The following is a 54686-nucleotide window of genomic DNA, read 5'->3' as shown; positions in this document are numbered from 1 at the left end:
CTTTGACGACGGGTCGACCGACTTTGAGTCCGGCGAGCAGAAGATTCGCAACTTCAACATCAACTTCGGCCCGCAACACCCTGCCGCACACGGGGTTTTGCGCTTGGTGCTTGAGCTTGACGGTGAGGTGGTAGAGCGTTGCGACCCCCATATCGGCCTGCTGCACCGTGGCACCGAAAAGCTGATGGAAAGCCGCACCTATCTGCAAAACCTGCCGTATTTCGACCGGCTGGATTACGTGGCCCCGATGAACCAAGAACACGCTTGGTGTCTGGCCATCGAAAAGCTGACCGACACGGTGGTGCCGCGCCGTGCTTCGCTGATCCGGGTGCTGTTCTCGGAAATCGGGCGCATTCTGAACCACCTTCTCAACATCACCACGCAGGCGCTGGATGTGGGCGCGCTGACGCCGCCGCTCTGGGGCTTTGAAGAGCGTGAGAGCCTGATGATCTTTTACGAGCGGGCCTGCGGCGCGCGTCTGCACGCGGCGTACTTCCGCCCCGGCGGCGTCCACCAAGACCTGCCGCCGGCGCTGCTGGACGATATCGAAGCTTGGTGCGAACAGTTCCTCAAGAAGTTCATGGTCGACATCGACGAGCTGCTGACCGAGAACCGCATCTTCAAGCAGCGCAACGTCGACATCGGCATCGTGACCGAGGAGGACATCCTCAACTACGGCTTCAGCGGTGTGATGGTGCGCGGGTCGGGCTTTGCTTGGGACCTGCGTCGCGCGCAGCCCTATGAATGCTACGACGAATTCGACTTCCAGATCCCCGTGGGCAAGAACGGCGACTGCTTTGACCGCTACCTCTGCCGGATGGAAGAGATGCGCCAGTCGACCTACATCATCCAGCAAGCGATCGAGAAGCTGCGCGCCCCCGAAGGGCAGGGCGATGTGCTGGCCCGGGGTAAGATCACCCCGCCGTCGCGCACCGCGATGAAGACCGACATGGAAAGCCTGATCCACCACTTCAAGCTCTATACCGAAGGGTTCCACGTTCCCAAGGGCGAGGTTTACTGCGCCGTCGAAGCGCCCAAGGGCGAGTTTGGCGTCTACCTTGTGGCCGATGGCTCCAACAAACCCTATCGCTCCAAAATCCGCGCGCCGGGCTTCTTGCACTTGCAGGCGATGGACCATGTGGCCAGCGGCCACCAGCTTGCCGATGTGGCCGCGATCATCGGCACCATGGACGTCGTCTTTGGAGAGATCGACCGGTGATGCCGCTGGCGTCACCTCGTTTTGAAGAAATTTACGCCGGGGGCATCATTGGCCTCCGCCTGACCATAGGTTCGAACTAATGCTCCGCCGTCTACACCCTGACCAGCCCGACAGTTTTGCCTTCACGCCCGCCAACCAAGAATGGGCCGAAGCGCAGATCACCAAATACCCCGAAGGCCGTCAGGCCAGCGCGATCATCCCACTGTTGTGGCGCGCGCAGGAGCAAGAGGGCTGGTTGACCCGCCCGGCGATCGAACATGTCTCGGAGATGCTGGGCATGGCCTATATCCGGGGCCTAGAAGTGGCGACATTCTACTTCATGTTCCAGCTGCAACCCGTTGGTTCCGTGGCACATATCCAAGTTTGCGGCACCACCTCCTGCATGATCTGCGGGGCCGAGGATCTGGTCGCCGTCTGCAAAGAGCGTATCGCCGCCAAGCCGCATGAGTTGTCGGCGGATGGGCGTTTTTCCTGGGAAGAGGTCGAATGCCTCGGCGCCTGTTCCAACGCCCCCATGGCGCAGATCGGCAAGGACTATTACGAAGACCTGACCACCGCGCGGCTGAACGAAATTCTTGATGAGTTGAGCGAGGGGCGCGTGCCCGTGCCTGGGCCTCAGAACGGGCGCTATGCCTCTGAGCCTCTGGGCGGGTTGACCAGCCTCACGGATCACGAAAGCGGGCGCACGCAGTATAACGCCAGCGCGCAAGCGGCGGTCGATATCGGCGATACGGTCAAGCGCATCGACGGCACCGAGGTGCCGCTGCTGACCCCATGGCAGCGCAAGCCCGACGCGCCGCAGCCTGAAACCGTGGAAGAGGTCGAAGCCGAAGAGCCGCGTCCCGCCGAGGGCGAAAGCGCCGACAAGACCGGCATCACGGAGCAGGAGGCCGAGGCCGCCTCGAAAAGCAAGCCGCGTTCCAAGCGCGACCCCGCGGGTGAAACCGTCGATGCCGCCGAGGCCGAGACCGACACCCCCGCGACGCCCGGCCAAAAGCCCGCGCAGTTGGACGGCCCGCGTGAGGGCGAGGCGGATGATCTGAAAAAGATCAAAGGCGTCGGTCCGAAGCTGGAGCAGATGCTTAACGGCATGGGCTTTTACCACTTTGATCAGATCGCCCAATGGGGCCCTGAGGAGGTCGCTTGGGTCGACCAGAACCTCGAAGGGTTCAAAGGCCGCGTCAGCCGCGACAATTGGGTAGAGCAGGCCGCGCGCCTCGCAGAAGAATAAGACGGAGATTAACAACGGGCCAAGGACGGCACCCACACCACCCCGCAGAGCCATAAGCCGCATCGCCCGCATCAAGGGAGAGAAGGACAGTCATGACGGATATTTCGGAACGAGAAGCCTGCACCAAGCGCTGCTGGTGGCTGGGTGCCGGTGTCGGTTTGCTGGTGGCATTCCTGTTGCTCGCTTTCGGCATCTGGGGTCTGTTGATGTCCATTATGGCCGGTGTGCTGGTGGCGGTGATTGTGGGCTATCTGGCGATGACCCTGCTGTGCAAAGACGCGCCAGCCGCCGCACCGCAAGACAACACCCGCAGCGCGGCAGCAGCATCGGTTGCAGCGGCACCGACAGCATCGGACAGCGTCTCGCCAGCGGTGGACACGGTCCCTGCCGGTGACGCAGGCATCGGGGCTGCGCGAAAGGCCAGCGCGCCGGTTGAGCCTGTGGCAGAGACACCGCCGAATGCGCCCGTGGCCGATACGGCTGCCGTTGAGGCCGCGCCGGATGATGTTGCCGTGGCCGAAGTGGCGGGCGAGGAAGAGCCCGTCGGAACCTCCGAGGAAACAACGCCGACGCCGCCCTTGGCTGACACAGCCGCCGTCGAAGCCACCCCGGAACAGGTTGTCGAAGCCGAAGAAGCGCCCGCGGTGGTGACCACCCCGGAAGAGACCGTCGAAACCACGCCCAAAGGGGCGACAGGCGGCGCATCGACCGATGGCAAACCCGCGCTGCTGGACGCACCGCGTGCGGGCGGGGCGGATGACCTCAAGCGGATCGGCGGCATCGGGCCGAAGCTGGAACAGACGCTGAATGAATTGGGCATCTTCCATTTCGACCAGATTGCGGCACTTGAGGGAGAAGAGATCGACTGGGTCGATTCCCGTCTGCGTTTCAAGGGCCGTATCCGGCGCGACGATTGGATCGGTCAGGCCAAGGCACTTGCCAGTGGCGGCAAGGCCGAGGGCTGATCGGGGTAAGAGAGAGACATGAGCGAAGCCGAAGACAGAGCGCTTGCCCGCAAGGGCCGCACCGCAGGGCTGGTCATTGCCGTGACCATGTGCTTGTGGCTGGCCATGCAATGGGCCGGCCCGGCGCTTGGCCTGCCGGGGCGTTATGCGCTGCTCTTCGACTTTGCTGCACTGGCCGCGCTTTTCTGGGCGATGGTCGTGATATATCAAATGTGGCAGGCCCGCCGGGCCAGCCGTGAGAACCAAAGGTAGGCATCATGCTTCAGGACAAAGACCGCATTTTTACCAACATCTACGGCATGCATGACCGCACCCTGAAAGGCGCGCAGGCGCGCGGCCATTGGGATGGCACCGCCGGGATCATTCAAAAGGGCCGCGACTGGATCGTCGACCAGATGAAAGCTTCTGGCCTGCGGGGCCGGGGCGGGGCGGGCTTCCCCACGGGGCTCAAGTGGTCCTTCATGCCGAAGGAAAGCGATGGCCGCCCGGCATACCTTGTGGTCAACGCCGACGAATCCGAGCCGGGCACCTGCAAGGACCGCGAGATCATGCGCCACGATCCGCATACGCTGATCGAAGGTTGCCTGATCGCCTCTTTCGCGATGAACGCACATACTTGCTACATCTACCTGCGCGGCGAGTATATCCGCGAGCGCGAAGCCCTGCAGGCCGCGATTGATGAAGCCTATGAGGCTGGTCTGGTGGGCAAGAACGCCTCTGGCTCGGGCTGGGACTTCGACATCTACCTGCACCACGGTGCCGGCGCCTATATCTGCGGCGAGGAAACCGCGCTGCTGGAAAGCCTCGAAGGCAAGAAGGGCATGCCACGGATGAAGCCGCCGTTCCCGGCGGGCGCGGGCCTTTACGGTTGCCCGACCACGGTGAATAACGTCGAATCCATCGCCGTGGTGCCGACGATTCTGCGCCGTGGCCCTGAGTGGTTCGCGGGCTTTGGCCGCGCCAATAACGCGGGCACCAAGCTCTTTGCGATCTCGGGTCACGTCAACAACCCCTGCGTCGTCGAAGAGGCGATGTCGATCTCCTTTGAAGAGCTGATCGAGACCCATTGCGGCGGCATTCGCGGCGGCTGGGACAACCTCAAGGCGGTGATCCCCGGCGGGTCGTCGGTGCCGCTGATCCCCGGCAAGGACATGCGCGACGCGATCATGGATTTCGATTACCTGCGCGAGCAGCGTTCGGGCCTCGGCACCGCGGCGGTGATCGTGATGGACAACTCCACCGACGTGATCAAGGCGATCTGGCGGCTGTCGAAGTTCTACAAACACGAAAGCTGCGGCCAGTGCACGCCCTGCCGCGAAGGCACCGGTTGGATGATGCGGGTGATGGACCGTCTGGTCTCGGGCGATGCCGAGCCGGAAGAGATCGACATGCTGCTCGACGTGACCAAACAGGTCGAAGGCCACACGATCTGCGCGCTCGGCGATGCGGCGGCTTGGCCGATCCAAGGTCTGATCCGCCACTTCCGTGATGAGATCGAAGATCGGATCAAACACAAGCGCACGGGCCGCGTCAGCGCGGTCGCGGCAGAGTGAAACCCTGCGCGGCGGCGGGCCTCACCGGCTTGACGCGTGACGCAGGAGCGGCGATAGCGGGCGCGCGTCAGGCGCGTCTGTCCACAACAGGCGCGGGGCGATCGGCAAGGCCGGGCCATGGCGCAGCGGAGTAGGTCTATGAAATATGCTTTGACGGTTCTGACGCTCAGCGCCCTGCTGGCGGGCTGCGCCAACGATGGCGAGCGGATTGCCTTTGACGGGCAGTATTTCAACACCAAACTGCGCAAGGTCGACGGCCAGCGGGATGTCTTTCAGGTAACGGTCAAGGACGCCGGCAAATCCATCGACGGCGCCCGCGCGGCGGCGCGCTATGAAGCGGTGAAATACTGTGTCGGCCACTACGGCAACTCGAAGATCGACTGGACCTTTGGCCCCGATGCCCCGGCGAGCGCGCTGCGGTTCGATGGCGGGGCGCTGACCTTTCAGGGGCGCTGCCCCCAGTGATCGCATCGGCGACATATCGCGGGCCTGCGGACCTTGGGGGCGGTGATATTGAATATCACGGCCTGCAATCTCCATCTGTCAGACGGGCCCTTCCGGCCCGCTGCATGAAGGAGAATTGATATGCGCACCCTGATGATCGCCGTGATGGGCCTGAGCCTGACCGCCGCCACCGTGACACCGGTCGCCGCAAAACCGCCGCTGCGCGAGGTGGCCGCCATCGACGATGCGCTCTTGGACATGGGCGTCGCCGACATCATCCGCAAAAACTGCCCCGACATCAGCGCGCGGATGCTGCGCGCGGTCAAGATGGCTTGGGACTTGAAAGGCAAGGCGACCGATTTGGGCTACTCCGACGCCGAGATCGACGCCTATATTGATAGTGACGCTGAAAAAGCGCGCATGAGAGCGCGGGGCGCCGCGTTTTTCAAGGCGAAGGGGGTCGATACTTCGGACCCGCAAAGCTATTGTGCGCTCGGACGCGAAGAGATTCAAAAATCGAGCCGGATCGGTTCGTTACTGAAGGCAAAGTGAGCTTATGAGCGATATCCGCAAGATCATCATCGACGGTAAGGAAGTCGAAGTCGAAGGGGCGATGACGCTCATACAGGCCTGCGAGCAGGTCGGCATCGAAGTGCCGCGCTTCTGTTATCACGAGCGTCTGTCGATCGCGGGCAACTGCCGCATGTGTCTTGTGGAAGTCGTCGGCGGGCCGCCCAAGCCCGCCGCCTCCTGCGCCATGCAGGTGCGCGACCTGCGCCCCGGTCCCGAGGGCCAGCCGCCGGTCGTGAAAACCAACTCGCCCATGGTCAAGAAGGCCCGCGAAGGCGTGATGGAATTCCTGCTCATCAACCACCCGCTGGATTGCCCGATCTGCGACCAGGGCGGTGAGTGCGACTTGCAAGATCAGGCGATGGCCTACGGCGTCGACTTCTCGCGCTACCGCGAGCCCAAGCGCGCGACCGAGGATCTCGATCTCGGCCCGCTGGTCGAGACGCATATGACCCGCTGCATTTCCTGCACCCGCTGCGTGCGCTTCACCACCGAAGTCGCGGGCCAGCACGTCATGGGCCAGACCGGCCGCGGCGAGGATGCCGAGATCACGACCTATCTCGGCGCGCTGATCGACAGCAACCTGTCGGGCAATATCATCGACCTTTGCCCGGTGGGCGCGCTGGTCTCCAAGCCTTACGCCTTCACCGCGCGTCCGTGGGAGCTCAGCAAGACTGAGAGCATCGACGTGATGGATGCGCTCGGCTCCAACATCCGCGTCGACACCAAGGGCCGCGAAGTCATGCGCTTCCTGCCGCGCAACCATGACGGCGTGAACGAGGAATGGATTTCCGACAAGACCCGTTTCGTCTGGGACGGTCTGCGCCGCCAGCGTCTCGACACACCTTACATCCGCGAGAACGGCAAGCTGCGCAAAGCCAGCTGGCCCGAGGCGCTGAATGCCGCCGCCGCCGCGATGAAGGGCAAGAAGCTTGCCGGTCTCATTGGCGATCTGGCGTCCGTCGAGGCCGCCTTTGCCCTGAAACAGCTGATCGAAGGGCAGGGCGGTGTCGTCGAATGCCGCACCGATGGCGCGAAACTGCCCGCGGGCAACCGTTTCGGCTATGTCGGCAACGCCCGGATCGAGGATCTGGATGATGCCAAGATGATCCAGCTCATCGGCACCAACCCCGCCGTCGAGGCGCCGGTGCTGAATGCGCGTATTCGCAAGGCATGGAGCAATGGCGCCGAGATCGGCCTGATCGGCGAAGCGGCTGATCTGACCTATCCGCATCACCATCTGGGCAACGACCGCGCCACGCTCGACAAGCTGATGGGCAGCGACTTCGACGAAGTGCTGGAGCAACCTTCGGTGATTGTCGTCGGCCAAGGCGCCCTGCGCGAAGCCGATGGCTCGGCGGTTCTGGCGAAAGCGATGGAACTGGCCGAGAAGACCAAGAGCAAGCTGATGGTTTTGCACGCCGCCGCATCGCGCGTCGGCGCGATGGACATCGGTGCCGTGGCCGAAAACGGTATGGACGACGTGAACGCGGCGGAGGTGATCTACAACCTCGGCGCCGATGAGATCGAGATCGGCGAAGGCCCCTTCGTGATCTACCAAGGCAGCCACGGCGACCGCGGCGCGCACCGTGCCGACATCATCCTGCCGGGTGCTGCCTATACCGAGGAGCCGGGGCTTTTCGTCAACACCGAAGGCCGTCCGCAGCTGGCGCTGCGCGCAGGCTTTGCCCCGGGGCAGGCGAAAGAGAACTGGGCGATTCTCCGGGCGCTTTCGGCTGAGATGGGCGCGCAACTGGGCTATGATTCCATCGTCGAGCTGCGCCGCAAGCTGACCGAGGCCGTGCCGCATATGGCGAATGTCGATGAGGTGCCGGAAAACGAATGGAACGCGCTGCCGGCGGGCAAGCTGGGCAATGCGTCTTTCGCGCCTGCGGTGCGTGACTTCTATCTCTCCAACCCGATCGCGCGGGCCAGCCAGTTGATGGCGGAACTGTCGGCACTGGCCGCCGCGCGCCGGGCCGAACCGATGGCGGCGGAGTGAGAACAATGGCGCTGGCCCCCTTGATGCTACTGGCCGCCTGCGAACCGCAGGTGCCGGTGGCCGAGGATTTTATCCCCGATTACAAGGGGGTCGAAACCCAGCTTTTGGACGGTGATTTGGTGCAATTCAACGTGGCGATGACCAAGGCGCTTTCGGCGCAGGACGTGTCGGACTACGCCGAATGCGCCGCCGCGCAATACACGCTGATCCGGGGCTACGGATTTGCGCGTCATGTGCGGACAAATGTGAGCGAAGAGGGTGGCATATGGCGGGCAGATGCTGTTTACACAATCTCGCCGAGCCTGCCCAAAGGCTTGAAGACAATTGATGCCGAAGTGACCGCGTTTCAATGCGCGGAACGCGGCATTCCGACGGTGTGAGGACTTATGGCTGATTTCTTTTACACGACCGGGCTTGGCATTGCCCTGCTGACGGTTGGGCAGGTGTTGCTGCTGGTGGTGCCGTTGCTGCTGGCGCTGGCCTTCCTCATGTATGCCGACCGCAAGATCTGGGCCGCCGTGATGATGCGCCGCGGCCCCAATGTCGTGGGCGTCTTCGGCCTGCTGCAAAGTTTTGCCGACTTCCTCAAATATATTGTTAAGGAAGTGGTGGTTCCGGCGGGCGCAGACAAGGGGGTTTTCTTCCTCGCGCCGATGATTTCCTTTGTCATGGCAATGATCGCTTGGGCGGTGATCCCGTTTAACGACGGTTGGATCCTGTCGGACATCAACGTGGCGATCCTCTATGTCTTCGCCGTCTCCTCGCTCGAGGTTTACGGCGTGATCATGGGCGGTTGGGCGTCGAACTCGAAATACCCGTTCCTGGGCTCCCTGCGCTCCGCCGCGCAGATGATCTCTTATGAAGTGTCGATCGGTCTGATCATCATCGGCGTGATCCTCTCGACCGGTTCGATGAACTTTTCCTCCATCGTGGCGGCGCAGGATGGCGACTGGGGTCTGCTGAACTGGTACTTCCTGCCGCATTTCCCGATGTTGATCCTGTTCTTCATCTCGGCGCTGGCGGAGACCAACCGCCCGCCCTTCGACCTGCCGGAAGCGGAATCGGAACTCGTCGCGGGGTATCAGGTGGAATATTCCTCGACACCCTTCCTGCTCTTCATGATTGGCGAGCTGGTGGCCGTGGTGCTGATGTGCGCGCTGGTGTCGCTGATGTTCTTCGGTGGCTGGCTGTCGCCGGTGCCCTTCCTGCCCGATGGCTTCTTCTGGATGTTCATCAAGATGCTGATGGTCTTCTTCATGTTCGCCATGGTGAAGGCTATCACGCCGCGCTACCGCTATGACCAGCTGATGCGGCTGGGGTGGAAAGTCTTCCTTCCCTTCTCGCTCTTCTGGGTGGTCTTCGTGGCATTCGCTGCAAAATTCGATTGGTTCTGGGGCATCTACGCCCGCTGGACCGTAGGGGGCTGATATGGCTGCGACTGATTACACCCGCGCCGCGAAATATTTCCTGCTGGCAGATTACGCCAAGGCGTTCATGCTGGGGATGCGCTATTTCTTTGCGCCAAAAACCACGCTGAACTACCCGCATGAGAAGGGGCCGCTGTCGCCCCGCTTCCGTGGGGAGCATGCGCTGCGCCGTTATCCCAACGGGGAGGAACGCTGCATTGCCTGCAAGCTGTGCGAAGCGATCTGCCCCGCGCAGGCGATCACCATCGACGACGCCGAAGCCCGCGAAGACGGCAGCCGCCGCACCACGCGCTATGACATCGACATGACCAAATGCATCTACTGTGGTTTCTGCCAAGAAGCCTGCCCGGTGGATGCCATTGTCGAAGGCCCGAACTTCGAATTCTCGACCGAGACCCGCGAAGAACTTTACTACGACAAGGCCAAGCTTTTGGACAACGGCGAACGCTGGGAAGCTGAGATTGCCCGCAACCTCGAAATGGACGCGCCCTACAGATGAGCGACCCCAAGAACCCTTTTGATGCGATGATGAAGCAAGCGCAGGAGATGGCGAAAGCCTTTCCAGCGATGGATGCTTTTTCGCCTAAAGGGTTCGAGGCGATGATGGGCACCATGCCGAAGGAAATGATGGATTTCTGGTTCGGCGACACGGTCAACAAGGGCGGGCTGGACGCGCGGACGCGGCTGCTTTTGACCCTTGCTGGGCTGACCATGCAGGGCGCGCAGAATGACATGGCCCTTCGCCAAACCGTGCGCCACGCGCGCGAGGCGGGGGCCACGAAACAACATATCGTCGAGACGATCAGCCAGATGTCGGTCTTTGCCGGGCTTCCCGCGATGACCCGGGCCTTGGAACTGGCTCAATCGGTCCTCGACGAAGAAAAAGATACCAAGAAGGAAGACGGCGCATGACGGTCTTTTCATTTTACCTCTTCGCGATCAGCGTTATCACCGGCGGGCTGTTTACGGTGATCAGCCGCAACCCGGTGCATTCGGTGCTTTGGCTGATCCTGTCCTTCCTTTCGGCGGCGGGGCTCTTTGTTCTGCTCGGCGCGGAGTTCGTGGCGATGCTGCTGGTCATCGTCTATGTGGGCGCGGTGGCGGTGCTCTTCCTCTTCGTCGTCATGATGCTTGACGTGGACTTCGCCGAACTCAAGGCCGAGATGGCGCGCTACATGCCGCTGGCGCTGCTGATCGGGCTGGTGATTCTGATGCAATTCGTCATGGCCTTTGGCGCATGGGAGCAGAGCGCGGCGGCAGAGAGCCTGCGGGCCAATGCGATTGATCCCGCGCGGTTCAACACCGAAGCCCTCGGCCTGCTGCTCTATGATCGTTACTTCCTGCTGTTCCAACTGGCGGGTCTGATCCTGCTGGTGGCGATGATCGGGGCGATCGTGCTGACACTGCGTCATCGTAAGGATGTGAAGCGCCAAGATGTGGTGGCCCAGATGATGCGGGACCCGGCCAAGGCGATGGAGCTGCGCGACGTGAAGTCGGGGCAGGGCCTTTAACTAACGGAATTTTTTGAAAATTCCGGGGCCGTGCTCTTTGAAAGAGAACGGCTGAACCAAGAGAGAGAAGGGACGTCGAAATGTCGAGAACAACAATCGTGGTACTGGTCGTGGTGTTGATCGTCGTGTTTTTCGGCGGCTACAGCTTTATCGGCTAAAGCTTCGGCAATCCCGGTGGCAGCCGGGGCAAAGTGATACTAAAAGCCCCCTCAGATGGGGCGCGACCAAAGCCCATCAAGGGGCGGGAACGTAAGGGACGACATGATCGGACTTGAGCATTACCTGACAGTGGCGGCGACGCTGTTTGTCATCGGCATCTTCGGGCTATTCCTGAACCGCAAGAACGTGATCATTCTGCTGATGAGCATCGAATTGATGCTGCTCGCGGTGAACATCAACCTCGTTGCCTTTTCCAGCTTCCTTGGTGATCTGACGGGGCAGGTCTTCACGCTTTTCGTGCTTACCGTCGCTGCCGCCGAGGCCGCCATCGGCCTCGCCATTTTGGTCTGTTTCTTCCGCAACCGTGGCTCGATCGCGGTGGAAGATGTCAACGTGATGAAGGGCTGAGGCAATGGAAACCACGATCCTATTCGCCCCGCTGGTGGGTGCCATCCTCTGCGGTTTCGGCTGGAAGATCATCGGTGAGAAGGCTGCCCAGTGGATCGCCACCGGGCTGCTGTTCCTTGCCGCCTTCCTGTCTTGGGTGGTCTTCCTGACGCTGGACGGCCCAGCCGAGCAAATTCAGATCCTGCGCTTTATTGAAAGTGGCACGCTGAGCACAGATTGGGCGATCCGGCTCGACCGTCTGACCGCGATCATGCTGATCGTTATCACCACGGTGTCCAGCCTCGTACACCTCTATTCCTTCGGCTACATGGCCCATGACGAAAACTTCCGCGATAACGAAAGCTATCGCCCTCGGTTCTTCGCCTATCTGTCTTTCTTCACCTTCGCGATGTTGATGCTGGTGACCGCCGACAACCTCGTGCAGATGTTCTTTGGCTGGGAAGGCGTGGGCGTGGCCTCCTACCTGCTGATCGGCTTCTACTTCCGCAAGCCGTCGGCCAATGCCGCGGCGATGAAAGCCTTTGTGGTCAACCGGGTGGGGGACTTTGCCTTCCTGCTGGGTATCTTTGGCCTTTACATGCTGACGGACTCGATCCGCTTTGACGATATCTTTGCCGCCGCACCCGATCTGGCCGAACAGTCTGTCACCTTCCTGTGGAACGACTGGAACGCGGCGAACCTGATCGCCTTCCTGCTGTTCCTCGGCGCGATGGGTAAATCGGCGCAGCTTTTCCTGCACACATGGCTGCCTGACGCGATGGAAGGCCCGACGCCTGTGTCGGCGCTGATCCACGCCGCGACCATGGTGACAGCGGGTGTTTTCCTTGTCTGCCGCATGTCGCCTGTGATGGAATTCGCGCCCGAGGCGATGGCCTTTGTCACCGTGATCGGCGCCACTACTGCCTTTGTTGCCGCGACCATCGGCCTTGTGCAGACCGATATCAAACGCGTCATTGCTTATTCGACCATGTCGCAGCTTGGCTATATGTTCGTGGCCGCGGGCGTGGGCATGTATTCGGCGGCGATGTTCCACCTCTTCACGCACGCCTTCTTCAAGGCGATGCTCTTCTTGGGCGCGGGCTCGGTCATCCATGCGATGCACCATGAGCAGGACATGACCAACTACGGCGGTCTGCGCAAAAAGATCCCCTATACCTTCTGGGCGATGATGATCGGCACGCTGGCGATCACCGGCGTCGGCATTCCGCTCACGCATATCGGTTTCGCGGGCTTCCTGTCGAAGGACGCGATTATCGAGAGCGCTTGGGGCGGTGGGTCGATGTATGGCTTCTGGCTTCTTGTAATCGCTGCGGCGATGACGAGCTTCTACAGCTGGCGCCTGATCTTCCTGACCTTCTTTGGCAAGCCGCGCGGCAACAAGCACACGCATGAGCATGCGCATGAAAGCCCGATGGTCATGCTGATCCCGCTTGGCGTTCTGGCGCTCGGCTCGGTCTTTGCCGGGATGATCTGGTACGGCAGCTTCTTTGGTCACGCGGATCAGGTCGGCAAGTTCTACGGCATCCCGATGGCCGAGATGGCAGGGCACGGCGACGATCATGTCGAAGGGGCCGAGGATGACCACGGCGCAACTGGCCCGGTCGATGGCGACCATGGCGCCGATGCGCTGGTCGAAGGCCACCAAGACGCAGGCACCCATCACGAAGCCTTCGGCGGTGCGCCGGGCGAGGGGGCGCTTTACTTCGCACCCGACAACCATGTGCTGGAAGACGCCCACGCCGCGCCGAAATGGGTCAAGGTCTCGCCCTTCATCGCGATGCTGGCCGGTCTGGTCATGGCCCTGTGGTTCTATATCTGGAGCCCGACCGTCCCGGGACGGCTGGCGGCAAACCAACGCCCGCTTTACCTGTTCCTGAAAAACAAATGGTACTTTGATGAGGTTTACGACGTGATTTTCGTGCGTCCTGCCAAAACGATCGGCCGGTTCCTGTGGAAACGCGGCGATGGCACTGTGATCGACGGCACGCTCAATGGCGTCGCCATGGGGATCATCCCCTTCTTCACCCGCCTCGCGGGTAAGGCTCAGACGGGCTATATCTTCACCTATGCCTTCGCCATGGTGATCGGCATCGCCGTTCTGGTGACATGGATGACGATGAGCGGAGGAGCGAACTGATGGACACGCATCTGCTTTCAATCATCACATTCATTCCGGCATTCGCAGCGTTGATCCTTGCGATCTTCCTGCGGGGCGATGATGCTGCCGCCGGGCGCAATGCGAAATGGTTGGCCTTCATCACCACGACGGTCACCTTCCTGATCTCGCTTTTCGTGTTGTTCGAGTTCGACCCGTCGAACACCGATTTCCAATTCGTGGATGAGGCCGACTGGCTCTTGGGCCTGAAATACCGCCTCGGCGTCGACGGCATCTCGATCCTTTTCGTGATGCTCACGACCTTCATGATGCCGCTGGTCATCGCGGCAAGCTGGAACGTCGAGCATCGCGTCAAGGAGTATATGATCGCCTTCCTGCTTTTGGAGACCCTGATGCTGGGCGTCTTCATGGCGCTGGATCTGGTGCTCTTCTACCTCTTCTTCGAAGCGGGCCTGATCCCGATGTTCCTGATCATCGGCATCTGGGGCGGGAAAGAGCGTATCTACGCGAGCTTCAAATTTTTCCTCTATACCTTCCTCGGCTCGGTTTTGATGCTGGTCGCGATGGTGGCGATGTTCACCGAAGCGGGCACAACCTGCATCGGCGGCTGCGAGATCAGCCTGCTCACGCATAACTTCGGCTCCGAGAGCTTTGAGGTTCTGGGCATCCAGATCGTCGGCGGCATGCAGACGCTGATGTTCCTCGCCTTCTTCGCCAGCTTCGCGGTGAAAATGCCGATGTGGCCTGTGCACACTTGGCTGCCCGATGCCCACGTTCAGGCGCCGACCGCAGGCTCCGTGGTGCTGGCGGCGATCCTGCTCAAGATGGGCGGCTACGGCTTCCTGCGCTTCTCTTTGCCGATGTTCCCAGTGGGGGCCGAGGTGATGACGCCGCTGATCCTGTGGATGTCGGCCATCGCCATCGTCTACACCTCGCTGGTGGCGCTGGTGCAGCAGGACATGAAAAAGCTGATCGCCTATTCCTCGGTCGCGCATATGGGTTTTGTGACCATGGGCATCTTTGCGGCCAATCAGCAGGGTGTCGATGGGGCGATCTTCCAGATGATCAGCCACGGTTTCATCTCTGGCGCGCTCTTCCTCAGCGTTGGCGTGATCTATGACCGGATGCACACCCGTGAGATCGACGCCTATGGCGGTCTGGTGAACCGGATGCCCGCCTATGCGCTGGTCTTCATGTTCTTCACCATGGCCAATGTGGGCCTTCCGGGCACATCGGGCTTCGTGGGTGAATTCCTGACGCTGATGGCGACTTTCCAAGTGAACACTTGGGTGGCAGCTGTGGCGACGACCGGGGTGATCTTCTCCGCGGCCTACGCGCTGTGGCTCTACCGCCGCGTGGTGATGGGTGACCTGATCAAGGAAAGCCTCAAGGCGATCACTGACATGACCCCGCGTGAGAAATGGATCATTGCCCCGCTGGTGGCGATGACCCTGATCCTCGGCGTCTACCCGGCGCTGGTGCTGGACATGATCGGGCCCTCCGTGGCGGCCCTGATTGAAAATTACGACATGGCGCTGGAGGCGGCTGATACCGCCGTGCAGACCGCCGATGCCTCGCATTAAGAAGGACTTGGCGCATGATATCCGCTGATCTGAACATCATTCTGCCTGAGATCGTCCTTGCGGGCTTTGCCCTGCTCGGCCTTCTCGGCGCGGTCTATACGTCGAAAGACAAGGCCGCCGGGGTGCTCGTCTGGGTGACCGCGGTGGTGATGGTGCTGCTGGCCGGTTGGGTGGCCATGTCTGGCGACGGCACCACCAATATCGCCTTCCACGGCATGTTCATCGACGACACTTTCGCCCGTTTCGCCAAGGTGACGATCCTGCTTTCGGCCGCTGCCGTCTTGGTCATGTCGGAAAACTACATGAAACTGCGCGGCTTGCTGCGGTTCGAGTATCCGATGCTTGTGGCCTTGGCCGTCGTCGGCATGATGATGATGGTCTCCGCAGGCGACCTGATGGCGCTCTACATGGGCCTCGAGCTGCAATCGCTGGCGCTTTACGTCGTGGCCTCCCTGCGCCGCGACTCGGTTAAATCCACTGAAGCGGGTTTGAAGTATTTCGTGCTCGGCGCACTCAGCTCGGGCCTGCTGCTCTATGGTGCATCGCTGGTCTATGGCTACGCCGGGACCACGCTGTTCGCGGGCATCATCACCACGGCGCAGACGGGCGGCACATCGCTTGGCTTGCTCTTTGGTCTGGTCTTCTTGATCTCCGGTCTGGCCTTCAAAGTCTCCGCCGTGCCCTTCCACATGTGGACACCGGACGTCTATGAGGGCGCGCCCACGCCGATCGCGGCTTTCTTTGCCACGGCGCCCAAGGTTGCGGCGATGGGTCTCTTCGCCCGGGTGATGCATGACGCCTTTGGCCAGATCGTCAGTGACTGGACCCAGATCGTCGCGCTGCTGTCGGTTCTGTCGATGTTCTTTGGCTCGGTCGCCGCGATCGGTCAGACCAATATCAAACGTCTGATGGCCTTCTCCTCCATCGCGCATATTGGCTATGCGTTGATGGGTCTGGCCGCGGGCACCGCCTTTGGCGTGCAGGCGATGCTGGTCTATATGGCGATCTATGTGACCATGAACCTCGGCACCTTCGCCTTTATCCTATTGATGCAGAAAGACGGCGCGCCGGTGACCGATATTACCCTGCTCAATATGTATGCCAAGACCAACCCGGGCCGGGCGCTGGCGATGCTGGTGTTGCTGTTCAGCCTGGCGGGCGTGCCGCCGATGCTGGGCTTCTTCGGCAAGTTCTATGTGCTGCGCGCGGCCTATGACGCCAATATGACATGGCTGGCCATCGCGGGCGTGATCGCCAGTGTGATCGGTGCCTATTACTACCTGCGGATCGTCTTTTACATGTACTTCGGCGAAGAGCGTTCGGACACGCTCGACCACCAAAACGGCGGCGTGCTGACCGTGGTGCTGATGGCCTCTGCCGTCATCATGATCGTCGGTATTGCCAATATGTTCGGCGTCGAAGGCTTGGCCGCATCGGCTGCGGCATCGCTGGTGAACTGAGCGGTGCGGCACGAGATCGGCCAGAGACGCGCATGACCCCTTGGCCGGAAGGCTATGGCCGGCGCGTCTATGACACGCTCGATTCCACCCTCTCAGAGGCGGCGCGGTTACAGCAAGAGCTGACCGCGCCGACTTGGATCTTGGCACTGGAGCAGACGGCGGCGCGCGGGCGTCGGGGCCGGAGCTGGGCCACACCCCGCGGCAATTTCGCGGCCACCCTGATGATGCCGCGCAAAGAGCCGCCGGGCGTCGCCGCGCTGCGCTCTTTCGTGGCCTCGCTCGCGCTCTATCGCGCATTCGTCGCAGTGACGGGGCGGGAGGACGCTTTTGCGCTCAAGTGGCCGAATGACGTTCTGCTGCGCGGCGGCAAGGTCGCCGGCATCTTGCTGGAGAGCGTGGGTGAACATCTGGCCATCGGCATCGGCGTGAACCTTGCGCATGGACCGGCGGCGGGCAGCCTTGAGCCCCGCGCGTTGCCTGCGGTGACCCTGCGCGAGGCGGGGGGGGAACGTGCGCGCGGAAGAGTTCCTTGACGTGCTTGCGCGGGAATACGCCGGTCTGGAAGAGCAGTTCACGACCTATGGGTTCAGCACGATCCGCAGCGCATGGCTCGCCCATGCCGCGCGGCTCGGAGAGGTCATTACCGCGCGCACCATGCGCGACGAGATGACCGGCGTTTTCGAAGATGTAGACAGCGCAGGCAATCTGATCCTGCGCACCCGCGACGGCCCGGTGCCCATCACCGCGGCGGACGTGTTTTTCTAGAATCGGGGGAGGGGAGGCAGCATGCTTCTGGCAATCGACTGCGGCAATACCAACACCGTGTTCTCTATCTGGGACGGGGATGCGTTCATCGCCACATGGCGCACGTCGACCGAATGGAAACGCACTGCCGACCAGTACTACGTTTGGCTCAATACATTGATGCGGCTCCAGAATATCGACGCCGACATCACAGATATGATCATCAGCTCGACGGTGCCGCGGGTGGTGTTCAACCTGCGCGTTCTGGGGGATCGTTACTTTAACACGCGACCTTTCGTTGTTGGAAAGCCGGGCTGCGCACTGCCCATCGACGTGCGTGTGGACGAGGGGACGCAGGTCGGACCGGACCGGTTGGTGAACACCGTGGCAGGCTATGACCTCTATGGCGGCGACCTGATCGTGGTGGATTTCGGCACGGCCACGACCTTTGACGTGGTGGCCGATGACGGGGCATATATCGGGGGGGTGATCGCGCCGGGGGTGAACCTCAGCCTAGAGGCGCTGCACAACGCCGCCGCCGCTTTGCCGCATGTCGATATCTCGAAACCGCCGTCTGTGATTGGCACCAATACGGTGGCCTGCATGCAGTCCGGTGTCTTTTGGGGTTATGTCGGACTGGTTCGTGAGATATGTGAGCGGATAAGGGCGGAACGTGCAAGACCCATGCGCGTTATCGCCACGGGGGGTCTGGCACCGCTGTTTCAGCAGGCAGTCGACCTGTTCGATGATTATCAAGATGAACTCACGATGCACGGGCTGACCGTGATCCACGATTACAATAAGGACAAAGCTGAATAATATGAGCAGCGAACGATTTATCTATCTGCCCCTCGGTGGGGCGGGTGAAATTGGCATGAACGCCTATGTCTATGGCTACGGTAAGCCCGGGAAAGAGCGGCTGATCGTCGTCGACATCGGTGTCGCCTTTCCGGATATGGACAGCACGCCGGGCGTGGACCTGATCCTGCCCGACATCACTTGGCTGAAAGAACGCCGCGATCAGATCGAGGCGATCTTTATCACCCACGCCCACGAAGATCACATCGGTGCCATTGCGCATTCCTATGAGGTGCTGAAGGCGCCGATCTATGCGCGCGCCTTTACCGCCAATATCGCCCGCCGGAAGATGTCCGAACACGGCCATCCCGAGGATGCGGTCACCACCGTCAGCGCATGGCCCGAGCAGATCACCGCAGGCCCGTTCAAAGTGGGCTTCCTGCCGATCTCGCATTCGATCCCCGAATCCTCCGCCATGGTCATCGACACGCCCGAGGGGCGCACGATCCACTCCGGCGACTTCAAGATCGACCGCACGCCGGGTGTCGGCGAAGCCTTTTACGACGCGCTTTGGGCCGAGGTCTGCAAGGATGGCGTGAAGGCGTTGATCTGCGACAGCACGAATGTCTTCTCTGCCCATCCCGGTCGCTCCGAAGCCACCGTGGGCCCGGAGATCGAAAAGCTCGTGAGCAGCGCCGAGGGGATGGTCGTCGCCACCACCTTCGCCTCCAACGTGGCGCGGGTCAAAACGCTGGCCGAAGCCGGTGCGCGGGCAGGGCGGTCTATCGTGCTCTTGGGCCGGGCGATGAACCGCATGGTCGAAGCCTCGATCCAGACCGGTGTGATGAAAGACTTCCCGCCCGTCATCTCGCCCGAGAATGCCCGCGCCATCCCGCGCGAGAACCTGATGTTGCTGGTCACAGGCAGCCAAGGGGAACGCCGCGCGGCCTCGGCGCAACTGGCCCGGGGCAAGTATCAGGGGATCGAATTGAAAGAGGGCGATCTCTTCCTCTTTTCGTCGAAAACCATTCCGGGCAATGAGCGTGGCGTGATCGGCATCATCAACCAGTTCTCGGAAAAGGGCGTGGATGTCGTTGATGACTCCTCGGGCCTCTACCACGTTTCGGGCCATGCCAACCGCCCCGATCTTGAAACGCTGCATGCCATCGTGAAGCCTCAGGTCCTGATCCCCATGCATGGGGAGCATCGCCACCTGCGCGAACACGTCAAGATCGCCGATGCCAAGGGCATCACCGGCGTTCTGGCTGTGAACGGCATGATGGTGGATCTGTCGGGCAACCAGCCCAAGGTGGTCGAACATGTCGACACGGGCCGCATGTATCTAGACGGTTCGGTTCAGGTCGGCGCGCTGGATGGTGTGATCCGCGACCGTATCCGCATGGCGCTGAACGGCCATGCCACGGTGACGCTGATCCTCGATACCGATGACGAGCCTTTGGGTGAGCCTTGGGTCGATCTGATGGGCCTGCCGGAAACGGGCCGCTCCAACGCGCCGCTCGTCGATGTGCTGGAACAAGACCTCAGCCAATGGCTGAACCGTCAGAAAGCCGCAACCCTGCGGGATGACGACAAGCTGAATGACGGTTTGAAAAAGGTCGCGCGGCAGTCGTCCTATGACGAAATCGGCAAGAAGCCCGAAGTCACCGTGGTGGTCAGCCGTCTGAGCTGACCTCCGCCTCACCGCTGCACATATAGACCGCGCCGCCCACCGCGACCACGCTTACCCCCGTGGCCGCAAGGGCGGCGGGGGTCGACAGGGCAGTGGCTAGCGTGCTGCCTGTCGTCGCCAAATTGGCGCTGAGGGCAGAGGCCCCTCCCGTCAAAATGAACGCCCCCGATTTATGCGCCACGGCGCGGAGGTTGTCCGGCTGGCTGAGCCTGTCAACGGCGGAGCGCGCGATGTTCTTGCTGATCTCGACAGTCTCTTCCTTGGTGGTGTTCACCCGCTCGCAGAAAGTCTTCTTGCAATAGCCGCGATAGTTCCGCGCGCCGGGGATCAAGAAGTGCCCGTCTTCGGGCGTGGCGGTCAGGCAGTAGCCGTCGATCTGATCCAGCGGCACAGTGGTGGCGAGGTAGTCGAACAGCACCCCGCTGTCGCAGGCGGGCGGCGTGCCCCAAAGCTTGCTCCACTTCCGCGCAGGCCAATTCATCAGACGCTCGCGGGTGCCGACTTCTTCGGCGAAATTGGCGAAATTCTCGGCCTCCACCACAACTTCGGCGCCATTGACCTCGGCCCGGCAGCGTTCGGCGCTGGCGGGGGCGGCGGTAAGGGCGGTCAGGGCAAGGGCGAGGGCGAAGAGGGCGGGGCGCAGCATGATGGTCCTATCCGAGGGGTTTCCTCTCACATAGCACAGACGAAAAAGCCGCCAATCCCGGCGGGGATCGGCGGCGAATTCATGCCCGCGGTGGCGGGGTTCAGATGCGTTCGCGGAAGCTTAGACCGATGAAGTCTGGCGTGTGATCGCCCAGACCGACGACACGGTTGTCATTGCCGCCCCGTTTGTCGCCCCGGCCACGTCCGCCGCGCGACTTCTTCTCGTCCTTGTTGCCGCGGCCCGACTTGCGCTCGTCCTGCGTGGCCTCTGCCTTTTCGGGCTGCGCTTTATCGTCGGTTTTGGCGTCGACCTTGGTCTCAGCCTTCTCGGCCTGCGGTTGCTTGCCCTCGGCGGGGGCCTCGACGGGCTTGTCGGCCTTGCGGCTGCGCGAGCGGGTCCGTTTGGGCTTGTCATCGGACTTGGCCGGTGCGTCGGAGGTCTCCTCGGCGGGTTTGGCTTTGCCAAGCGGGTTTTCGATGCGCGGGATTTCCTTTTGCACCAGACGCTCGACATCCTCGAAGTTCTTCTCGTCGCGCGGCTGGCAGATCATGATCGCCTTGCCATCGCGGCCCGCGCGGCCGGTGCGGCCAATGCGGTGAACGTAGTCTTCGGCATGGCTCGGCACGTCGAAGTTGAAGACATGGCTCACGCTTGGCACATCAAGGCCACGCGCTGCAACGTCGGAAGCCACGAGGAAGCGCAACTCGCCACCCCGGAACCCTTCGAGCGTTTTGGTCCGCTGGCTCTGGTCCAGATCGCCGTGGATCGGGGCTGCGTCATAGCCGTATTTCTTTAACGACTTAGCGACGATATCCACGTCCATCTTGCGGTTGCAGAAGATGATCGCGTTGGTGCATTTCTCGCCTTCGGCGTCGATCAGCAGGCGCAGCAGCTTGCGCTTCTCGCTCGCCTCGCGGTCCTTGCGCGAGCCTTTGAACATGACGACGCCCTGTTCGATATTCTCGCTCGTGGTCGCCTGACGCGCCACTTCGATCCGCTCAGGGTTGCTGAGAAAGGTGTTGGTGATCCGCTCGATCTCGGGCGCCATGGTGGCCGAAAAGAACAGCGTTTGCCGGGTGAAGGGCGTGAGGCCGAAGATCCGCTCAATGTCCGGGATAAAGCCCATGTCGAGCATCCGGTCGGCTTCGTCCACGACCATGACCTTGACGTCCGACAGGATCAGCTTGCCGCGCTCGAAATGATCCAGAAGGCGGCCCGGTGTGGCGATCAGTACGTCGACGCCCTTGTCGATCAGCTTGTCCTGCTCTTTGAAGGAGACGCCGCCAATGAGCAGCGCTTTGGTCAGTTTCAGATGCTTGGAATAGGTGTCGAAGTTCTCGGCCACCTGTGCGGCCAACTCCCGCGTGGGGCAGAGCACGAGGCTCCGCGGCATCCGCGCGCGCGCCCGGCCACGGGCGAGAAGTGACAGCATCGGCAGCGTGAAGCTGGCTGTTTTGCCGGTGCCGGTCTGGGCGATGCCCAAGACGTCACGACCTTCAAGAGCGGGGGGAATGGCGCCCGCCTGAATAGGTGTGGGCGATTCGTAGCCAGCCTCATCAATAGCTTTGAGGACCTTGGCATTCAGGTTCAGATCGGTAAATTTTGTCATGTGCGTCCGAGTTGAGCGGACACTGACTTGGCCCGCGGCAGCAATACAAGCCGGCCCGAATGGCCCAAGGGCGGCATTTGCCGCGGCATGTTGCGAAAGCGCATAGCAAGTTGCGGCCCAGCCGTCAAACACTTGCCCTCTCAAGCGCTTAACTTGGGAAATGGCGCGACACCTTTGCATCAAGGTCGAGATCGGCGAGACGCAGCAGACCGTGGTCCTTCAACGTTTCGCGCAGCTCAGGCGTGTCGGCGCAGACCTCATCAAAAAAGGCGCGCAATCCCGGCTCACCCCCTTCGGATTCGATCATGGAGAAGAGTTCATGCATCGACAATCCGCCGCGATCGCGGGGGCGGTTCGGAGCCAGATCGGCGCGGTAGGAGCCTTTTTCCAGCCGGTAGCGATAGGCGGCGAGCCACTCCGGCCAGCTTTTCGCGTGAAGATGCGCGAGATCAATGCCGGGCTGCTGCTCTGGCCCGTCGATCATCGTATCGTTCTGAAAAGCGTTGTGGATCTGGAGCCGCACCTCCGCCATGCCGGTGCGAACGAAAACTTTCCCGGCCAAATGGCTCAGAAAACCGCCTTTGACGTAGTCACCATAGGTCGGGTAAAGCGCCGAGACGATCTGGGCGCGCTCGGGGCCGTTCGGAATGAAGGCTTTGAAGGCCGTGCCATCCCCGGCCAAAGCCTCCATCGGGCGGATGCGGGTGATTTTTTGTGCCGGGGGCAGGGTGGCAAGCACCTCGTCCACGGGCCGGTCAGAGACGAGGAACTCGTCCACATCCATATGGATCAGCCAATCCACATCATCTGCCCGGTTATAGGCGCGGGTCGCGTTCTGGCTTTGACGGACTTGATGCTTTTGCGGACGTTTGCCGCAAAGCCTTTGCCAATAGGCGTCATCGCAGGTGGTGACACGGATTTTCGGATGGGCCTTCAGGCTTTCGAAAGCCTCTGGGTTTTCGGCATCGAGGTATAAGTAGAGGCGATGCGCGCCCGCCTCCAAATGGTAGCCGGCAAAGCGTCGTATCTCCTCTGCGGGGGCCAGGATCGTGGCAACCAGCCCCCATTTCGTCGTCGTCGTCATCGCGTCTCCCCAGTTGGGGTTAGAATGCCATGATCGGCCCCGAAATCAAGGTTTTCTGCCCCCGGGGGCGGGCCGTTTTACACCATCATTTCCTTGGTCGCGGTCAGCTTCACATCCGGGTAATCGCGCTCTACGCGGTCGATGTCCCATTGCAGGCGGGTCAGGTAAACGATGTCGCCATCATGGTCATGCGCGATGTGCTGTTTGTTACTATCGATAAACTTATCAACGGCTTGCTTCGTACCGTTCACCCAACGGGCCGAGGTGAACTGAGACGGCTCAAACCGAACCGGCAGGCCATATTCCAACTCGATCCGGCTGGCGAGCACTTCGAATTGCAACTGGCCGACGACGCCCACGACAAACCCCGAACCGATCGAGGGTTTGAACACTTTTGCAGCACCTTCTTCGGCGAATTGCATCAGCGCTTTTTCAAGGTGTTTTGCCTTCAGCGGATCGCCCGCGCGGACCGATTGCAGCAATTCGGGCGCGAAGGAGGGGATGCCGCTCACGCGGAGCGCTTCGCCTTGGGTCAGCGTGTCACCGATGCGCAGCTGCCCGTGGTTGGGGATGCCGATAATGTCACCGGCCCAAGCCTCTTCGGCCAGCTCGCGGTCGGAGGCGAGGAACATGACCGGGTTGGACACCGTCATCGGCTTTTTCGTGCGCACATGGGTCATTTTCATGCCACGCTCGAAATGCCCCGAGGCGAGGCGGACAAAGGCCACACGGTCGCGGTGCTTGGGGTCCATATTGGCCTGCACCTTGAAGACAAAGCCCGCGACCTTTTTCTCTTCGGGCAGGATCTGGCGCGGGGTGGCAGCTTGGATCTGCGGCTCTGGCCCGTATTTGGCGATGCCTTCCATCAATTCACGCACCCCGAAGGAGTTGATGGCCGAGCCGAACCAGATCGGTGTCAGCGTGCCTTCGTGCATCGCCTTGAGGTCCAGCGGCGGCAGCAATTCGCGCGCCATTTCAAGGTCTTCGCGCAGTTTCTCAAGCAGGGCGGCGGGGACGTGTTCGGCCAGCTTTGGGTCGTCCAGCCCTTCGATCTTGATGCTGTCGGCGACGCGGTTCCGGTCGGCGCGGTCCATCAGTTCCAGCCGGTCGCGCAGCATGTCATAACAGCCCACGAAATCGCGGCCCACGCCGATGGGCCAGCTTGCGGGCGTCACGTCAATGGCGAGGTTTTCCTGAATCTCGTCAATGATTTCAAAGGTATCGCGGCTTTCCCGGTCCATCTTGTTACAGAAGGTGAGGATCGGCAGGTCGCGCATCCGGCAGACCTCAAAAAGCTTTTGCGTCTGGCTTTCCACGCCTTTCGCGCCGTCGATCACCATCACGGCGGCGTCCACTGCCGTCAACGTGCGGTAGGTGTCTTCGGAAAAGTCCGAGTGGCCGGGCGTGTCGACGAGGTTGAACCGGTAGTTGGTGTCACCGCTATGGAAGTCAAAGGACATGGCCGAGGCCGAGACGGAAATGCCCCGGTCCTTTTCCATCGCCATGAAGTCCGAGCGGGTGCGCCGCGCCTCGCCCTTGGCGCGTACCTGTCCGGCCATCTGAATGGCCCCGCCGAACAGCAGGAACTTTTCAGTCAGCGTGGTTTTGCCCGCGTCAGGGTGGCTGATGATCGCAAAGGTGCGACGGCGCGCGATCTCGGGCGGCAGGGCGGGGCGGTTTTGCGGCGTGTCCAACATCCGACCCATATAGGCCGCGCCGCGACCGGGCGCAATCTGGCCATTGCTGCGAATCGCTGGGTGGCGTAGGATGAGAACATAAGGGGTACATGGAGGGGATGCGATGGAACTGAAAGAGATTGCCCGCGAATTGGTCGCGGGCTGCCGCGCGGGAAATGCTGCGGTGCGTGCGAACCTTGATCGGCTCTATGCCGACAATGCCGTCTCGGTCGAGGCGGCCGATATGGGCGGACAGGGGCGAGAGACCCATGGGGTCAAGGCGATCCACGGCAAGCACGACTGGTGGGAAAACGCGATGGAGGAACATAGTACCGAAGTGATCGGCCCGTTCTACTTTGGCGACAGCCAGTTCAGCGCGATATTCAAGGTCGATGCCACCGACAAGCAAAGCGGTGAGCGGTTCCAGATGGAAGAGATCGGCGTTTACCACGTCAAAGACGGCAAGATCGTCCGGGAGGAGTTCCACTACGCCGTCGAGGCGCCTTAACGGGTTGAGGCTTTGCGCAGCAGCGCCGCCGCGTCGGGGCGGTCTAGCAAAGCCTCTGCCAGATCAAGCCCGGCATGGGGCAGATCGGAATGGCCGGGGATCACCTCGCCCAAGGCTTCGGACATTTCCGGCGGCAGGACCGATCGGGTGCGGCTGTCGACCAACATGGATTCGGCGGCGATCCCCTCGGCATAGATGATCTGATGCCCGTCAAAGAGCAGTTGGAAGTAGTCGACGAATCCGCCGTCCTGCACCGTCACACTGTGGCCATTGACCAGATGCCGCGCTTTGACCAGCAGTTCGGACCGACCCGCGCCCATCTCGTCACTGCGTTGATAGATGAAAAGCCGGTGATCGGGGCTGACGATCAGGTCGTGCTCGTTGTTGAGCGTGCCTGCGCGGATGCGGATCGGGGCAAACTCGCCCACCGCGCGCAGGGCACTTTGCCCGATCCAGCGCAGGGTTTGCACCCCGTCATCGCGGGTCAGGATACGGTCCCCCACGCGCAGGTCTTCGATGGGCCGTAGCTCTCCGGTGCTGAGCGAGATATGGGTGCCGCGCGTGAAAGAAACGCAGGCGAGCTGGCCGAACTTTTGCCGCGCGGTCTGGGTGTCGATGCCCACGATCCGGTAGCCCGTCTGCGGTGTCAGCGGGCCAAGCGGCAAAAGGTAAACCTCTGCCGCGTGACCGTGTTGATCGACCTCCACCAGCAGCAGCGCCTCTTGGGTCTGCCCGTCGGGTGACATCAGCGTCAGCAGGCTGTCGAGATGCAGATCGCCCCCGGGGCGGCCCACGCCGGTATCCTCGGCAAGGCGGAATTGATCGCCGGGCAGGGTTAACAGGGACAGGCGCTGCGGCTCTGCCGCGCGGTCCAACTCATAGACATCATCCAGCACCAATTCGGCGGCAAAGGACAGCGCATCGCCCATATTGGCCCCATCGCTCGCGCGGAATTGCCCGGCGCGGTAGACGGCGAGGTTCTGTGCGGGGGCGGTGCGGCTGCGGGACATGACGGGCCTTTGGTTCTGGGGCTTTCGCCAGTGAGATAGGCTAGAATTGTGGCCCGGATGGGTCAAGGCTCGGGTGATTTGCTGGCATTGGCGGCGCGGCGTGGTAGGCATATGCAAATGCATAGGAGGAATCAAAATGGATTTGGGAATCAAAGGGAAGAAGGCGCTGGTCTGTGCCTCGTCCAAGGGGCTCGGCCTTGGCTGCGCCGAGGCGCTGGCGGCGGCAGGGGTGAACCTTGTGATGAACGCCCGCGGCGCAGAGGCGCTTGAGGCTTCGGCCGAGCGCATCCGTCAGGAACACGGCGTCGAGGTCACCACCGTCGCGGCGGATGTGGCCACGGAAGAGGGGCAGGCGCTGGTCATCAAGGCGGCAGAGGGCTGTGACATTCTGGTCAATAACGCGGGCGGCCCCCCTCCCGGCATGTGGCAGGATTGGGACCGCGAGGATTTCATCAAGGCGCTCGACGCCAATATGCTGGCCCCCATCGCGCTGATCAAAGCGCTGGTGCCCGGAATGATGGAGCGCCGCTGGGGCCGGGTCGTCAACATCACCAGCCAGTCGGTGCGCGCGCCGATCCCCGTTTTGGGGCTGAGCAACTCCGCCCGCACCGGGCTTACCGGCTATGTCGCGGGCACCGCGCGGCAGGTGGCGGGCAAGGGGGTCACGATTAACAACCTTCTGCCGGGCATCCATGCGACCGACCGGGCAGATTCGCTCGACGCCAATGTGGTCAAGCAAAAGGGCATCACGCTGGACGAGGCCCGCGCCGAGCGGCAGGCGGGCATCCCCGCGGGGCGCTATGGCACGCGTGAGGAGTTCGGCGCGACCTGTGCCTTCCTTTGTTCGCAGCACGCGGGCTTCATCGTGGGGCAGAACCTGCTGCTGGATGGCGGCGGCACCAATCTGACCATGTAAATCCTCCATGGCCGGGGCGTGTGTCCCGGCCATGACCCGTCGCGGCGGATCACATTCCTGACAGCAGCGGTTTCAGTGCTGGCTCGGATTGCAGGCGGCGGCTAACCCTTGTGGATCAGCTTCTCGCAAAAGGTCCGCCGCCCATGCAAACCACTGTTCTTGTCCTTCTTTTCGCTGCCGTGATCCTTGCCAGCCTGTTGGTGGCACCGCGCCGCGCGACGGTCGAAGGCTTCTTTGGCGGAGCCAATGCGGCAGGCCGCGCGCCGGGGCTTTGGGTGCTGGTGCTAAGCCAAGTCACCACATGGATTTTCGCCCGCAGCCTGATGAACGCGGCGATCTTGGGCTATTTCTACGGCATCGCGGGCACGCTGGCCTATGCGGCCTATTACGGGTCTTTCCTGACGGGTGGCTTCATCGTCGGCCACCTGCGGCGCGGCGGCGCGCGGTCCGTGCAGGACTGGCTGGCGGGGCATTTCGGGAGCGCGGGGACGGCGGCCTATAACCTCGTGATCGGGCTGCGGCTGCTGTCTGAGGTTTTTGCCAATCTCTTGGTCGTCGCGCTGATTTTCGAAGCCGTCTGGCCCGGGTCGGGCACGCTTGCTGTGCTGATCGTCGCCGCCCTTGGCTTTGGCTATTCGGCGTGGGGCGGGCTGTCCGCCGCGCTGCGTACGGATGTGGTGCAGATGCTGGTCTTTCTCGTCGTCTTCGGTCTCGCGCTTGGGGCGCTGCTGCTCAGCCCGGGGTTCGAGCTTGGCGCGGTGCTGAGCGCGCGGGGAGTCTCTGGCCCCTACAACGGCTGGGTGCTCTTGGTCGTGGCGCTGTTGCAGGTCTTTTCCTACCCGGCGCATGACCCGGTGATGATGGACCGCGGCTTTCTGGCGGATGAGGCGACCACCTGGGCGTCCTTCCTCCATGCCTTCTGGATTTCGACGCTTTGTATCATCGGCTTTGGCTTTTTCGGCATCCAAGCCAGCCTGACCGGCGCGGCCTATGAGGGTGAATTGATCGGCACATGGGGGCAAATGTTCCCGGGCTGGATCTTCGTGGCACTGATGCTGTCGCTGTTGGTCTCGGCCCTCTCGACGCTCGACTCGGCGCTCGCCTCCGCCGCGCGGCTGATGGTTGAGGAATGGCGCATCGCACCGCGCAGCCTCAGGGGCGGGCGGCTGGTGATGGCGGGGTTCATGGCGCTTGGTGCGCTGCTGACGCTTTGGGGCAACGCCACGCTCTTTGATGCCGTGGCGGTGAGCGGTACCGCCTCGATGTTCCTCACCCCCGTGCTGCTGGTGGGGCTGGTGGCGGGGCGCGCGATCCCGGTCTGGAGCTACCTTGCCGCCTTTGCCGCCGCGATGCTGGGGGCTGCGGCCTATTTCGCGCGGGGTTGGGGATGGGTCGCGGCACTTCTCCCTGAGGGGCATAAATACGAGCAATTGTTGGTGATCTGCATCTTCGTGCTGCTGGCCGGGTTCGCGGCGGTGCTTGCGGGGGCGCGGCGGGGCTGATAGCTGGGTTTCCGAGCGATTTGATCGGATACCGCAGCCTCCATGAGTGACCCCACCCCCCGTCTGGAAATCCGCAACCTGCGCCGCGCCTATGGCGGGCGGCAGGTGGTCGATGATGTATCCCTGCAGATTTTGCCGGGGCAGGTGACCTGCCTGCTTGGCCCCTCGGGCTGCGGCAAATCCACCACGTTGCGCATGATCGCAGGTGTGGAGATGCAAGACAGCGGCACGATCCATGTCGACGGCAAACTGATCTGCGACACCATGTTCCGCGTCCCGCCCGAGCGGCGCGAGATCGGGCTGATGTTCCAAGATTTCGCCCTGTTCCCACATCTGAGCGTGGCCGACAACGTGGGCTTTGGCCTCAAGAAAGGCACGCGTGAGGAGAAACGCGCGCGGATCGAAGAACTGCTCGAACGGGTGGACCTGCTGCGCTATATCGACGGCTACCCGCACCAGCTTTCGGGCGGGGAGCAGCAGCGCGTGGCGCTGGCCCGCGCGCTGGCCCCGCAGCCGCGCATCATGCTGATGGATGAGCCCTTTTCCGGCCTCGACAACCGCCTGCGCGATGGCATCCGTGACGAGACGCTGAGCATCCTCAAGGAAGAGGACACCGCCGTTTTGCTGGTCACCCATGAGCCGGACGAGGCGATGCGCATGGCTGATGAGATCGCGCTGATGCGCGACGGCAAGATCGTGCAGCAAGGCGCGCCCTACAACGTCTATACGCGGCCCGTCGACCGCGCCTCCGTCGCCTTTTTCAGCGATGCCAATGTGCTTGAGGCCACGGTGACCGGGGCGCTGGCCGATACGGTCTTTGGCCAATTCCTCGCCCCCGGTGTGGCCGATGGCACGCCGGTGAATATCGTCTTTCGCCCGCAACACCTGCGCATTGACTTTGACCGGGCGGGCAAAGGCCCGCGCCCCACGGCGACCGATGGCACACCGGCCCGGGCGGTGGTGGAACGCGCGCGCTTCATGGGCAACGAAAGCCTCGTGGAATTCGTACTGGAGGAGGACGGATCGCGGCTCAAGGCCACGGTGCCCAATGTCTTTCTGCCGCAACCCGGTGCCGTCATGTGGCTGACCGTGCGCCGCGACCGTTGCTTTGTCTTTCCGGTGACCTCATGAAGCCGCTGTTGGTGGAATTCGGCATGGGCTCCTCCCTGCGCCGCGGTGACTATACGCAGGCCGCGAAACGCGCGGTGCAGGATGCGTTGTGGCACAATTCGATCAATCTGGCCGAGCTTTTCGGTTTTAATAAGTCGGCCATGCGCATCACCCTCGACGTGGGCGTGCAGCGCCCCGATCTGGTGGATGCCGAAGCGCTGCGCGCGGTCTTTCCCTATGGCGAGGTGACGGTGAAGCTGCATCACGGGGGCCTCGATGTGCCGCGTCCCGAAGGGGAAGGGAACCCAACGGTCATGGCCAATGTGGCGCTTTCCGTCGGCTTCGAGATGGAGCGTGCCAATGGCTGAGCAGCGGATCATCATCGAAATGGGCATGGGCAACGATCTGCACGGGATGGACTATACCAAAGCCGCCGCCCGCGCGATCGAGGATGCCCTGCGCCACTCCTCCCTACCGCTGTTCGGCGCGCTGGAGGTGACGCCGGATCAGATGCGCGTGCAGGTCACCGTGGCGGTGCAAGAGCCTGATAAGGTGGATGTCGACGCGCTGGTGGCCAAGCTGCCCCGCGGTCGCGCCGAGGTGCACGCGGTAAAGGGCGGGCTGAATGTAGCCACGGGACAGGATACCATCGTGATCGCGCAGGCCAGTGTCGAGGCGTTTTTGCCCCCGCAAACCGGCTGGCAATTGAAGGGCTGAGGCGGCGTTGATCTGGGGTTAGGGGCGATGATCCGCGAGCGTTCTGCCCGGCTCGTCCACGAACAACTCCGGTAGCGGCTCAGCGCTCTCGATCTGATCAAGCGGCAGGGTCACGAAATCCGCCGCCCCCTCGCTCCAGGCCGTCAGCAGCCAGAACCGGCCCCAATTACGCACCTCAAGCGGGCGCACCACCTGCGGCGCTTCGCCGATCACCGCAATCCGCAGCTTTTGACGGGCCTGCATCGCCGCGCGCAGCACCGGCAGATGGGTGAAAACCCGCGTGGCTTTGCCCTGCGACCTCAGCGCCTGCGCCCATGCGGCACCCTCGGCAATGGTCTCGGTCGGAAGCACCGCGTCGAACTTGGCGGCCAATGTTTCTGCTGCGGCTTGCAGGGCAGGGTCGCCCACCTCTGCTGCCACGGCGAGGCCGAGGTTCAGCGCCTCCAACTCCGCCGCCGTCAGGGTCAGCGGGGGCAGGGTGATCGCAGGGATGATCCGATAGCCTTCGCCCCGCGTCCCAGCGATGGACAGGCCCGCCGCGCTGAGCTTGCCCATATCGCGGTAGATCGTGCGGGGGGAAACGCCGAACTGCCGGGCCAGATCCTCGGCCCGGTGCAGCCGCCCATCCCGCAGCCTGTCAATCAGCCGGACAAGCCGATCTTCGGTTTTCGCTGATACCATCATGCCTCCTGATACTCCTGACAAAAACATGTCACAACTCGAATTGCACGCGCGAAAATCGGCAGTCCTTCGCCCGCAGCACCGCGCATCCGCCGCATTGCCCCTTCATGGTCCCGGCGCCGCCCGCTATCACGGTGCAGACTGGCGCGACGAGAATGCGCCAAACATGATGGGAGAACAGACATGTTGAACAATATCGGACTGCCGGGCCTGCTGCTGATCGCGGTTGTCGTGCTGGTGCTTTTTGGCCGTGGCAAGATTTCCTCGCTCATGGGCGAAGTCGGCAAGGGCATCACCAGCTTCAAAAAGGGCATCAGCGAAGGCGAAGAAGAGAACAAGCGCGACGAGATCAAACATGTCGAAGACGTGCACCATGCTGACCTGCCGGAACATGCCGATCAGGGCACCCATCCCAAGACCGACCTGAAGGCCGACAAGGACCGGGTGTAACCCGATGTTCGATCTGGGTTGGACGGAACTTTTAGTCATCGGCGTGGTGGCCCTGATCGTGGTCGGCCCCAAGGACTTGCCCGTGCTGTTTCGGCGCGTCGGGCAATTCGTGGGCAAGGCCAAAGGCATGGCGCGTGAATTCAGCCAAGCGATGAACGATGCCGCCGATGAAAGCGGCATGCGCGAGATGTCATCGTCGCTGAACAAATCGCTCAAAACGGCCAGCAACCCGCTGGGCAGCGCCATGGATGAGGTCAAGGACGCGACCCGGTCGCTGACCAACTTCGACCCCGAAAGCGAGACCGGCAAAATGGCGGCGCAAAAGGCCGAGGATGTGAAGAAAATCCAAGCCAGCACCGCGCGGGCCGCCGCCGAACGCAAGCAACGCGAAGCGGCGGAAGCCATGGCCGAGGCCGAAGCGGCAGAGGCGAAGCTTTCGGACGCCGCCCCGGCCAAGGACGCCCCGGCGCGGCCCGTAATCGAAAAAGACGCAGGTCAGGCCCAAGCGGCATCGGACGATGCCGCCGCCAAGACCTCAACGGCACCCAAAGCTGCCGCCAAGAAAGAGTGAGTTGAATGAGCGCCACCGACGATTATGACGAGATCGACGACAGTTCCGCCCCGTTGATCGAGCATCTGGCCGAGCTGCGCACGCGGCTCATCCATTCGGTCATCGCCTTCATCATCGGGATGGTGATCTGTTTTACCGTCTGGAACCCGATCTTCAACTTCCTGACCGAACCGCTCTGCTCGGCCATGGCGGAACGGGGGCAAGAGGATTGCGGGCTGATCCTGATCAAGCTGCAAGAGGGTTTCTTCGTCGCGATCTCGATCTCTCTCTTGGGCGGTCTGGTGCTGGGCTTCCCCTTCATCAGCTACCAGCTGTGGCGCTTTGTGGCGCCGGGGCTTTACAAGAACGAGAAGGGGGCCTTTCTGCCCTTCCTGATCTCTTCGCCAGTGATGTTCTTCCTTGGCGCGGCTTTCGCCTTCTACGTCGTCACGCCGCTGGCCTTCGACTTCTTCCTTGGCTTCCAGCAGGCCGGTACGTTGGTCGGTGGGCCGGATGGTGAGAACGGCATCGCCGCCATCGCCTTCCAAGGCTCGGCGCAGGAGTATCTGTCGCTCACGATCAAATTCATCGTGGCCTTTGGCCTGTGTTTCCAGCTCCCGGTTCTGCTGACGCTGATGGGCAAGGCGGGGCTGGTCAGTTCCGAAGGGCTGGCCAATGTGCGCAAATATGCGGTGGTGGCGATCCTCGTGCTGGCCGCGCTGGTCACGCCGCCGGATGTGATCACGCAGGTGATCCTTTTCGTGGTGGTTTACGGCCTTTACGAAATCTCGATCTTCCTCGTGCGCCGGGTCGAGACAAAGCGCAACGAAAAGCTGCGCGAAGAGGGCTACTTTGACGACGAAGACGAGGAAGACCTGCTGTGATCAATGATCCGATGGACCGTATCGCGGCGGCGCTGGAGCGTATGTCTCCCGCGCCGCTCGCCGCCCCGGACTTTGATGCGGCAACTGCCTTCGTCTGGCACACCGACCCCGACCGTCTGGTGCCGGTCCCTCAGGTCGCGCGGATCGACCTGCCGCTTCTGGTGGGCGTGGATCGGGCGCGGGATACGCTCTTGTCTAACACCCGCCAATTCGCGGCGGGGTTGCCTGCGAACAACGCGCTGCTCTGGGGTGCGCGGGGTATGGGGAAATCCAGCCTTGTCAAAGCGATACACGCGGATGTTCAAGCATCACATGAAGCATTGCGCATCGTTGAATTACAGCGCGAAGACCTGCCGTCGGTCGGGCGGCTTCTATCCCTCCTGCGCGGCGCCTCGCAGCGGTTCATCCTGTTTTGCGACGACCTCAGCTTTGGCCATGACGACGCGCATTACAAATCGCTGAAGGCCGTGTTGGATGGGGGCATCGAAGGGCGGCCCGAGAATGTCGTGCTCTATGCCACATCGAACCGCCGCCACCTGATGCCGCGCGACATGATCGAGAACGAGCGCGGCAGCGCGATCAATCCTTCCGAAGCGGTCGAGGAAAAGGTTTCTCTCTCTGACCGGTTCGGGCTCTGGCTGGGGTTCCACCCCTGCGATCAGGACCAATATCTGGCGATGATCCGCGGCTATTGCGATGCCTTCGGCGTAGAGATCGACGACGACACATTGCGCGCGGAGGCTGTCGAATGGCAGGCCACACGCGGCGCCCGCTCGGGCCGGGTGGCTTGGCAGTATTTCGTGGATTTGGCGGGCAGGAAAGGCGTTCCCGTTTCGGGCGGTTGAGTGCCGGACGGTATTGGCGAAAGGGCCCGCATATTCTGCGGGTCCTTTGTCGTTTGGTTACTGAATATAGGGCGTCGGATCGACGCTCTCAAAGCCTTTGCGCACCTCGAAATGCACATGCGATTCCGATCCGCCGCGCAGTTTGGCGATCTGCTGGCCACGGCTTACGCTATCGCCCTTGGCGACATTCACGCCGTCGACATTCGCATAGACCGTGAGCAGGTTGTTGGCATGGCGCACCACGACAATCGGGATGCCCTCAGCGCTTTTGGTGATCGCGGCGACGGTGCCCGCCTCGGCGGCTTTCACCGGCCCGCCGGGGCTGCCCTTGATGTTGATGCCCTCGTTCTTGCCCTTGGAATAGGCGCGGATGATGGAGCCTTGGACCGGCGGTGTCATCTTGGTCGCCTTTGCCGGGGCGGTGGGCTTGCCCACATCGGCCACAGGCTCTTTCGGCTCGACCCTGGGCGGCAGGGGCTGTGCGGTCTCATCCTGCGGCAGCGGTTTGGCGGCAGAGGGCGGCGTCGGTGTGGGGGTGCCTGCGCCGGGCGCGCTGGTGACCGGCTGCACGGGGCGCGAGGCGGCGGCGCTCGACGTGGTATTGGTCGCCTGACGCGGGGGCGCCTGTTTCTCAACCGGGATCAGCAGGAATTGGCCCTCGCGGATCGCGAAATCGGGGCCGAGGCCGTTCCACTCGGCCAATGCCTTGACCGGCACGTTGTAAAGGCGCGCCACGGTATAGGCGGTCTCGCCACGCTCGACCCGGTGGCGCACAGGCTCTTTCGCCTGCGGTGCCGCGGGCTGCGGCGCAGGCGTGCTGGTGGTGCCTGCGGGCGGCAGGCTTTGGGTCTGCACGCTGGGGGTCGCCGGGGCGCGGTCGATGGCGCTGCCGGCAAGGGTGGTGATGTCCACGGCGCCATTGGTGCCCGGCGCAGGCTCAGAGACGCGGCGGGGCAGGGCGATGATCTCACCCTGGCGGAGGGGGACGCCCTGATCGATCCCGTTGTAGCGGGCCAATTCGCCGCTGTCGGCGCCCACACGTGCGGCCACGTCTTTCAGCGTATCGCCCCGGCGGGCGACGACGACTTGGTAATTGGGATAAGAGATTACGCCCCGTGCGTCGGGCTTGGGCCGGTCTGCCAAAGGCCCGCGCGCGGCTTCGGCGGTGGAGAACCCATCGCCAAAGGTGCTGCGCATGTCGTAATCCAAGGGCTGATTTTCGCAACCTGCCAGCAGTATCGCACTGGTCCCGGCCATTAGGGTCAGCCGCATGGGGCGGCGCAAGCGTGTTTGGCGCATCTGCAAGTCCTCATCTTCGCCCCCAGACGGTATGGGGCGTTGTCCGTGTCTCTGTAACCTATTAGCCGTCCTTGCCCAAGCCTTCCAGCAGGGGGACAAAGCGCACGGCACGCAATTCGTCGTATTCCAGCCCATCAGCGGTCTTTCGCACGCGGATGAGGTGTTGGACCGTGTCGGATTGGCCGACGGGCAGTACCATGATGCCGCCTTCCTTTAGCTGCGCGAGCAGGGGGCCGGGCGGGTCTTCGGCGGCGGCGGTCACGATGATCCGGTCAAAGGGGGCCTGTTCGGCAAGGCCAAAGCTGCCATCGGCGGTGATCGCGGTGATATTGGTCAAATCCATCGCCTCGAAGACACCGCGCGCCTCTTGCACCAGACGGCGGTGCCGGTCGATCGTATAGACCCGCCGGGCAAGCTTGCTGAGGATCGCGGCCTGATAGCCCGAGCCGGTCCCGATTTCGAGCACCTTATCGCGCGACGACACCTGCAAGGCTTGGCTCATGAGCCCCACGACAGAGGGTTGGCTGATGGTCTGGCCGCAGGCGATGGGCAGGGGCATGTCCTCATAGGCGCGGCTGGCAAAGAGGCCGCGGATGAAGGGGCCGCGGTCGATCGCTTCCATCGCTGTCAGCACGCGCGCATCGGTCACGCCCTTGGAGCGCAGCGCGTAGAGGAACTGCATTTTGCGTTCCGCTTCAGAGATGGGGGGCTCATTCATCCGTTGATGCCCGCCAGCGTTTCGAGGGCCGCGTGATCCGTCAGGTCGCAGCGCATCGGGGTGACCGAGACATAGCCATCAAGGTTGACGCAGGCATCGCTGCCCGGTGCCGTTTGCACACGCTGATCGCCGCCCTTGATCCACAAAAAGCGGCGGCCCGAGGGCGACAGATGTGCTTCGGTCGAAAACCCGGTGCCGGGGCGGCGGCCCTGTGGGGCCAGCCGGATGCCGCGCACATCAGCGCCCGCCACTGGCGGGAAGTTCACGTTGTAGAAAAGCCCATAGGCCGCGTCTTCTTTGGGGCTGTGATCTAAAATGCGGCGGCAGGTCTCGGCGCCGTGCTGGGCGGCGGCCTCAAAAGGATCGGCCAGATCGCGGTTGGCGGGGCCGTAGTATTGCGACAGGGCGATGGCCGGAAGCCCTTGCAACGCCGCTTCGATCGCGCCGCCAAGCGTGCCGGAATAGAGCGCGTTTTCAGCCGCGTTATTGCCCCGGTTCACGCCGGAGAGCACCAGATCGGGGGGTGCGGCGGTCATCGTGTCATGGATCGCGGCAAGGACGCAATCGGCGGGGGAGCCTTCGGTGGCGAAGACGCGTTCGTCCAATTGCGTGATCATCATCGGCTTGGTGTAGCTGATGCAATGGCCGACGCCGGATTGCTCAAACGCCGGTGCCACGGTCCAGACCTCGCCCGTAGGCCCGGCCAGTTCCTCGGCAATGGCGCGCAGCACGGCCAGACCGGGCGCGTTGATGCCGTCATCGTTTGTAATCAAAATACGCATGAATGGCCCCTTTTTGCCTTGATAGGCGAGGGGCGGACCGGCGGCAAGCGCAGCGCGCCGGTGCCGCGCGGTTCAGGAGGCGGAGTTTTCCGACAGTTGCGCCAATACCGCAGCGGCCTGCGTGGCGGTGTCGCTCAGCGCCGCGCGGTCTTCGCCGGGGAAGAAGCGCGCGCGGGTGGCGGTGGGCATCGGCTCGGGCGTGAGGATATGGACCCGGGGGCCGATCTGCGCGGTCTCGACCTGCCAAGAGGTCGCCAGCGCGATCTGCGCAGCCTTGGTGGCCCCGTAGCTGCCGAAGAATTTCGTCCCCGCACGCGGATCGTCAAAGAAGACCGCTGTGCCATTCGCCCCCAAGAGCGGTGAGACGAAGGTGATCAGACGCGCGGTGGCGGTGACGTTTCCGGCGATGGATTTCTCCATATCCTTGGCGTCGATGTGATCGGTCGGCGTCAGCGGGGCCGCGTGGACGGCGCAGTGCAGCCAAAGGTCGAGCCCGCCCCAACGGTCATGGATGCCCCGGCACAGCACGGCCATGGCATCGGCGTTGGTGATGTCCATCGGCGCCAAGGTGGCGCTGCCGCCCTTGGCTTGGATACGGTCGTCCAACTCTTCGAGCGCGCCGGTCGTGCGACCGACCGCGATGATGTGATGGGTTGGGGCCAAGGCTTCTGCCAATGCGGCCCCAAGGCCGCGCGATGCGCCGGTGATCAATGCTGTCTTGCTCATGCGCGGGATGTGCACTGCCCCGCGCGGCAGGTCAAGAGGCGCGCGCGGCGCCTCCCTCAAGGTTTCAGCCCTGCGGCAGGCGCAGCACTTGATTGCCGCGGCGGCTGGAGAGCACCAACGTCCCTTGCCCGATGGCGGAGACGACGCCGCCGGCGACCTGATCGCCCACTTCGACGCGGGAGATTTTGCCGCCACCTTCGCGGATCAGCGCGCCGGGCGTGCTGTCGCTGCCGAAGATGCCGATTAGCGCCGTGCTGGACAAGTCGGCCTTCTGAGTTGCCAGATCGGAGACTTTCTTTGGGGTCGGGGTCCCATTGCTCGCCATTGATATGCCTTTCGCCTGTGGTTGCGTTTCGCGCGGCAGTCCCCCGCGCTCGCAAGGCGTCAGCTAAGCCCTGCCGCAGTGCAGCGGAAGGGGGCGTTTTCGGGATGCGCAGGGTTCTGCCAAAGCGTCGGCAAAGCTGCGCCGACACCTTGGTTGTAACGCTGCGACCTTTCGTAAGGCTTAATTCGGCTTAGCCGACGAAAGCCTTTTCGACGACGAAATGCTGAGGGTCGGAATTGGCACCCTCGGTGAGGCCAAAGCCTTCGAGAATCTCCATAATATCCTTGTTGAACCCAAGGCTGCCGCAGACCATGGCGCGGTCATGGGCGGCATTGATCTGGGGCACGCCCAGATCTTCGAACACCGTGCCATCCTGCAAAAGATTGGTGATCCGGCCCATCTTGGGGCTCTCTTCGCGGGTGGTGGTCGGGTAATAGCGAATCTTGGCAAGGTTTTCCGGGCCGATGAGTTCCTGCATCAGCTCGTCAGCCTTCAGCCCTTCGATCAACTGGCGGCCATACTCAAGCTCTGCCACGTCGCGGCAGGTGTGGGTGACGATGACCTCGTCGAATTTCTCATAGGTCTCAGGCTCGCGCAGCAGGCTTGCGAAGGGGGCAAAGCCGGTGCCGGTGGCGAACATCCACAGCCGGTCGCCGGGCAGCAGCGCGTCATGGACCAGCGTGCCCACGGGTTTGGGCCGCAGGATGATCTGATCGCCGGGCTGGATGTGCTGCAGCTTGGAGGTCAGCGGGCCGTCTTGCACTTTGATCGAGTAGAACTCCAACTCATCGTCCCAGGCGGGCGAGGCGATGGAATAGGCGCGCAAGAGCGGTTTTTGCTTGCCGGTTTCGGGATGCGGGTCGCCCATCAGGCCAATCATCACGAACTCGCCCGAGCGGAACCGCAGCGAAGCGGGCCGGGTCACCCGGAACGAGAAAAGCTGATCGGTCCAGTGCGTAACCGAGGTCACGGTCTGGGCGTCGGGCAATGTCGGGACGGGCTTGGCGGCGGTTTGGTTCACTGTGCTCTGCTCGGTCATCATGGTTTCCGCAAATCGGGTTGCGGCCTCTACTTATGGCAAGGAAGGGGGGAGGGCAATGAAGCGGCCTATTTGGCCGCGGTCGCCGGTCCGGATGCGGCACCGCGCAGGCGGGACTGATAGTCATGGGCCTGCCAATCGGCGCGGGCCAGCCATTGGTCCTCAGGCTGGCGGGCGGCCAGATCATCGTCGATCTCGACCTCATCGAAACCGGCGCGGCGGGCCATGGCATATTGATCGGCCAGCACATGCCCGTGGGCGCGCAGGCGGCCCTTGTAGCCGCGCAGGCGCAGGACGCGGGCGATGGTAAAGCCGCGCCCATCCGCGAAAGAGGGGAAATCGACACGGATCATCTCAAGCGCCGGGGTCAGCGTGAGGGCATGGGCATCGGCGTCAGAGGCCAGATCGACGGCGCGGCAATCGTTCGCGGCGCTATCCTCGCAATAGCCTTGGGTCCAGTCGTCGGCGGTGAAGCCTGTGTCGGTGACGAGTACGCTCATGATTTGTCTCCTGTTCGGACCACTTTGCCGTTCACAAAATGGATGCCGCATTCTTCTTTGTTCTGATCGCGCCAGCGCCCGGCGCGCGGGTCTTCGCCCGGGGCCACGGGCGAGGTGCAGGGCGCGCAGCCGATCGATGGGTAGCCCTTGGCCACCAGCGGATGCCGGGGCAGGCGGTTTTCGGTGATGTAGTCGGCCACATCGGAATTGGCCCAATAGGCCAGCGGGTTCACTTTGATCCGGGGTGCTGCACCGTCTTCGGGGATCTCGGTCTCGAAAAACTCCAAGGCCGCGCGGCTGCCCGATTGAAAGCGTTTGCGCCCGGTGATCCAGCCGTCATAGCCCGCAAGTGCGCTCTGGAGGGGCCGGGTCTTGCGCAGGGCGCAGCAGGCGTCGGTGTCATATTGGTGCAGCGTGCCATCGGGGTCCTGTGCTGCGATCTCTGCGCTGCGCAGGGTGGTGACATTGCGCAGGCCGAGGCGCTCGCTCAGCTCCTGCTGGTAGACGAGGGTTTCGGCAAAGAGCATCTCGGTGTCGATAAAGAGCACCGGGATGTCCCGCGAGACCATGGAGGCGAGGTGCAACAGCGCCACCGATTCCGCGCCGAAGCTGGAGACGAGGGTAAGGTTCTCAATCTCCGCATCGGCGCGGCGGATCACATCCGTCGCCCCGTGGTGGCGAACTCGGCGTTGAGCCGTGTCACCTTTTCCTCGACCGCGCGCAGCCCCTCGGGAGGCGGCGCATCGGTATTTGAGAAAGGATGAAGTTCAGGGGTGTCAAGCGGCATTGGCCCGATCCTTCTCTGCCGCGTCGGGGTAGAGCACGGCTTTGAATGGCGCGAGGCCGAGGCGGCGGTAGGCTTGCAGGAAGGTCTCGCCGGGATCGTTGCGCAGGTCGAGATAGCCCAGAACGAGGCGTTCGATGGCGGGGATGATCTCCTCGGCCGAGAAGCCGGGGCCGGTGCGGGTGCCGAGGCTTGCGTCCTCGGTGCCGTCACCGCCGAGCGTGATCTGGTAGTTCTCCACGCCTGCGCGGTCGAGGCCGAGGATGCCGATATGGCCCACGTGGTGGTGGCCGCAGGCGTTGATGCAGCCGGAGATTTTGATCTTGAGCGGGCCCACGTCATGTTCGAGCTTCAGCTCGTCGAAACGGGTGGCGATTTCCTGCGCGATGGGGATGGAACGCGCGGTGGCCAGCGCGCAGTAATCCATGCCGGGGCAGGCGATGATGTCGGAGATCAGCCCGATGTTGGCGGTGGCGAGTTTCGCCTCTTTCAGCGCGGCGTGCAGTTCGGGCAGGTCGCTGCGGTGCACATGGGGCAGGATCACGTTCTGCTCATGACTGATGCGCAGCTCGTCATGGCCGAAGCGGCGGGCGAGGTCGGCCATCACGCGCATTTGGTCTGCGGTCGCGTCGCCGGGCGTGGCGCCATGGGCCTTGAGGCTGATCGAGACGATGGCGTAGCCGGGCGCGCGGTGCGCGGCGAGGTTGGTATCGGCCCAGGCGCGGAAGACCGGATCGTTGGCATAGGCGGACTCGTAGGCCCCGAGGGAGGCTGTTTTGAACGCGGGTGCTGCGAAATCGGCTTCGATACGCGACAGCATTTGCTGGTCGATGCCGGTGAACTGGTCGCGGATCAGCGCATATTGCGCGTCGACCCGGGCGCGGATGTCTTCGATGCCGTTCTCGTGGACGGTGATCTTGATGCGCGCCTTGTACTTATTGTCGCGGCGGCCGAGCACGTTGTAGACGCTGACGATGGCTTCGAGCGTGGGCAGCAGGTCTTCATATTTCACGAAATCATAGAGCACCTTGCCGATCATCGGGGTGCGGCCAAGGCCGCCACCGACGATGACCTCGAAACCCTGCTCGCCATCGCGTTCGACGATGCGCAGGCCGATGTCATGGGCCTTGATCACCGCACGGTCGGCGGCGGCGCCGGTGACGGCGACCTTGAACTTGCGCGGCAGGAACTGGAACTCGGGGTGGTCGGTGGACCATTGGCGGATCAACTCGGCCACCGGGCGGGGGTCGGCGACCTCATCGGCGGCGGCCCCGGCGAAATGGTCCGCCGTCACGTTGCGGATGGTGTTGCCGGAGGTTTGGATCGCATGCAGCTTCACCTCGGCCAGCGCGTCGAGCATATCGGGCACATCGCGCAATTCGGGCCAGTTGTACTGAATGTTCTGGCGCGTGGTGAAATGGCCGTAGCCCTTGTCCCACCGCTCGGCGATATAGGCGAGTTGGTCCATCTGGGCGCTGTTCAGCGTGCCATAGGGGATCGCCACCCGCAGCATATAGGCGTGCAGTTGCAGGTAGAGGCCGTTCATCAGGCGCAGGGGTTTGAACTCATCCTCGGTGAGCGAGCCGTCGATGCGGCGCTCGACTTGGGCGCGGAACTGGGCGTTGCGCTCGGCGAGGAATTTGTCGTCGAATTCGGTGTAGCTGTACATCAGACGGTCTCCTGTTTGCCGTGGGCGTAGTTCGAGGGGCCGGTGGCGCGGAACTCTTCGCGGAAATGGGTGGGGCGGGGGCCGCCCGCTTCGGGGGCCACATCGGCGAGGTAGACGCCGACGACCAAATCCTGTTGGCTCAGCGCGTCGATCAGGCGCAGGTCGGCGTCGGCCTCATCGGTGAGGACTTCGGCCTCACTGAGCTTGCGGGTCCAGCCGGTGGCGGTTTGATAGACGACATCGCCTTCGAGCAGCGCATTGGCGGTGATGACCTTGGGGGTGAAGGGTTTGGGCATGTCAGGCCAGCTCCTCTAGCGGGGTTTCGGTGGCAACTTGGACGGCGGCGCGCGGGGCGAGGCCGTAGAAGGTGAGCGCGGGGCCGGTCATTTCGGCATCGGCCAGATCGCGCGGCAGATCGTTCAGCGTGGTCGACAGCACCCGCTGATCGGCGCGCGAGGCGTTTTCGATCACGGTGACGGGTGTGGCGCGGTCGGCGCCGTGCATCAGCAGGCGGCCTTGGACGAAACGGGCGGATTTCTTGCCCATATAGATCGCGGCGACTTCATTCGGGCGCGCGAGGGCGGCCCAGTCGTGATCGGCGAAACCTTTCATGTCGTGCCCGGTGAGGAAGCGGACCGAGGCATTGCGGCCCCGTTTGGTCAGGCTCTGCCCGATGCCCGCCACGGCGGCGGAGGCGGCGGTGATGCCGGGCACGATGTGCCAGCCGATGCCATGGGCGTCGACCGCGTCGATCTCTTCGTCGAGCCGGCCAAAGACCGTGGCATCGCCGGATTTCAACCGCACCACCTGTGCGCCGCTTTGCGCGTGTTCGACCAGCAGGGCGTTGATGTGCTCTTGGGCCGTGGAGGGGCCGAAACCTTCTTTGCCGACGTCGATCATCAGCGCCTCGCGGCGGGCGAGTTCGAGGATCTCGGGGCTGATCAGCCGGTCGTAGATCACCACATCGGCCTCATCCAGCGCGCGGCGGGCCTTGAGCGTCAGCAGTTCCGGGTCGCCCGGGCCACCGCCGACAAATGCCACATGGCCTGCGCGGGCTTTGCGGGTGAGGTGGGTGTGCAGCAGGGTTTTCAGCGCCGGGCGCACAGTATCCTTGCCCTCAGCCATGGCGCGGGGGCCGGTGGCGAAATAATACTCCCGCCAGAAATCACGGCGCGCGCGGCCCATGGGCAGGGCATCGGCCAGCTTGCGAAAGCCTTTGCCGATGCGCGCCAGCGGGCCGAGGGTGACGGGCAGACGCTCTTCCAGATCGGCCTTGATGGCACGGGCCAGCACCGGGGCGGCGCCTTCGGTGCCGATGGCCACGGTCACCGGATCGCGGTCGACGATGGCGGGGGTGATGAATTCGCTGTCGTGCAGGTTGTCGACGATGTTGACCAGTACGCCAGCCGCATGGGCCAGCGCGGCATTCTCGGCATCCAGCGCGTCATCCTCATCCGCTGCATAGAACAACCGCGCGCCGGGCAGATCGGTGGCGGTGAGGGGGCGGCGGTGCAGGGTGAGCTTGCCTGCCGCTTGCCAATCTACGATCTCTGCCGCCGGGTCGGGGGCGAAGACATGCAGCGCCGCTTTGGTTTTCATCAGCAGACGCAGCTTGGCCAGAGCGGCTTCGCCGCCGCCGGAGAGGAGGATCTTTTGCCCGCGGGTGGCGAGGAAGATGGGAAAGTGATCCATGATGCGCCCTGTATTCTGTTTGACGTGACCTCTTATATAGGAAATATTCCCGATAATTGGCTATATGCTGGCGCAGATAAGAACATGCGTTCGCTTTGGCCGCAGGTTGAGTATGAACGTCCTGCCGGGACGAGAGAGAAGAGAATGACTGTCCGAATTGATGAGACCGACCGGAAGATTTTGGCGCAGCTGCAACGGGATGCGAGCCAATCGCTAGACGATATTGCCCGTGAAGTAGGGTCTTCAAAGACGCCGGTGTGGAATCGGATACGCAAGCTGCGCGAAGCCGGGGTCATCGGTCAGCAGACCGTGGTGCTGGATTCCGAAGCGCTCGGGTTCGAGGCCTGTTTCTTTGTCCTGATCCGCACGTCAGAGCATGAGGCGGCCTGGCAGGCGGCGTTTTTGCAGGCGTTGAAAGACCGGCCCGAGGTGCAAGAGGCGCACCGTCTGGCGGGGGATATCGACTATATCCTGAAGGTGCGGGTCAAGAACGCGCGGGCCTATGATGTCTTTTATCAGGCGCTGATTTCAGAGGTGAAAGTGCATAACGTCACAGCGCTTTTGTCGATGGAAGAGATCAAATCGACGACGATGCTGCCGCTGTAAGAGGAGGGCGGCGGGAGCCTCCGCCGCCCCGCATTGGCTTAGGACTGGGCGAGGGCCGTCACGATAGGCGCGAAATCCTCGGCCTTGAGGCTGGCCCCGCCGACCAACGCGCCATCGACGTTTTCGACGGCGAAGATTTCGACCGCATTCGCGGCTTTTACCGAACCGCCGTAGAGCAGGGGAAGCGCATTGCCGATCTCCGCGCCGAAACGGTCGATCAGGCGGGCGCGAATGAAGTCATGCACCTCTTTGATCTGCGCAATGCTGGGGACTTTGCCGGTGCCGATGGCCCAAATCGGCTCATAAGCGATAACGGTGTTCCCGGCCTCCACAGCATTGGGGAGGGAGCCGTCGAGCTGCGCGCCGATAATGTCGAGGGTCTGGCCCGCGTCCCGCTCAGCCTCGCTTTCGCCGATGCAGATGATGGCGGTGAGACCGGCACCCCATGCGGCAACAGCCTTGGCTTGCACATCGGCATCGGTCTCGCGGTGGGCATCGCGGCGCTCGGAATGGCCGAGGATCACATGGCTCGCCCCGCTGTCGGCAACCATCGCGGCAGAGATATCGCCGGTGTAGGCGCCCGCTTCTTCGGCATGGCAATCCTGTGCACCGATCTGGATCGGGCTGCCATGGGTGGCGTCGGTGGCGCGAAAGAGGAGGGTGCTGGGCGGGCAGATCACGACCTGCGGCGGGTTTTCGGGCAGGCCGGTGGCAAGGTTGTGAAGCTCTGTCAGCGCGGCGGCGGTGCCGTTCATTTTCCAGTTGCCGGCGGCGATTTTGGGGCGCATCGGTTCCGTCCTGATCTGTTACTGTTGCCAGATCAGTTCGCAGGCCCGTGGCCTTTCGTCAAGGCCGGGGCAGATCGGCGCGCTCACTTCGCGCCGAGGCTTTCGTCGAATTTAATGGATTCGCCGCAGCCGCAGGCTTCGGTCACATTGGGATTGCGGAATTTGAAACCGGACTCGAGCAGTGTTGTTTCATAGTCGATTTCCGTGCCGAAGAGGAACATCTGCGCCATGGGCGCGATCATCACCCGCGCGCCGTCTTGTTCGACCACCTCATCATTGGGGTCGGTCGCTTCGACGTATTCCATGGTGTATTCCATCCCCGCACAGCCGCCTTTCTTGACGCCAATGCGCAGCCCGGCGTGGCCCGCCGATTGCATCAGCTTCGCAATCTGGCCAGCGGCTTTGGGGGTCATGGTAACGGCTTGCTTGCCGGGAATGCCAAACATCACAAATCTCCTATGCCGCCAAGATAGGGGTGCGGCGCGGCGATCTCAAGCCGTCAGAAGGAATTCATTGCGGCCTTGGTGGCGAAGGCGGCGATGAGCGCCCAGCCGAATGAGGCCAGCGTCCCGATAATCACGTATTCGCTTATCTTTTGGTTCTTTTTCACGGTGTCAAAGCGCAGAACCGACTTTGCCGCGATGAGAAAACCGATACCCGCAGGCTCGCCGATCATGACCATTAGAAAGATCAACGCGCGTTCCAGCAGGCCGATCATCCGGCCCGCATTCTCCAGCCCATCCGGTTGGGCTTGAGCTTTGTGTGGCAGCATCAGGCCGCCCACCGCCGGACCGCCCGCAAGGGTCGCGGTGATCAGCCCGGCAAGGAACAGCGCAGGCGGGATGAGCGTACCGCTGTGGTCGGCCCAGATGCCGCTGGCAAAGGCATCGGGCGCATAGAGGACAAGGGCCACGATGCTGATGAGGTGGGCAAGTTGATCGGTAAGGTAGGGCCAAAGCCGGTCGCGCTGGTGCTCCGGCACGGCGTAGGTCTTGAGCGCATCAATCGCGGTATGGGCAAGCGCGAGGAGGGCGGCAGGGATCAAACTGCCGCCGAGGGCCAATGCGGTCAGGGCAAAGACGATAGCGCCGTGGAGCAGCAGCACCTGCGGCTTGCGCTTGGCGGCGACCATCGCATTGGTTTGAAAAACGAAATCGGCCAGAAGGTGAGCGATTAGGCAAGCGAGAGCGGTGGCGATGGCCTGTTCGGTCATGGAAATTCCGGTAGTTGGTGATGGCGTCCATTTGAAAAGCCATGGCGAGCCGGGACAAGTGTTTTCTTACAGTGCCTAACAGTCTAATTTGGCTGTAACTCGGTAAAACAGGCTTAAAAAGCTGTTTTGCGCGCCTCGAGAACCTCGCAGACCTCCCGCAACTCATCGATCCCCGCCGCCTCCACATGGCCCTGCACGCTCTGCTGCGTCAGGTCAAACTGCCGCGCAAGCTCTGCTTGGACGGGCGGGTCGGGGGCCAGCATGTAATAGGCGACATCGGCTTGGCGCTTGGTCCAGCCGCCCGCGATCCGGTCGGCGAGGGGCAGGGCCGTGCGCAGGGCGAGGGGGGCGTCGGGCGCGTGCATGCGTCGCGCGCGGGGCATGTTGTCGAGCGCGTGGCCGGAGCTGACCAGTGCCGCTCCGTCCGCGCGGGATAGGTCGTTACCTGCGAAATGCGCGGGGCCGATACCGATGCCAAAGCGGGTGTCAGCGGTCTTGCCGCAGCGGCGCACGGTGGCGCGTAGGACGAGGGCTGCGCGGAAGGTGAAAGTGGGCGCCACGGCCATCTGCCAGCCATCTCCACGAAAACGGGTCATCCGGGCGGGCTGGCCTTGCCAAGCAGTCAGCGCCTCGGAGGCATCATCAAGGCGCGCGAAGATGGCATCCAACTCCGCCCGGCTCATCGCGGAGGATTTCACGATATCGCCGGTAAAAATTGCCCAAGTTTCCATGGCTTGCCCCTTGTTTCCCGCAATGTCGCAGGAAGGCGAAATCCATGCAAGCCCGGCCACGGGAAAGGGCCGCCCGAGAGGGGCGGCCCTACTGGCGATCTAACGGCTAGGACCGATCAGAGGCCCATGCAGTTCGCATAATAGGTTACGGTCGCAGGCCAGTCTGAGAAGACACCGGCCACGCCGACATCTTGAGCTAGCACATCCAGCGCCACCAGATAGTCGCTGTCGTCTTTCACGATGTCATTGACCGACTGGAAGTACCAACCGCCACCGGAGGCGAGCGGGCCGGAACGCTCCAGCGTCCATGCAATCAGGGTCAGCCCCGCTTCTTTCGCGGCCATGGCGTATTCGGATGCGGCAATGGCGCCGTCCTTGTTGGTCAGCATCATGTTGAGCGAGGGGGCGAGGTAGTTCACGCCCTTGGCTTTCAGATCAGCGAAATCTTCGGCCCAAGTCTCGGGTTTTTGCTCATCAAAACCGTCGGACCATTGCACCAGATAGACAGCCTGCTTGCCGAATTCGGGTGTGTTATCAACCCAGTAAAGCACGTCTTCGAGGTTGAAGGACTGCGGCCAAACGTCGGAGGCGGGGATGCCTGCGGCGACATATTCATCCACCAGCTTCTGCGCGTAGTCTTCCTGAGAAAAACCCTCATGCGGCATCTCGACGGAGGGGGATTTCAGCTCTGGCGTGAACTTGGCGCCCAGAGATTTGAACAGTTCAATCGATTCCGCATGGGTCATCAGATCGGCCTTATCGCTGTAAAGCTCGGTGCGCCAATTCGCGACGCCGCCCTGATAGTCTTCGGCGGTGGTGGCGGTCTTGTCGGCGCTGTCCATCTTGGGCGTCAGGGTGCGGAACTCGGCCAAGGTGATGTCGGAGGTGCGGCATTCGGCGCTGGCGGGCGTGTCACCTGACGCGGCGGTGAAGCCGGTGGTGCATTTCTCGGCCAGATCGGAGACGAGGATGTTCGTCGTTGTGTGCAGGTCGTTCTGCGCGTGGCGGCAGACCAGCTCATGATCGGCGGTAAAGGTCACGTCGCATTCCAAGATGCCCGCGCCCATACGCGCGGCGGCGACGTTGGATTGCACGGTATGCTCAGGAAACATCAGCGGCGCGCCACGGTGGCCGATGGAGAAATCGGTCTTGGTGGCGTCTTGCCCCATGCAGGAGGCCAGCTTGTCCTTCAATGCGCCCTCGGGCAGCTTGTCCACCAGATAGGCCGGGCGGGGGCCGTATTCGACCGGGGTCGCGGCAGCATCGGCCTGGGCCAGCGCCATGCCGGGCGCGAGGGCCAGAGCGGCGAGAGAAACAAGTGTTCGCATAATGTTATCCGTTCGTGAATGAAGTTCTGGGGCTTCTATGGGTGCCCGATGTAACGGTTTCACGACCGGATCATGTCAGTCAAATGAACAATGCTTGGCCGTCCCGCTCGGCGGGATGCGGCCAAAAGAAAACGCCGCCGATGTCCAGCATCGACGGCGTCTGTTCTTCGCTTGTAAAGCTGTCGCTTACATGAAGCCCAGTTCAAGGCGGGCTTCGTCCGACATCATATCCATGCCCCAAGGCGGCTCCCAAACCAGTGCCACATTGACTTGCTTGACCCCGGCAATCGGCTCAACCGCATCGGCAACCCAGCCGGGCATCTCACCGGCCACGGGGCAGCCGGGCGCGGTCAGCGACATCTTGATGTCGACTTCATTCTCGTCGTTGATGTCGATGGTGTAGATCAGCCCCAGTTCATAGATATTCACCGGGATCTCAGGGTCATAGACCGTGCGACAAGCCTCAACGACATGCTCGTAAAGCGGGTGATCGGTGGAGGAGGGCGCAATCAGCGGTGTCCCTTCGAGCGGTTGGGTCTGTTCGGTCATCTCTTGCCTCGCATCATTCTCGACGTTTTATATAGGGATTGCGGGCAGGGGCGTAAAGTGGCCCCGAGCCGGGCGGGGCCGCTGCCGCCCCCGTTATCCGCCTTTGCGACGCCGCGCGGGCTGTGGCTTCACCCGGGCTTCGATCTCATCATAGACCTTGCCGACGATGTCTTTCTTGGTGGCATTCTCGATCCCCTCGAACCCGGGGGAGGAGTTGACCTCAAGCACCTTTGGCCCGCTTTCAGATCGCAGCAGATCGACCCCGGCGATGCCGAGGCCAAAGGCACGGGCGGCGCGCACGGCGGTATCGCGTTCCTCTTTCGAGATGCGCACGACCTTGGCCGAGCCGCCCCGGTGCAGGTTTGAACGGAAGTCCCCCTCGGCGCCCGTGCGTTTCATGGAGGCTACGACCTTGCCCGCCACCACGAGGCAGCGGATGTCTTCACCGGCGGCCTCCTTGACGAAGTCCTGCACGAGGAAGTTGGCGCGCAGGCCACGAAAGGCGTCGATCACACTTTCGGCGGCCTTCTTAGTTTCCGCCAGCACGACACCCTTGCCTTGGGTCGACTCCAGCAGCTTCACGATCAGCGGCGCGGTGCCCACCAGCGCCATCAGGTTGGAGGTGTCTTTCGGTGATGCGGCAAAGGCCGTGGTCGGCATGCCGATCTTTTTAGCGGCCAAGACCTGATGCGCGTGCAGCTTGTCGCGGCTCGCGGTGATCCCGGCAGAGCCGTTGACGCAATAGGTGCCGATCGTCTCGAACTGGCGGATCACGGCGGTGCCATAGGGGGTGATCGACGCGCCGATGCGCGGGATCACCGCGTCGTAGCGCGGCAGGCGCTTGCCGTCGTAATGCACCTCGGGGGCGAGTTGGTTGATCGCCATATAGCAACGCGTGGTGTCGATCACCTCAACCACATGGCCGCGCGCTTCGCCCACCTCGACCAGCCGGCGGGTGGAATAGTTGTCTTCCCGGCTCAGTACAGCGATGCGCAGGGCACGCTGCGGCGCTTTGTGGCGCAGGCTGGCGGTGTGGTAGACGTCGTAATTCAGGTCAGGTTGCAAACGCCGTTCAGTGGCCGAGATGTTGATATGTTCGGTCAGCGCCTGACGGCCCAGCAGCATGCGGCTGGTCATGGTGCCCCGGTTGGTCAGGGTGACGTCGATGGGCCAGCTTTGGCCGCCGACCTCAAGCGTGGTGGCAATGACGAAACGTTGCTCGGATTCGCCGTTGGAAGAGGTCACCTCGCGCCGGTCGATGATCGGGGCGGAACAAGTGATCGAGATATCTTCACGCCCGGCGATGGGATGCACGTTGAACCGCACCTTGGGCTTGGAGGCGGGGCCGAAGACTTCGATGTCATGGGCATGCAGCGCCGAGGTGCGCGCGCCGGTGTCGACTTTTGCTTTGATCGCGGGCAGGCCAAGATCGGGCAGGGCAACCCATTCTTCCCAACCGAATGTGAGTTTTTCCATTGCCTGCTCCTTGGGTCATTGGTCTGCCTGCCTAACCTGCGGCAGGGGCTGCATCAAGCGGCGCGATGTCAGGGGGTGCCCATATCCGCAGGGGCGGGGGGCAACATGCGGACGTCGTCTTCTTTCTCCATCCGCGCGGCGGCGGCAAGAAGTTCCTCACGCACGCGGCATTCGATATCCCAAAAGGTGGCGGCATTGTCGGTGGGCAACTCGAAGCGCACCTTGATGCCAAAGGCATCTTGGTCGAGCACATGCACCTTGGCCTTGTCCATCGGTTTGACATCATCGGGGTCTTCGCGGGCCAAGAGGTCAAAAAACACACGGCGCAGGGCTGCCACATCAGCGTTTTGCGACAGGGTCAGAATGATGGGGCGCACCATGGCGTGATCCTCGATCGACCAGTTTTCAAAGGCGTCGGAGACGAAATAGCTGACCGGCACGATCAGCCGGGTGCCGTTCCAGTTGAGCAATTGAACGTAAGTAAAGTGAATTTGCTCAACGGTGCAGAAATGCCCTTCGAAGATCAGCTGATCCCCGATCCGTGCAGAACGGTTCAGCGCGATCTGGATGGAGGCGAGGATATTGCCCAGAACCTCACGCGCGGCGAAACCCAAGACGATGGTCACCGCACCGGCAGAAGCCAGCAGCGACAGACCCAGCGTATTGTCCGCATTGCTGGAGACGAGGATCACCCCTGAGGCCACCAGCACGGCGATCACGATCACCCCTTTACGCGCCGCCGCGATTGTCGTGGCGATAGAGCGCATATGGGCGTTCATCGGATCGGCAAGCTCATAGGCGTTGTTGGGGCTGATCCGGTCAAAGATCTCGTCAAAGGTAAAGACAATGGCGAGGGCGGCGGCGGTAACATAGGCGATCAGCAAAATCGGGCTCAGCACCGCGTCGATAAAGCCCGAGACAACCAAGACCCTGCTGGTGGCCGTGCCAATGATTGCCGCGCAAAGCACGATGGCGGCGGGCCAGCGGAAAGAGCGCAACACAAAGCGCATCCAGCGGCGTTTGGCGGCCTGCCCGAGGCGGCGCATGATGCTAAAGGCGAACCAACCGGCTGTCAGGGCGACGACGACCAGCAGGGGCAGGAACAGCACCTCCCACAGGTACATGCCCCAAAAGGCGCGGATGCGCAGCCAGTCGGGCAGCATCGTCTCAAGGTCTGTCGGGCCATACTGCGCGTGCAGATGCGGAATATTGTCGATGCTCTGGCGCGAGAAGACCCAGACCGGTTCGGCATCCTCACCGGGTTTGATCCGGTTGAGCCGCAGCGGCACGTCATGGCCGCCCAGTTCCAGACGGTCGATCAAGAGCGAGCGGCGCACGCGCCCGGTGTCATTGTCCTCGGCCGAGCCTGAGAGCCAGCCGTCGGGCCGGTCTGCCAACCTGCGCCATGGCACGACGACCTTGCGCTCCATCAGGACGGAAAGTTGGAAGGCACGCTCGGCCCCGGTAACCGCCTGATCCCCTTGCGGCAGGTCCGACAGGTCAAGGATATGGGCCGCGTCCGAATAGTGCCCATTGTCGGTGAGGTAGATGAAGCTTTCCAACGCCGCCATCGGTGTGCCGCGGTCCAGCGTCTCAGGCGGGGGCGGCAGGCCGGGGTTCAGCTCGGTCGTTTGAAACCATTTCCCCTGCGCCTGCCCGGTGGCGGCTCCCGTCAGCAGCGCAATCGCCAGCAGGAAGGCCCCCAGAAAACGAGGAAACACGGTCGCGAAAGCGCGTGAGAGTAAGGCAAGCCGCTGCATGGATAGCGCAATGTAGCGGGGGTTCGGGCAATTCAAGGCTACGCGGCGCTTTGAACCGCTATTTGCGGGCTTTTGGGCTGCGTTGAGGTTGCGCGTAGCGAGCCGCGCATAGTTGGATTGCTGGCTTCAAAGCGGTCGCAGGAATGCCTTGGGGGTGATCAAGCGGCGACGACCAAGCCCTAAGCCCGTTATCCTTTGAACGATATCATTCTCGTGCAATCTCGGCTATTTCAGCTTTATTGCATGTTTCCCGCCACTGGTTTATCGCGCCAGTCGCAGGCAGAGAGGGCAGCGTATGACCAGCACCGGATTCACCAAACACGCGCAGGACGGCAAGGCACGCAGCGGCGTGATCCAAACCCCGCGCGGCGAGATCCGCACGCCCGCTTTTATGCCCGTGGGCACAGCGGCGACGGTCAAGGCGATGATGCCCGAAAGCGTGGCCTCCACCGGCGCGGACATTCTGCTGGGCAATACCTACCACCTGATGCTGCGCCCCACGGCAGAGCGTGTGGCCGCCTTGGGCGGGCTGCATAAGTTCATGAACTGGGACAAGCCGATCCTGACCGACAGTGGCGGTTTTCAGGTGATGAGCCTTGCAGGCCTGCGCAAGCTGACCGAACGCGGCGTGACTTTCAAAAGCCACATTGACGGCTCCAAACATGAGATCACGCCGGAGCGCTCGATGGAGATTCAGGAGCTTCTGGGCTCGGACATCGTCATGTGTTTCGACGAATGCCCGGCGCTGCCCGCCGACCGGGACCGCATCGCCGAAAGCATGCGCTTGTCGATGCGTTGGGCCAAGCGTAGCCGGGAGGCATTTGGCGACCGCCCCGGCCACATGCTGTTCGGCATCCAGCAAGGCGGGTTGGAGGAAGACTTCCGCCAAGAAAGCGCCGAGGCGCTGCGCGAGATCGGCTTTGACGGCTATGCCGTCGGCGGTCTGGCCGTGGGGGAGGGGCAGCAGGCGATGTTCTCCACCTTGGACTTCTCGACCGACATGCTGCCCGAGGACAAGCCGCGCTACCTGATGGGCGTGGGCAAGCCCGACGATATCGTCGGTGCCGTGGCGCGGGGCATCGACATGATGGACTGTGTGCTGCCCTCACGCTCTGGCCGCACGGGGCAGGTCTTTACCCGGATGGGCGTGCTCAACATCAAGAACGCGCGGCATCAGGATGATCCGCGCCCGCTGGATGAGAATTGCAGCTGCCCAGCCTGCCGCAACTATTCGCGCGCCTATCTGCATCATGTCTTCCGCAGCCAAGAGATCATCTCGTCCATGCTGCTGACGTGGCACAACCTGCAATACTACCAAGACATTATGGCCGGCATGCGCACGGCCATCGCGGCGGGGCGGTTCACCCAGTGGCAGGCCGATTTCCACGCAGGCCGCGAACAGGGCGACATCGACCCGCTCTGAGGGGCGAGCGCTTCGGCCTCACGGGAATTTGTGCGGATGATCCTTGCTGCAAGGTGGCAGGGTCTTAGGTGCCTTGCAGATTCTATTGCAAGGAAAGGCCCGAATATGACCGAGAAGCTTTTTACCCCTTTCACCGCCGGTGAGATCGCGGCCGAGAACCGTTTGGTGATGGCCCCCCTGACGCGCAACCGCGCGGATAATAAGACCGGCGAAGTCTCGGACATGCATGTCGACTATTATCGCCAGCGGGCTGGCGCGGGCATCATCATCACCGAGGCCACGCAGATCAGCCCCGAGGGCAAGGGCTATTTCCAGACCCCCGGCATTCATAGCGAGGGCCAAGTCGCCGCATGGCGCAAGGTGACCGACGCGGTGCATGCCGAAGGCGGGCGGATCGTCATCCAACTGTGGCATGTGGGCCGGATCAGCCACACCTCCCTACAGCCTGATGGCGGCAAGCCTGTCGCGCCTTCTGCTATCGGCGCTGGCGTGAAAACCTTCACCGCCAACGGGTTCGAGGATACTTCCGAGCCGCGTGCGCTCGAAATCGAAGAGATGCCGCGTCTGGTCGCCGACTATGCTCACGCCGCCGAGATGGCCAAGAAAGCAGGCTTCGACGGGGTCGAGGTTCACGGGGCCAATGGCTATCTGCTGGACCAATTCCTGAAAACCGGTAGCAACAAACGCGACGATGCCTATGGCGGCAGCGTGGAAAACCGCGCGCGGCTGCTGTTCGAGGTGCTGGATGCGGTGACGGAAGTCTGGGGCGGCGAACGTGTGGGGCTGCGCCTCTCGCCCTTTTCGCCCGCCAACGGGATCGAAGACGCCAATCCGCAAGAGACCTTTGAGTATGTCGTGAAGGGGCTGAACCGGTACAACCTGTCCTATCTGCACCTTGTCGAAGGCGCGACAGGCGGCTCGCGCGAGTTGGACGAAGGCGAAAGCATCGCCGCGTTGCGGGCGCTCTTTGACGGGCCTTACATGGCCAACAACGGCTATGACCGCGAGATGGCGATCAAGGCTGTGGCCGAGGATAAGGCCGATCTGATCGCCGTGGGCCGCCCCTTCATCGCCAACCCCGATCTGCCGCGCCGCTGGCAGATGAACGGGTCGCTGAACGAGGGCGATACCGATACCTACTATGGCGGTGGGCGTGAAGGCTTTACCGATTACCCGACGCTGGAACAGGCCGAAGCCTGACCGATCAGGC

General features: G+C 62.7%; 56 protein-coding genes and 2 pseudogenes (1 of these 58 cut by a window edge). 33 read left to right on the top strand and 25 right to left on the bottom strand.

Going from position 1 to position 54686, the window contains the following annotated elements; translation table 11 throughout:
- The 20 genes and pseudogenes from FCK22_RS02040 to FCK22_RS01945 form a co-directional block, all read left to right on the top strand.
- Positions 1-1219, top strand: the 3' portion of a protein-coding gene (locus FCK22_RS02040) for an NADH-quinone oxidoreductase subunit D (protein WP_067263416.1). It extends 26 nt beyond the left edge of the window; 1219 of the gene's 1245 nt are visible here — the last part of the coding sequence; the start codon falls outside the window, past its left edge; it ends in the stop codon at positions 1217-1219.
- Between the two features lie 79 nt (positions 1220-1298).
- Entirely contained in the window at positions 1299-2450 is a 1152-nt protein-coding gene (locus FCK22_RS02035; RefSeq protein ID WP_067263419.1) for an NADH-quinone oxidoreductase subunit E, read from the top strand.
- A gap of 92 nt (positions 2451-2542) precedes the next feature.
- Positions 2543-3415, top strand: a complete 873-nt coding sequence (locus tag FCK22_RS02030; protein ID WP_067263422.1) for a hypothetical protein — start codon at positions 2543-2545, stop codon at positions 3413-3415.
- 18 nt (positions 3416-3433) lie between these two features.
- Positions 3434-3667, top strand: a complete 234-nt coding sequence (locus tag FCK22_RS02025) for a DUF5337 domain-containing protein (RefSeq protein ID WP_067263425.1) — start codon at positions 3434-3436, stop codon at positions 3665-3667.
- 5 nt (positions 3668-3672) lie between these two features.
- On the top strand, positions 3673-4968 hold the full coding sequence (gene nuoF / locus FCK22_RS02020) for an NADH-quinone oxidoreductase subunit NuoF (protein WP_067263428.1): 1296 nt from the start codon (positions 3673-3675) through the stop codon (positions 4966-4968).
- A gap of 138 nt (positions 4969-5106) precedes the next feature.
- On the top strand, positions 5107-5433 hold the full coding sequence (locus tag FCK22_RS02015) for a hypothetical protein (protein ID WP_067263430.1): 327 nt from the start codon (positions 5107-5109) through the stop codon (positions 5431-5433).
- 132 nt (positions 5434-5565) lie between these two features.
- Positions 5566-5964 (top strand): DUF5333 domain-containing protein, encoded by a 399-nt coding sequence (locus FCK22_RS02010; RefSeq protein ID WP_331618848.1) that lies wholly within the window; start codon positions 5566-5568, stop codon positions 5962-5964.
- Positions 5965-5968: 4 nt separating this feature from the next.
- A complete protein-coding gene (gene nuoG / locus FCK22_RS02005) occupies positions 5969-7984 on the top strand; it encodes an NADH-quinone oxidoreductase subunit NuoG (protein WP_067263436.1) in 2016 nt (671 codons plus the stop codon).
- 5 nt (positions 7985-7989) lie between these two features.
- Positions 7990-8364 carry a hypothetical protein gene (locus FCK22_RS02000; RefSeq protein ID WP_067263450.1) on the top strand — a complete coding sequence of 125 codons (375 nt, stop codon included), beginning with the start codon at positions 7990-7992 and terminating at the stop codon, positions 8362-8364.
- Positions 8365-8370: 6 nt separating this feature from the next.
- The gene (gene nuoH, locus FCK22_RS01995; protein WP_067263452.1) at positions 8371-9411 is read left to right on the top strand and encodes an NADH-quinone oxidoreductase subunit NuoH; all 1041 of its coding nucleotides are present in this window, start codon (positions 8371-8373) and stop codon (positions 9409-9411) included.
- 1 nt (position 9412) lies between these two features.
- Positions 9413-9910 (top strand): NADH-quinone oxidoreductase subunit NuoI, encoded by a 498-nt coding sequence (gene nuoI / locus FCK22_RS01990; protein WP_136720170.1) that lies wholly within the window; start codon positions 9413-9415, stop codon positions 9908-9910.
- On the top strand, positions 9907-10323 hold the full coding sequence (locus FCK22_RS01985) for a carboxymuconolactone decarboxylase family protein (RefSeq protein WP_093926559.1): 417 nt from the start codon (positions 9907-9909) through the stop codon (positions 10321-10323). Before nuoI ends, FCK22_RS01985 begins: the two co-directional genes overlap by 4 nt.
- Positions 10320-10922, top strand: coding sequence for an NADH-quinone oxidoreductase subunit J (locus FCK22_RS01980; protein ID WP_067268146.1), 603 nt, complete (start codon positions 10320-10322; stop codon positions 10920-10922). Before FCK22_RS01985 ends, FCK22_RS01980 begins: the two co-directional genes overlap by 4 nt.
- A gap of 261 nt (positions 10923-11183) precedes the next feature.
- A complete protein-coding gene (gene nuoK, locus FCK22_RS01975) occupies positions 11184-11489 on the top strand; it encodes an NADH-quinone oxidoreductase subunit NuoK (protein ID WP_007119508.1) in 306 nt (101 codons plus the stop codon).
- A 4-nt stretch (positions 11490-11493) separates the two neighbouring features.
- Positions 11494-13626: an NADH-quinone oxidoreductase subunit L gene (gene nuoL, locus FCK22_RS01970; protein ID WP_067268148.1), complete on the top strand. Its 2133-nt coding sequence runs from the start codon at positions 11494-11496 to the stop codon at positions 13624-13626.
- On the top strand, positions 13626-15188 hold the full coding sequence (locus tag FCK22_RS01965) for an NADH-quinone oxidoreductase subunit M (RefSeq protein WP_067268150.1): 1563 nt from the start codon (positions 13626-13628) through the stop codon (positions 15186-15188). Before nuoL ends, FCK22_RS01965 begins: the two co-directional genes overlap by 1 nt.
- Before the next feature lie 14 nt (positions 15189-15202).
- Entirely contained in the window at positions 15203-16648 is a 1446-nt protein-coding gene (gene nuoN / locus FCK22_RS01960; protein WP_067268151.1) for an NADH-quinone oxidoreductase subunit NuoN, read from the top strand.
- Between the two features lie 32 nt (positions 16649-16680).
- Positions 16681-17413 (top strand): annotated as a pseudogene (locus FCK22_RS01955) (biotin--[acetyl-CoA-carboxylase] ligase).
- A 21-nt stretch (positions 17414-17434) separates the two neighbouring features.
- Positions 17435-18211, top strand: coding sequence for a type III pantothenate kinase (locus FCK22_RS01950; protein ID WP_067268155.1), 777 nt, complete (start codon positions 17435-17437; stop codon positions 18209-18211).
- Position 18212: 1 nt separating this feature from the next.
- Positions 18213-19880, top strand: coding sequence for a ribonuclease J (locus tag FCK22_RS01945; protein WP_136720168.1), 1668 nt, complete (start codon positions 18213-18215; stop codon positions 19878-19880).
- On the opposite strand, the gene FCK22_RS01940 is transcribed toward FCK22_RS01945, so the two are convergent.
- The 4 genes from FCK22_RS01940 to FCK22_RS01925 form a co-directional block, all read right to left on the bottom strand.
- Positions 19864-20526, bottom strand: a complete 663-nt coding sequence (locus FCK22_RS01940; RefSeq protein ID WP_067268158.1) for a hypothetical protein — start codon at positions 20524-20526, stop codon at positions 19864-19866. The genes FCK22_RS01945 and FCK22_RS01940 overlap by 17 nt on opposite strands.
- 100 nt (positions 20527-20626) lie before the next feature.
- Positions 20627-22135 carry a DEAD/DEAH box helicase gene (locus FCK22_RS01935; RefSeq protein WP_067268160.1) on the bottom strand — a complete coding sequence of 503 codons (1509 nt, stop codon included), beginning with the start codon at positions 22133-22135 and terminating at the stop codon, positions 20627-20629.
- A gap of 148 nt (positions 22136-22283) precedes the next feature.
- Complete coding sequence (locus FCK22_RS01930; protein WP_067268161.1) at positions 22284-23219, bottom strand: glycosyltransferase family 2 protein; 936 nt, start codon at positions 23217-23219, stop codon at positions 22284-22286.
- A gap of 77 nt (positions 23220-23296) precedes the next feature.
- The gene (locus tag FCK22_RS01925; RefSeq protein WP_067268179.1) at positions 23297-24916 is read right to left on the bottom strand and encodes a peptide chain release factor 3; all 1620 of its coding nucleotides are present in this window, start codon (positions 24914-24916) and stop codon (positions 23297-23299) included.
- 103 nt (positions 24917-25019) lie between these two features.
- Here FCK22_RS01925 and FCK22_RS01920 point away from each other — a divergent pair, with 103 nt between their 5' ends.
- The gene (locus FCK22_RS01920; protein ID WP_067268163.1) at positions 25020-25403 is read left to right on the top strand and encodes a nuclear transport factor 2 family protein; all 384 of its coding nucleotides are present in this window, start codon (positions 25020-25022) and stop codon (positions 25401-25403) included.
- Here the strand turns inward: FCK22_RS01920 and FCK22_RS01915 are convergent.
- The gene (locus tag FCK22_RS01915; protein WP_067268165.1) at positions 25400-26413 is read right to left on the bottom strand and encodes a Hint domain-containing protein; all 1014 of its coding nucleotides are present in this window, start codon (positions 26411-26413) and stop codon (positions 25400-25402) included. The genes FCK22_RS01920 and FCK22_RS01915 overlap by 4 nt on opposite strands.
- 136 nt (positions 26414-26549) lie before the next feature.
- Here FCK22_RS01915 and FCK22_RS01910 point away from each other — a divergent pair, with 136 nt between their 5' ends.
- From FCK22_RS01910 to FCK22_RS01890, 5 genes are all read left to right on the top strand, one after another.
- On the top strand, positions 26550-27329 hold the full coding sequence (locus tag FCK22_RS01910) for an SDR family oxidoreductase (RefSeq protein ID WP_067268167.1): 780 nt from the start codon (positions 26550-26552) through the stop codon (positions 27327-27329).
- 143 nt (positions 27330-27472) lie between these two features.
- Entirely contained in the window at positions 27473-28831 is a 1359-nt protein-coding gene (locus FCK22_RS01905; RefSeq protein WP_067268169.1) for a sodium:proline symporter, read from the top strand.
- A gap of 42 nt (positions 28832-28873) precedes the next feature.
- Positions 28874-29962 carry an ABC transporter ATP-binding protein gene (locus FCK22_RS01900; RefSeq protein WP_067268171.1) on the top strand — a complete coding sequence of 363 codons (1089 nt, stop codon included), beginning with the start codon at positions 28874-28876 and terminating at the stop codon, positions 29960-29962.
- Positions 29959-30309, top strand: coding sequence for a Lin0512 family protein (locus tag FCK22_RS01895; RefSeq protein ID WP_067268173.1), 351 nt, complete (start codon positions 29959-29961; stop codon positions 30307-30309). The genes FCK22_RS01900 and FCK22_RS01895 overlap by 4 nt, the downstream gene beginning before the upstream one ends.
- Complete coding sequence (locus FCK22_RS01890) at positions 30302-30658, top strand: Lin0512 family protein (RefSeq protein WP_067268175.1); 357 nt, start codon at positions 30302-30304, stop codon at positions 30656-30658. Before FCK22_RS01895 ends, FCK22_RS01890 begins: the two co-directional genes overlap by 8 nt.
- A gap of 18 nt (positions 30659-30676) precedes the next feature.
- Here FCK22_RS01890 and FCK22_RS01885 read toward each other — a convergent pair whose 3' ends face one another.
- Positions 30677-31339, bottom strand: coding sequence for an HTH domain-containing protein (locus FCK22_RS01885; protein WP_067268181.1), 663 nt, complete (start codon positions 31337-31339; stop codon positions 30677-30679).
- A gap of 183 nt (positions 31340-31522) precedes the next feature.
- On the opposite strand from FCK22_RS01885, the gene FCK22_RS01880 reads away from it, so the two are divergent.
- Genes FCK22_RS01880 through FCK22_RS01865 form a run of 4 tightly spaced genes read left to right on the top strand, consistent with a single transcriptional unit; the run spans position 31523 to position 34068 of the window.
- Positions 31523-31789 (top strand): twin-arginine translocase TatA/TatE family subunit, encoded by a 267-nt coding sequence (locus FCK22_RS01880; RefSeq protein ID WP_067268177.1) that lies wholly within the window; start codon positions 31523-31525, stop codon positions 31787-31789.
- A gap of 4 nt (positions 31790-31793) precedes the next feature.
- On the top strand, positions 31794-32360 hold the full coding sequence (gene tatB / locus FCK22_RS01875) for a Sec-independent protein translocase protein TatB (protein ID WP_067267934.1): 567 nt from the start codon (positions 31794-31796) through the stop codon (positions 32358-32360).
- A gap of 5 nt (positions 32361-32365) precedes the next feature.
- On the top strand, positions 32366-33223 hold the full coding sequence (gene tatC, locus FCK22_RS01870; RefSeq protein WP_067267932.1) for a twin-arginine translocase subunit TatC: 858 nt from the start codon (positions 32366-32368) through the stop codon (positions 33221-33223).
- Positions 33220-34068 carry an ATP-binding protein gene (locus FCK22_RS01865; protein ID WP_136720166.1) on the top strand — a complete coding sequence of 283 codons (849 nt, stop codon included), beginning with the start codon at positions 33220-33222 and terminating at the stop codon, positions 34066-34068. Before tatC ends, FCK22_RS01865 begins: the two co-directional genes overlap by 4 nt.
- 57 nt (positions 34069-34125) lie before the next feature.
- Here the strand turns inward: FCK22_RS01865 and FCK22_RS01860 are convergent, their stop codons facing one another.
- The 11 genes and pseudogenes from FCK22_RS01860 to cysG all read right to left on the bottom strand — a co-directional run bounded on the left by FCK22_RS01860 (position 34126) and on the right by cysG (position 43602).
- Entirely contained in the window at positions 34126-35367 is a 1242-nt protein-coding gene (locus FCK22_RS01860) for a M23 family metallopeptidase (protein ID WP_067267931.1), read from the bottom strand.
- 61 nt (positions 35368-35428) lie between these two features.
- A complete protein-coding gene (locus tag FCK22_RS01855) occupies positions 35429-36085 on the bottom strand; it encodes a protein-L-isoaspartate(D-aspartate) O-methyltransferase (RefSeq protein ID WP_067267929.1) in 657 nt (218 codons plus the stop codon).
- Positions 36082-36867, bottom strand: a complete 786-nt coding sequence (gene surE / locus FCK22_RS01850) for a 5'/3'-nucleotidase SurE (RefSeq protein ID WP_067267927.1) — start codon at positions 36865-36867, stop codon at positions 36082-36084. Before surE ends, FCK22_RS01855 begins: the two co-directional genes overlap by 4 nt.
- 72 nt (positions 36868-36939) lie before the next feature.
- The gene (locus FCK22_RS01845; protein WP_067267938.1) at positions 36940-37593 is read right to left on the bottom strand and encodes an SDR family NAD(P)-dependent oxidoreductase; all 654 of its coding nucleotides are present in this window, start codon (positions 37591-37593) and stop codon (positions 36940-36942) included.
- A 64-nt stretch (positions 37594-37657) separates the two neighbouring features.
- Positions 37658-37855, bottom strand: a complete 198-nt coding sequence (locus FCK22_RS01840; protein WP_248646410.1) for a pilus assembly protein PilZ — start codon at positions 37853-37855, stop codon at positions 37658-37660.
- Positions 37856-38108: 253 nt separating this feature from the next.
- Positions 38109-38957, bottom strand: a complete 849-nt coding sequence (locus tag FCK22_RS01835) for a ferredoxin--NADP reductase (RefSeq protein WP_067267937.1) — start codon at positions 38955-38957, stop codon at positions 38109-38111.
- A 68-nt stretch (positions 38958-39025) separates the two neighbouring features.
- Entirely contained in the window at positions 39026-39457 is a 432-nt protein-coding gene (locus FCK22_RS01830) for a DUF934 domain-containing protein (protein WP_067267924.1), read from the bottom strand.
- Positions 39454-40244, bottom strand: a pseudogene (locus FCK22_RS01825) (phosphoadenylyl-sulfate reductase). Before FCK22_RS01825 ends, FCK22_RS01830 begins: the two are co-directional and overlap by 4 nt.
- The gene (locus FCK22_RS01820; protein WP_067267920.1) at positions 40234-41910 is read right to left on the bottom strand and encodes a nitrite/sulfite reductase; all 1677 of its coding nucleotides are present in this window, start codon (positions 41908-41910) and stop codon (positions 40234-40236) included. The pseudogene FCK22_RS01825 and the gene FCK22_RS01820 overlap by 11 nt, the downstream one beginning before the upstream one ends.
- A complete protein-coding gene (locus tag FCK22_RS01815) occupies positions 41910-42206 on the bottom strand; it encodes a DUF2849 domain-containing protein (protein ID WP_136720162.1) in 297 nt (98 codons plus the stop codon). The genes FCK22_RS01820 and FCK22_RS01815 overlap by 1 nt, the downstream gene beginning before the upstream one ends.
- 1 nt (position 42207) lies before the next feature.
- Positions 42208-43602: a siroheme synthase CysG gene (cysG, locus tag FCK22_RS01810; RefSeq protein WP_067265009.1), complete on the bottom strand. Its 1395-nt coding sequence runs from the start codon at positions 43600-43602 to the stop codon at positions 42208-42210.
- 144 nt (positions 43603-43746) lie between these two features.
- On the opposite strand from cysG, the gene FCK22_RS01805 reads away from it, so the two are divergent.
- A complete protein-coding gene (locus FCK22_RS01805; RefSeq protein WP_067265010.1) occupies positions 43747-44208 on the top strand; it encodes an Lrp/AsnC family transcriptional regulator in 462 nt (153 codons plus the stop codon).
- Positions 44209-44246: 38 nt separating this feature from the next.
- Here the strand turns inward: FCK22_RS01805 and tpiA are convergent, their stop codons facing one another.
- The 8 genes from tpiA to FCK22_RS01765 form a co-directional block, all read right to left on the bottom strand.
- Positions 44247-44996, bottom strand: a complete 750-nt coding sequence (tpiA, locus tag FCK22_RS01800; RefSeq protein WP_067265012.1) for a triose-phosphate isomerase — start codon at positions 44994-44996, stop codon at positions 44247-44249.
- An 83-nt stretch (positions 44997-45079) separates the two neighbouring features.
- A complete protein-coding gene (locus tag FCK22_RS01795) occupies positions 45080-45442 on the bottom strand; it encodes an iron-sulfur cluster assembly accessory protein (RefSeq protein WP_067265014.1) in 363 nt (120 codons plus the stop codon).
- A 53-nt stretch (positions 45443-45495) separates the two neighbouring features.
- A complete protein-coding gene (locus FCK22_RS01790) occupies positions 45496-46209 on the bottom strand; it encodes a DUF3307 domain-containing protein (protein WP_067265016.1) in 714 nt (237 codons plus the stop codon).
- Between the two features lie 113 nt (positions 46210-46322).
- Positions 46323-46940, bottom strand: a complete 618-nt coding sequence (locus FCK22_RS01785) for a hypothetical protein (protein ID WP_067265019.1) — start codon at positions 46938-46940, stop codon at positions 46323-46325.
- Positions 46941-47056: 116 nt separating this feature from the next.
- Positions 47057-48268: a glycerophosphodiester phosphodiesterase family protein gene (locus FCK22_RS01780; protein ID WP_197470913.1), complete on the bottom strand. Its 1212-nt coding sequence runs from the start codon at positions 48266-48268 to the stop codon at positions 47057-47059.
- A 186-nt stretch (positions 48269-48454) separates the two neighbouring features.
- Entirely contained in the window at positions 48455-48817 is a 363-nt protein-coding gene (locus tag FCK22_RS01775; RefSeq protein ID WP_067265021.1) for an SUF system Fe-S cluster assembly protein, read from the bottom strand.
- A 93-nt stretch (positions 48818-48910) separates the two neighbouring features.
- Positions 48911-50293 (bottom strand): 30S ribosomal protein S6--L-glutamate ligase, encoded by a 1383-nt coding sequence (gene rimK, locus FCK22_RS01770; protein WP_067265023.1) that lies wholly within the window; start codon positions 50291-50293, stop codon positions 48911-48913.
- Positions 50294-50361: 68 nt separating this feature from the next.
- Positions 50362-52053: a mechanosensitive ion channel domain-containing protein gene (locus FCK22_RS01765; RefSeq protein ID WP_136720160.1), complete on the bottom strand. Its 1692-nt coding sequence runs from the start codon at positions 52051-52053 to the stop codon at positions 50362-50364.
- A 295-nt stretch (positions 52054-52348) separates the two neighbouring features.
- On the opposite strand from FCK22_RS01765, the gene tgt reads away from it, so the two are divergent.
- The gene (gene tgt, locus FCK22_RS01760; RefSeq protein WP_067265027.1) at positions 52349-53476 is read left to right on the top strand and encodes a tRNA guanosine(34) transglycosylase Tgt; all 1128 of its coding nucleotides are present in this window, start codon (positions 52349-52351) and stop codon (positions 53474-53476) included.
- Between the two features lie 105 nt (positions 53477-53581).
- The gene (locus FCK22_RS01755) at positions 53582-54676 is read left to right on the top strand and encodes an alkene reductase (RefSeq protein ID WP_067265029.1); all 1095 of its coding nucleotides are present in this window, start codon (positions 53582-53584) and stop codon (positions 54674-54676) included.
- The last annotated feature ends 10 nt before the right edge of the window (positions 54677-54686 follow it).

The organism is Sulfitobacter sp. 15WGC (genome assembly GCF_005068605.1).
Classification (GTDB): Bacteria; Pseudomonadota; Alphaproteobacteria; order Rhodobacterales; family Rhodobacteraceae; genus Sulfitobacter; species Sulfitobacter faviae.
The sequence above is the reverse complement of the archived record's forward strand: the minus strand, read 5'-3'. Positions and strand labels throughout refer to the sequence as shown.

Excerpts from the sequence above, each read along its gene's own strand:
- FCK22_RS02035 (WP_067263419.1), top strand. The coding sequence starts at position 1,299 with ATGCTCCGCCGTCTACACCCTGACCAGCCCGACAGTTTTGCCTTCACG.
- FCK22_RS02030 (WP_067263422.1), top strand. The coding sequence starts at position 2,543 with ATGACGGATATTTCGGAACGAGAAGCCTGCACCAAGCGCTGCTGGTGG.
- FCK22_RS02025 (WP_067263425.1), top strand. The coding sequence starts at position 3,434 with ATGAGCGAAGCCGAAGACAGAGCGCTTGCCCGCAAGGGCCGCACCGCA.
- nuoF (WP_067263428.1), top strand. The coding sequence starts at position 3,673 with ATGCTTCAGGACAAAGACCGCATTTTTACCAACATCTACGGCATGCAT.
- FCK22_RS02015 (WP_067263430.1), top strand. The coding sequence starts at position 5,107 with ATGAAATATGCTTTGACGGTTCTGACGCTCAGCGCCCTGCTGGCGGGC.
- FCK22_RS02010 (WP_331618848.1), top strand. The coding sequence starts at position 5,566 with ATGATCGCCGTGATGGGCCTGAGCCTGACCGCCGCCACCGTGACACCG.
- nuoG (WP_067263436.1), top strand. The coding sequence starts at position 5,969 with ATGAGCGATATCCGCAAGATCATCATCGACGGTAAGGAAGTCGAAGTC.
- FCK22_RS02000 (WP_067263450.1), top strand. The coding sequence starts at position 7,990 with ATGGCGCTGGCCCCCTTGATGCTACTGGCCGCCTGCGAACCGCAGGTG.
- nuoH (WP_067263452.1), top strand. The coding sequence starts at position 8,371 with ATGGCTGATTTCTTTTACACGACCGGGCTTGGCATTGCCCTGCTGACG.
- nuoI (WP_136720170.1), top strand. The coding sequence starts at position 9,413 with ATGGCTGCGACTGATTACACCCGCGCCGCGAAATATTTCCTGCTGGCA.
- FCK22_RS01985 (WP_093926559.1), top strand. The coding sequence starts at position 9,907 with ATGAGCGACCCCAAGAACCCTTTTGATGCGATGATGAAGCAAGCGCAG.
- FCK22_RS01980 (WP_067268146.1), top strand. The coding sequence starts at position 10,320 with ATGACGGTCTTTTCATTTTACCTCTTCGCGATCAGCGTTATCACCGGC.
- nuoK (WP_007119508.1), top strand. The coding sequence starts at position 11,184 with ATGATCGGACTTGAGCATTACCTGACAGTGGCGGCGACGCTGTTTGTC.
- nuoL (WP_067268148.1), top strand. The coding sequence starts at position 11,494 with ATGGAAACCACGATCCTATTCGCCCCGCTGGTGGGTGCCATCCTCTGC.
- FCK22_RS01965 (WP_067268150.1), top strand. The coding sequence starts at position 13,626 with ATGGACACGCATCTGCTTTCAATCATCACATTCATTCCGGCATTCGCA.
- nuoN (WP_067268151.1), top strand. The coding sequence starts at position 15,203 with ATGATATCCGCTGATCTGAACATCATTCTGCCTGAGATCGTCCTTGCG.
- FCK22_RS01950 (WP_067268155.1), top strand. The coding sequence starts at position 17,435 with ATGCTTCTGGCAATCGACTGCGGCAATACCAACACCGTGTTCTCTATC.
- FCK22_RS01945 (WP_136720168.1), top strand. The coding sequence starts at position 18,213 with ATGAGCAGCGAACGATTTATCTATCTGCCCCTCGGTGGGGCGGGTGAA.
- FCK22_RS01940 (WP_067268158.1), bottom strand. The coding sequence starts at position 20,526 with ATGCTGCGCCCCGCCCTCTTCGCCCTCGCCCTTGCCCTGACCGCCCTT.
- FCK22_RS01935 (WP_067268160.1), bottom strand. The coding sequence starts at position 22,135 with ATGACAAAATTTACCGATCTGAACCTGAATGCCAAGGTCCTCAAAGCT.
- FCK22_RS01930 (WP_067268161.1), bottom strand. The coding sequence starts at position 23,219 with ATGACGACGACGACGAAATGGGGGCTGGTTGCCACGATCCTGGCCCCC.
- FCK22_RS01925 (WP_067268179.1), bottom strand. The coding sequence starts at position 24,916 with ATGTTGGACACGCCGCAAAACCGCCCCGCCCTGCCGCCCGAGATCGCG.
- FCK22_RS01920 (WP_067268163.1), top strand. The coding sequence starts at position 25,020 with ATGGAACTGAAAGAGATTGCCCGCGAATTGGTCGCGGGCTGCCGCGCG.
- FCK22_RS01915 (WP_067268165.1), bottom strand. The coding sequence starts at position 26,413 with ATGTCCCGCAGCCGCACCGCCCCCGCACAGAACCTCGCCGTCTACCGC.
- FCK22_RS01910 (WP_067268167.1), top strand. The coding sequence starts at position 26,550 with ATGGATTTGGGAATCAAAGGGAAGAAGGCGCTGGTCTGTGCCTCGTCC.
- FCK22_RS01905 (WP_067268169.1), top strand. The coding sequence starts at position 27,473 with ATGCAAACCACTGTTCTTGTCCTTCTTTTCGCTGCCGTGATCCTTGCC.
- FCK22_RS01900 (WP_067268171.1), top strand. The coding sequence starts at position 28,874 with ATGAGTGACCCCACCCCCCGTCTGGAAATCCGCAACCTGCGCCGCGCC.
- FCK22_RS01895 (WP_067268173.1), top strand. The coding sequence starts at position 29,959 with ATGAAGCCGCTGTTGGTGGAATTCGGCATGGGCTCCTCCCTGCGCCGC.
- FCK22_RS01890 (WP_067268175.1), top strand. The coding sequence starts at position 30,302 with ATGGCTGAGCAGCGGATCATCATCGAAATGGGCATGGGCAACGATCTG.
- FCK22_RS01885 (WP_067268181.1), bottom strand. The coding sequence starts at position 31,339 with ATGGTATCAGCGAAAACCGAAGATCGGCTTGTCCGGCTGATTGACAGG.
- FCK22_RS01880 (WP_067268177.1), top strand. The coding sequence starts at position 31,523 with ATGTTGAACAATATCGGACTGCCGGGCCTGCTGCTGATCGCGGTTGTC.
- tatB (WP_067267934.1), top strand. The coding sequence starts at position 31,794 with ATGTTCGATCTGGGTTGGACGGAACTTTTAGTCATCGGCGTGGTGGCC.
- tatC (WP_067267932.1), top strand. The coding sequence starts at position 32,366 with ATGAGCGCCACCGACGATTATGACGAGATCGACGACAGTTCCGCCCCG.
- FCK22_RS01860 (WP_067267931.1), bottom strand. The coding sequence starts at position 35,367 with ATGCGCCAAACACGCTTGCGCCGCCCCATGCGGCTGACCCTAATGGCC.
- FCK22_RS01855 (WP_067267929.1), bottom strand. The coding sequence starts at position 36,085 with ATGAATGAGCCCCCCATCTCTGAAGCGGAACGCAAAATGCAGTTCCTC.
- surE (WP_067267927.1), bottom strand. The coding sequence starts at position 36,867 with ATGCGTATTTTGATTACAAACGATGACGGCATCAACGCGCCCGGTCTG.
- FCK22_RS01845 (WP_067267938.1), bottom strand. The coding sequence starts at position 37,593 with ATGAGCAAGACAGCATTGATCACCGGCGCATCGCGCGGCCTTGGGGCC.
- FCK22_RS01835 (WP_067267937.1), bottom strand. The coding sequence starts at position 38,957 with ATGACCGAGCAGAGCACAGTGAACCAAACCGCCGCCAAGCCCGTCCCG.
- FCK22_RS01830 (WP_067267924.1), bottom strand. The coding sequence starts at position 39,457 with ATGAGCGTACTCGTCACCGACACAGGCTTCACCGCCGACGACTGGACC.
- FCK22_RS01820 (WP_067267920.1), bottom strand. The coding sequence starts at position 41,910 with ATGTACAGCTACACCGAATTCGACGACAAATTCCTCGCCGAGCGCAAC.
- FCK22_RS01815 (WP_136720162.1), bottom strand. The coding sequence starts at position 42,206 with ATGCCCAAACCCTTCACCCCCAAGGTCATCACCGCCAATGCGCTGCTC.
- cysG (WP_067265009.1), bottom strand. The coding sequence starts at position 43,602 with ATGGATCACTTTCCCATCTTCCTCGCCACCCGCGGGCAAAAGATCCTC.
- FCK22_RS01805 (WP_067265010.1), top strand. The coding sequence starts at position 43,747 with ATGACTGTCCGAATTGATGAGACCGACCGGAAGATTTTGGCGCAGCTG.
- tpiA (WP_067265012.1), bottom strand. The coding sequence starts at position 44,996 with ATGCGCCCCAAAATCGCCGCCGGCAACTGGAAAATGAACGGCACCGCC.
- FCK22_RS01795 (WP_067265014.1), bottom strand. The coding sequence starts at position 45,442 with ATGTTTGGCATTCCCGGCAAGCAAGCCGTTACCATGACCCCCAAAGCC.
- FCK22_RS01790 (WP_067265016.1), bottom strand. The coding sequence starts at position 46,209 with ATGACCGAACAGGCCATCGCCACCGCTCTCGCTTGCCTAATCGCTCAC.
- FCK22_RS01785 (WP_067265019.1), bottom strand. The coding sequence starts at position 46,940 with ATGGAAACTTGGGCAATTTTTACCGGCGATATCGTGAAATCCTCCGCG.
- FCK22_RS01780 (WP_197470913.1), bottom strand. The coding sequence starts at position 48,268 with ATGCGAACACTTGTTTCTCTCGCCGCTCTGGCCCTCGCGCCCGGCATG.
- FCK22_RS01775 (WP_067265021.1), bottom strand. The coding sequence starts at position 48,817 with ATGACCGAACAGACCCAACCGCTCGAAGGGACACCGCTGATTGCGCCC.
- rimK (WP_067265023.1), bottom strand. The coding sequence starts at position 50,293 with ATGGAAAAACTCACATTCGGTTGGGAAGAATGGGTTGCCCTGCCCGAT.
- FCK22_RS01765 (WP_136720160.1), bottom strand. The coding sequence starts at position 52,053 with ATGCAGCGGCTTGCCTTACTCTCACGCGCTTTCGCGACCGTGTTTCCT.
- tgt (WP_067265027.1), top strand. The coding sequence starts at position 52,349 with ATGACCAGCACCGGATTCACCAAACACGCGCAGGACGGCAAGGCACGC.
- FCK22_RS01755 (WP_067265029.1), top strand. The coding sequence starts at position 53,582 with ATGACCGAGAAGCTTTTTACCCCTTTCACCGCCGGTGAGATCGCGGCC.